The sequence below is a fragment of the Bordetella sp. genome (genome assembly GCF_051960075.1).
In the GTDB taxonomy this organism is placed as follows: Bacteria; Pseudomonadota; Gammaproteobacteria; order Burkholderiales; family Burkholderiaceae_B; genus Bordetella.
The window spans coordinates 1-55,040 of record NZ_JBQCER010000062.1 but is presented as its reverse complement, the minus strand read 5'-3'; the positions used below and the strand labels follow the sequence as shown (position 1 = coordinate 55,040).

The following is a 55,040-nucleotide window of genomic DNA, read 5'->3' as shown; positions in this document are numbered from 1 at the left end:
CGACACGCAGACCAACAGCCAGCAGATGGACATGCTGCGCCTGCAGAGCCTGTCGAACAAGCGCAACGAGGCGTTCGACGTGATGACCAACTTCGTCAAGAAGATGCAGGACAGCCGTTCGAGCATCATCGGCAACATGCGCTAGGCGTGTCGGACGGCCGCTCGCGCAGCGTCGGCGGCGCGCACGCATAGAAAACCCCTTTTTCTCATTCAACCCAGCCATTTCATCACCACAGGATCCCACCATGTCCAAGACTCCCGAACAAATCGTGCAAGAAGCTCAAGCCCTGGTGCAGCAGGCGCAGCAAAGCCTGGATGCCAGCGACGCGTTCTATCGCTCGCAAGGCTTGGATCCGGCCAAGGTCAAGTCGGTGCTGGAGGCCCAGGCCACCGACAAGGACCGCGCCGAAGCGCAGGCCATGTTCCAGAAAGATCTCGACGCCGTCGAGCGCGAGGCCGCCGAAGAGGCTGCCCGCCTGAGCTTTGCGCAGGCCCCCGCGTCGTCCGGCGCGCGCAAGCCGCGCAACATGGTGTAAGCGGACCGAACTTTTTTGGCGTTTCGGTCACTCAATACGCAAGCAAGACAACACAAGGCGACAGCAATGAACGCAACTTCGGAAAGCCGCGACGAATTTTCAGCCCAGGACGCAGTCCGGGCCGCCGAGAATCTGGCCGTCCTGTGGCGCTCGGGCGGCACGCTGGGCGATGCCATGAACATCACGGCCGACGAGTGCGAGGCCTTGTATGCCTTTGGCCACGCGCAATACCAGCAGGGCAAGTACGCCGACGCTTTCAAGGCTTTTGCGCAGGCCACCATCTACAACCACATGGAGCACCGCTACCAGGCGGCGGCGGGTGCGGCGGCTCAGATGCTGGGCCGCTACGAAGACGCCTTGCGCCACTACCTGGCCGTGACGGTGATGAAGCTGGATGATCCGGCGCCCGTTTACCACTGCGCCGAGTGCCTGCTGGCGATGGGTAAGCTGCCCGAGGCGGCCGAGACGCTGGAAATGGTCTCCGACATGTGCAAAGACACGGAGCACGCGGGGCTGAAGTCGCGCGCCCAGGCGCTGCTGAAGGCGCTCAAGACAAAGATGGCGGCCAGATAAGCCGCGGTTCAAAGCGGGAAACCCAAAAATCATCGCCCGTCGGCATGCCGGCGAGCCCCCGGAGATAACCATGACCAGCATTACGTCCTTACCGCCCAACCTGCAGACGCTGTTGACCGAGGCCAGCCAGCCCGGCGCCGATCTCAGCGCGATCAAGGGCAAGCTCCTCAAGGAGATCGACTCGCTCCCCGCCGAGCAGGTCGGTTCGATCCTCAAGTTTCTGGCGACCCAGAGCGAAGGCCAGGACGGAAATCTGCTGGATATTCCCGGGGCCAACGGCAGGAAAGACGCCGGCGGGGCGAACGAGGCCATGAAAAACCTGAACAGCGAAACCATGGCCACGGACATCTATTCCGTCATGGCCCTGATTCAGAAGCTCGCCCAGGAGCAGCGCAACTCGGCCCGCGCGATCCGCGACTCAAACCTGGAGCAGCAGGTTTCCCAGATGAAGAGCGCCGCCGATGAAATCCGCAATGCGGCGCAGGACCGCTTCGTCGGTGCCGTCGTGGCTGGCGCCATGCAGATCGCCGGCGGCGTCGTGCAGATGGGGTCAGCCGTCGCGTCCGGGATCAAGTCCGCGCAGGCGGCCAGCAAGCTGACCGAAGCGAACCAGGCGTCCAAGAGCGCGGTCAACGCGCAGAACGACATCATGGAATTGCGCCAGAATTCCAAAGGGCTTGTCGATAAAGAGCTGAGGCAGGAGTTCTCGCAGCGCATCGGGGATCTTAAGAAGCAGAGCAATCTGGATACTGCGAACGCCAATTTCCTGAAAAGCCAGGCCGACGATCTGTCCACGAAGGCGGGCAATCGGCAGGCGTTCGGGCAGGGCGCGTCGGGCCTTCTGGGCGGCATCGGCGGCATCGTCAACGCTTCGCAGGAGCGCAAGGCCTCCGAGCACGACGCCAAGAAAAGCGAGTTGGAAACCAGCGCCAAGATTTCCGACACCAATATGCAGCAGGCCAACGATTTCATGCAGCAGATGATGGACATGATCCGCGACGTGCGCGACAAGCTCAGCGCCATCGAGCAGTCCAACGTCGAGACCAACCGCGGCATCGCCCGCAATATCTGAGGAGCCGGCCATGACCAGCGTCAATCCCTACGGCGGCGGCGCGTCGTTGACGACCACGACCGACACGCAGGCCACCACGGTAGCCACCCAAAACCTGGGCTCGACCCAGACCGTCGAATCCGAGAAGATGCTCGCCGAACTGCTCAAGATGCTGGAGAGCACGCCGGAATCGCAGCAGGGCGGCTCCAAGGTGACGGACTCGCGCGGCGCGCCGGCCATCGATGCGCCCGCCAAGGAATTCAACGCGGCCGACATGGTCGACCTGCTGCGCAGCCTTCGCAGCAAGAACGAGGATGCCCAGATGCAGACGGCCCAGCATGGCCTGGAAAGCGCACGCATCAAGGCGGAAAAGAACACCGAGCAGCAGCTCGAGAAAATCAAGGAATGGATAGACAAGTGCAAGGAAGCGGACAGCCAGAGCGGGCTGTCCAAGATCTTCGGCTGGATAGGCAAGGTCTTCGCCGTGATCGCTGCCGCCGTGGCGGTGGCGGTGGCGGCGGTGGCCACCGTGGCCTCCGGCGGGGCGGCCGCACCGCTGCTGGCCTTTGCCATCGTCGGCGCCATTGGGGCGACCATGTCACTGGCCGACCAGATATCCAAGGAGTGCGGCGGCCCGGAGATCAGCATCGGCAATCTGCTGAACGTTACGGTTGGCAAGTTCCTCGAGGCCGTGGGCGTGCCCAAAGAGAAGGCGGAGCAGATCACCAAGATCATTGGCGGCGCCATGGGCCTCATGATGCCGGTGATGCTGATGGTCGAGCCGCAGTTGCTGGGTAGCATGGCGCAGACGATCGCCAAGATGGCCGGTGCCGACGATGCGACGGCCGGCTACATCGGCATGGCGATCGGCATCGCCGCGGCCGTGGGTGTCGGCATCGCCATGGCCGTGATGAGCGGCGGCTCCAGCCTGGGCACCACGAGCCTGAAGATCGCCAACGGCCTGGCCAACGCTGGCGGGCAGCTCATCCAGGGCGCGACGTCGGCTACCCAGGGCGGCCTGGGCATCGCCGCGGCCGGCAATCGCAAGGAGGCCGAGAACCTGATGGCCGACAAGAAAACCCTCGAAGCCATGATGCTCAAGCTGCAGAAGCAGATGGAAGAAGGCCGTGAAGAGCTGAAGAAGGTCATCCAGCAAATCGAGGAAAGCATGCAGATGGTTTCCAAGATGCTGGCCGGCGCGACCGACAGCATGGCTCAGATCACGGCCAATATCGGCAAGCGCTCGACCGTCTAGCCTTCAGCAAATAGGAGCAAGTCATGTCTCAAGCAATGACCGCCGCGCGCAGCGAGTTCGGCGAACAACTTTTCCAGGGCTTGGCGGCCTTGCCTTCCAGCGGCCGCATGACCAGCGAGCAGCTCGAGGTGATCTACGCGCTGGCCTATGCGCATATCACGCAGGGCCAGTATGCGCAGGCGTTGCCCATCTTTTTCATCCTGGCCCACTACGGCCCCACCCGCAAGCACTATCTGCTGGGTCTGGCCTTGTGTCTGCAGCGCTGCCAGCGCTATGCCGAAGCCATCCATATCTACTCCATGGCCGACGTGCTGTTCCCGGGCGGCCCCGAGCTGGCCTTGCGCGTGGCCGAGTGCCAGCTGATGCAGGGCGATCGCGCCGAGGCGCGCGAGGAGCTGGAGAGAGTGCTGCGCTTCATTGCAGAGTCCGGCGGCAAGTACGACGAATGGAAGCCGCGCGCCGAAGTGCTGATGGATCTGGCGCAGCGCGAAAGCGCCTGAACGCGAGGGGATCCGGTTAACCATCATGCAGGCAGAAGCAGTCCCCCAGGCATCGGGTGTAGAAAAAGCCGCCGTTCCGCAAGGAACGGCTTTTGTGCTTGATGCACAGGATGCACGCTTGCTCACCGAGATCGGCATGCTGGCCGCCGAGGCGGGCGACGTGACGCGCGCCGATGCGATATTTGGCGCTTTGCGCCGCGTGCGGCCGGATCGGGCTTATCCCTACATAGGCCTGGCCTTGGCGCGTCTGGCCGCAGGCCGCGCCGGCGAGGCGGTACGCCTGCTCGAGGATGCCGACGCGAGCGATCCGCAGGAGCGAGGCGTCCTGCATGCCTGGCGCGGACTGGCTCTGCAGCTGACGGGACGGACGGCGGAAAGCCGCAAAGTATTGAACGAGGCCGCCGCCATGTCCGGCGAGGGTGCTCGCATGGCGTTGCGCCTGTTGGGGCGGGAAGAAGAGGAAGCTAGAATGCCTGCCAGACTTGAAACAATTGTTATCAATCAGTAGACGAGGGGAACATGGAAATTGCCGCTGCTACCCAAGCCTTGCTTGCCGCCGCCATGCCGCCGGCCGCCGCGGCGCCCACGGCGCCGGCCGCTCCCTCGGCGCTGGTGACCGAACGCTTCAATGCCATGATGAACGCCCCTGACGCGACCCAGGCGGCGCAGACGGCCCCGGAGTCCACGCTGCAGCAGGCATTCGCGGCGCAACCGTCGGGTTATGCCCAGGGCGGCTCGCTGGGCAGCCAGATCCTCGCCGGCCTGCAGTCGTCGGCTGCGCAGGTTTCGCAGCAATGGCAAACTCTGGCGGGCAGCATCGACCGCGTCGCCGCCAAACCGTCCGTCGGCGACCTGCTGCAGGTGCAGGCTCAGATCGTGCAGGCGGAAGTGCAATACGACCTGGTCAGCAAGACCGTGTCGAAAGCGACGTCCAATATCGACACGCTGGTCAGGATGTCCTGATGCACGACATGCGCGCTTCACTCCTGCGTTGCCTGCGACTGGCGTTGACCGCCGGACTGTTCGCGCTGCTCGCCGCCTGCGGCTCGAACGTGACCTTGTTTTCGGGCACGACGCAAACCGAGGCCAACCAGCTGCTGTCGGTTCTGCTCGATTCCGGCATCCATGCCGAGAAGACCACGCTCAAAGACGGCATTTCCATCTCCGTCGAGAGCGGGCAGGTAGCCCGGGCCTTGAACATCCTGCGTTCCCGAGGTCTGCCGCACGAGCAGTTTGACGGCATGGGCCAGATATTCAAAAAAGAAGGACTGGTCTCGTCCCCGGTCGAAGAGCGGGCGCGCTACATCTACGCGCTGTCGCAGGAACTGGAGAACACCCTGTCGCAGATCGACGGCGTACTCGCCGCGCGCGTGCACGTGGTTCTGCCAGAGCGCGGCGGCGTGGGCGAAGCCGCCACGCCCTCGACGGCGGCAGTTTTCATCAAGCATCAAGCGGGCATCAACCTTGATGCGCTCAGGCCGCAGATACGCCGCCTGGTGACGCATGCCATTCCGGGTCTGACCGAGGACAGGGTCTCCATCATCATGGTGGCGGCCCAGCCCCTGCCCGGCGTGGACGCGAACAATTCGCCGGCCCTGTCGTCGGTGCTGGGCTTTCGGGTCGACAGCGGCTCGGCCATGGGTCTGGGCGTGACGCTGGGCTTGCTGGTGCTGCTGGTCGTGCTGCTGGCGGCCGGCCTGGGCTACGTGCTGTGGCGCTATGTGCTGCAGGACGCCCCGCGCACGCGCCGCGAACCGTCCGCCGGAGGCCAGGCCTCATGATGGATGCGCGAGCGCTGTTCGGCGCGCGGCTGGTCGAATTCAATCTGCTGCCCAGCCGCACCCTGCATCCTTCCCGGTACGCCGAATACGGCGCCCCCGCCGAACCCGTGCCGGCCGAGTTGGCGCCGGCCTGGCACCGGCATTGGTCGAACGCCATTTTGCGCAAGCTTGGGCTGCAGAGCAGCCCGGTGCGTGATTGCTCTCGTCCCGAACTGGCCCTGGCTCTGCTGCCTGGCGATCGCCTGGCCCGCTGTGCGCGCCTGCTCGGCGCCACGCTGTGCGCGCCGCGTCTGCGGCGCGTGATCGCAGGCGCCGACGTGCGTCGCCTGCTCGAAGGACTCGGGCCCGACGCGCTCGATTTTGCACGGCAGTCCAATGCCGTCCTGCCTGCCGGCATGCAGAGCGGCGACGCATTGGATGCGCAAGGCGTGGACAGTCTGGGCCACGCCGTGATGCTCGAAGCGCTGCGCGGCGGCGGACCTGAACTGGTCCTGCGCGCCGAGCTGCGGCTTGCGGCCGGTCCGGCCGCAAAATCTCCCTGCTCCCCGGCTCAGGCGCTGGATCTGGCCTTGAGCGTTCTGAAGATCAGCGAACCGACATGGCACTCCTCATTCCTCGCGACGCGCTGACGCCGCGCCGCCTGGCGGCCAGCCTCGATCCTGCCGCCCGTGTGCTGCGCGGCGACGACTACGCGGTTCTGGCCGAAGCGCAGGCGCTGCTCGACAATGCGCATGCTCAGGCCCAGGCCATTCTGGCGGGTGCGCAGGATGCCTTCGAGGCCGAGCGTCAGCGCGGCTACGCCGATGGCAAGCAGGAGGCCCTGCTCGACCAGGCCGAGAAAATGATCGAGACCGTGGGTCGCACGGTCGAGTATTTCGCCGGCGTCGAGAACGAAATGGTCGATCTGGTGATGGCCGCGGTGCGCAAGGTGGTCGACGGTTTCGACGACGAGGAAAAAGTCATGGTCGTGGTGCGCAACGCCCTGGCCGTGGTGCGCAATCAAAAGCACATGACACTGCGCCTGCATCCGGACGATCTGGAAATCGTGCGCAGCCGCATCAACGACATCCTGGCCGCCTATCCGGGCGTAGGCTATCTGGACCTCTTGGCCGACGGACGGCTGGCGCACGGCGCCTGCATTCTGGAGAGCGAAATCGGCATGGTCGAGGCCAGCCTCGAAGGGCAGATCGAAGCGCTGCGCGGCGCTTTCCAACGCACGCTGGGAAGCCGAGTGTGATGGATATCGAGACCCAGCCGCCGAACGTGCGCGATCCTTCGTCGAAGGATGTCGCGACGCCGCGCTTCAGGCAGTTCGACTACATCACCGAAATGATGGAAGTCGCGCTGCAGGACACGCCGACGCTGCGCATCAAGGGCCGGGTCACGCAGGTCATCGGCACCATCATCAAGGCCGTGGTGCCTACCGTGAAGGTGGGCGAGGTCTGCATTTTGCGCAATCCCGGCGAAGACTTCGAGATGAAAGGCGAGGTGGTGGGCTTCGCGCGCGACGCCGCGCTGCTGACTCCCATCGGCGACATGTACGGCATTTCCTCGGCCACCGAGGTCATTCCCACAGGGCGCGCCCATATGGTGCCCGTGGGCGACGGCCTGCTGGGCCGCGTGCTCGACGGACTGGGCCGGCCGCTGGACGAAGAAGAGAACGGTCCGATCGAAGCCAGCAAGTTCTACCCGGTGTTCGCCGAGGCGCCCGATCCGCTCACCCGCCGCATCATCAAAGATCCGCTGGAACTGGGCGTGCGCGCGCTCGACGGCGTGCTCACCTGCGGCGAGGGGCAGCGCATGGGCATCTTCGCCGCGGCCGGCGGCGGCAAATCCACGCTGATGGGCATGCTGGTCAAAGGCGCCGACGTGGACGTGACCGTGGTGGCCCTGATCGGCGAGCGCGGCCGTGAAGTGCGCGAATTCCTCGAACACGAACTCGGCCCCGACGGCCGCAGAAAGAGCGTGATCGTCTGCGCGACCAGCGACAAATCGTCGATGGAACGCGCCAAGGCTGCCTACGTGGCTACCGCCATCGCCGAATACTTCCGCGACCAGGGCAAGCGCGTGCTGTTTCTCATGGACTCGGTCACGCGTTTCGCGCGGGCCCAGCGCGAGATCGGCCTGGCCGCGGGCGAACCGCCCACGCGCCGCGGCTATCCGCCGTCGGTCTTCGCCACCCTGCCCAAGCTGATGGAGCGGGTGGGCATGAACCAGCATGGCTCCATCACGGCGCTGTACACCGTGTTGGTCGAAGGCGACGACATGACCGAGCCTATCGCCGACGAGACGCGCTCGATCCTGGACGGCCACATCGTGCTGTCGCGCAAGCTGGCGGCGTCCAATCACTATCCCGCCGTCGACGTTCTGGCCTCGGCCAGCCGCGTCATGAACGCGGTCATCACGCCGGAACACAAAAAGCTCTCAGGCCGCATTCGCGAGCTCATGGCCAAGTACCAGGAGGTCGAACTGCTGGTGAAGATCGGCGAATACAAGCGCGGCGGAGACGCCGTCACGGACGAAGCCATCGACAAGATCGACGCCATCAACACCTTCCTCAAGCAGCGTACCGACGAGCGCACCACGCTCGCTCAGGCGCTCGATGGGATGGCGAAGATAGTGGGTGGTAAATGATGAGCACGCCGAGCCGTCTCAAGTGCGCTACGCGCCCCCTCGGGGGGAGGGCGCGTGGCGCCAAGGGGGCTGCATAATGGCCAGCATGTTCGACGACCTGCTCGCGATCAAGCGTTTTCGCGAAAGCCAGGCAGAGCTCGCGGTTGCCAAACAGCGCCAGGTTCTCGTCGAGGCCGAACACGCGCGAGAAGAGGCCATTCGCCTTCTGGCCGAATACCGCGACTGGTCCGAACGGCGCGAGCACGAGATGTACGACGATCTATGCAGCCGCATAGTGCGTGTGCGCGAAATCGAAAACGTGCTGCAAGGCGTGGCTGAGCTGCGCAGCGGCGAGCGGCGCCACGAAGAAGGCGTGCAGTCGGCCGAGCAGCAGACGGTAGTTGAAACGCATACGCTGGCCGAACGGCGTGAAGTCCATCAACTCGCCACCCGAATGACCGAGAAGTTCATCGAACTCGCCCGTTTGCATCTGGCGGCTTTCATGCTCGAGCAGGAACGCAAAGAAGACCTCGAAATGGAAGAGGCCGCGTCGGTACGGCGCGATCGCGAGGACTGGGAAGAACACGAGGAGTACGAGCCATCATGACGGATCGGCGCATCGGCCTGGATACGGCCGTGCCGCAAGGCATGCCGGGCTCGTCTGCGCGATTCGGCGCAGGCGGCGCGGACGTGCGCGGCCAGGCGTCGAAGGACGACCGCCAGGCTTTCGAGCAGGCGATGGCGAGCGAACGGGCGCCGACGCCGTCCGAGGCCGCCCCCGTCGACGTACCGCGCCCTTTTGCCCTGTTCGGCGCCTTTGCGCCGTCCCTGGCCAGCTGCGCCTCGGGCGGTGCGCCCGCACCCGGCGAGTTGTCGCAAGGCCTGCGGCAGGCGGCCGAGCGCCTGCTGGTCGGCGACGGCAGCTCGGGCCGCCGCGAGGTGCGCATCGAACTCAAAGACGACGTGCTGCCCGGCGTGACGGTCTGCGTGTACGAAGACCAGGGCCTGCTGGTGGCGGCTTTCGTCTGCGCCAGCGAGCCTTCGCGCGAAAAGCTCTGCGCCTGCGCGCCCGCGTTGGCCGGCGAGCTGGCCGGTTCGTTGAACCGCGCCGTGCTGGTGCGTGTCGGCACCGACGATCCCGAAGACCCTTGCCCGTTCGAGGCGGCCGCCGATCCGGCGGTGCCCTGATGTTCCTGCCACGATGGACCTGATGACTTATATCCCGGCCCGGCCCGCCGCCTTGCCCCGTCTTACCGCCAATGAGGCCCAGGCCCTCTCCCTGGTCGCGCGGCACGGCGCAGATTTCACCGTCGAATTGCCTCCGGCCGGCGGTGCCGCGGCCGAGGCCCAGCCCGCCGTATGGCACCTCGGCTTCACCCCCGGCGTGGCCGATGCCTTGCGCCAGGCCATGACTCGGCAAGTCGTTTTCGAATGGTCGGGCGCGCTCTTTCGCCTGAGCCTGCCCGATGCCGCGCCGTCGCTCTGGCTGGCTGCGCGCTTGCCGGACCTCGCGCCTGGTCCGCTGCCCGAGGCGCTGCAGGCAGCCGCGTTCGAAGCACTGCTGGGCGAGGCCGCCGCAGCGTTGTCGGGCTTGTCGCCCGGCGGTCCGGCGCGCGTGCTCGACGAACCGATCGACGCGCCTTTGCCCAATATCTGGACGCTGACGCTTGCCGCGCGTAGCGGCGCAAACTGCCGCGTCGTTCTGGAGTGCGATTCGCTGGGCCTGATGCTGCTTGCCGGCCAGCTGTCGGCCCGTATCGCTCCCGGGGGCAACGCGCTGCAGACCGATGCGCTGCCGGTGCGGCTGCGCGCCGAGGTCGGCGCCGCACGGCTGCCGTCGGGTCTGCTGCAGTCCCTGCGCGAACGCGACGTTGTATTGCTCGACGAATACTTCGTCGGCCCGCAAGGCGAACTATGGCTGGGCATCCCCCAGGGCCAGGGCCTGCGCATACGCGCCGAACAATCCTCCTACCTCGTTACTCAAGGCTGGACTCCCCTCATGACAGAACCCACCAACCCGACAGGGCAAGATGCCAGCCAGACCCAGTCTGCTGAACCGTTGGACCTGGACGCGATTCCCGTGCGTCTGACTTTCGACCTGGGCGAGCGCACCCTGACCCTGGCCGAACTGCGCCGCCTGCAGCCGGGCGAGACCTTCGATCTGCAGCGGCCGCTGGCCGGCGGCCCGGTGATGATCCGCGCCAATGGCGCGCTGTTGGGCACCGGCAGCCTGGTCGAGGTGGACGGTCGCGTGGGCGTGACCATCGCCACGCTGGGCAAACCCGCGCCATGACGCATTTCGATCCGATCACCCTCGTTGTCGTCCTGGCGCTGCTGTCGCTGGTGCCGCTGGCCGCGGTGATGATGACCTCGTTCCTGAAGATCGCGATCGTGCTGTCGCTGGTGCGCAATGCGCTGGGCGTGCAGCAGGTACCGCCCAATATGGCCCTGTACGGTTTGGCGCTGATTCTGTCGGCCTACGTGATGGCCCCGGTGATCATGCAGGCCGGCCACGAGATGCAGGCGGTGATCGCGCCCGCGGCGCAGACGAGCGGATCGGCCGCAATGCGGCCGGGTGTGCCGTCCATGCCGTCCATGCCGTCGCTCACCCCGCCGCCCGATCGCATGGAGCTGCTGCTGGGCGCCACGGCCCGCGCCGCCGAACCGCTACGGGCTTTCATGCTCAAGAACAGCCAACCCTTGCAGCGCGACTTCTTCGTGCGCACCGCGCATCAGCTGTGGGGCCCGCAGTTGTCCAGCGGCGTCAAAGAGACGGACTTTCTGGTGCTGATTCCGTCGTTTCTGGTGTCCGAACTGACGTCCGCGTTCCAGATCGGCTTTCTGCTGTATCTGCCTTTCGTCGTCATCGACATCATCGTGTCCAACATCCTTCTGGCCATGGGCATGATGATGGTGTCGCCGGTGACGATCTCCATGCCCCTCAAGCTGTTCCTGTTCGTCATGGTCGACGGCTGGACCCGCCTGATCCAGGGCCTCGTGCTTTCCTACCGCTGAGGACTTCGCATGGGAAGCGTGGACATCGTCTCGTACATGACCCAGGCGCTCTATCTGACGCTCTGGCTGTCGCTGCCGCCTATCGCGGTGGCAGCCATCGTGGGGACGCTGTTTTCGCTGTTTCAGGCGCTGACCCAGATTCAGGAACAGACGCTGTCGTTCGCCATCAAGCTGATCGCCGTGTTCGTGACCATTCTGTTCACTGCCCGTTGGCTGAGCGGCGAGCTCTACAACTTCACGCTTTCGGTCTTCGACCTCCTGTACAAAATACGATAGGGAGCCAGGGAACGAAATGTCTTCGGGGGTTACCTACGCAGAAGCGCATATCTTCATCGGCACGCTGGCTCTGGCCATGCCGCGCGTGCTGGCCATGTGCTCCATATTGCCCTTGCTGAGCAGCCAGATGCTGCCGCGCCTGATCCGCTACGGCTTGTCCGCGGGCCTTGCGCTGGTGCTGGTGCCGATGCTGGAACCCGGTTATGTCGCGATGGATTTCAACGGGGTTCAGATCGCGCTGATCGTGGTCAAGGAAGTGTTCGTGGGCATGGTGATGGGGTTTCTCGTCGCCATTCCCTTCTGGATCTTCGAGGCCGTGGGCTTCGTGGTCGATAACCAGCGTGGCGCGAGCATGGGCGCCGTGCTCAACCCGGCGACGGGCAACGATTCGTCGCCGCTGGGCATTTTGTTCAATCAGGCGTTCCTGGTGTTCTTTTTGGTGGGAGGCGGCTTCAGCCTGATGCTGACCATGATGTACGACAGTTTCCGCATCTGGAGCCTGTGGCACTGGTTCCCGACGCTGCGCATGTCCAGCGTCCCCCTGATCCTGGACCAGCTCAGCCGGTTGGCCAGGCTGGTTCTGCTGTTTGCCGCGCCTGCCATGGTGGCGATGTTCCTGGCCGAACTGGGCCTGGCGCTGGCCAGCCGCTTCACGCCCCAGTTGCAAGTGTTCTTCCTGGCCATGCCGATCAAGAGCGCGCTGGCCCTGTTCGTGCTGGTGCTCTACATGAGCACGCTCTTTGACTACGCGGACGAAACTGTGCGCGGCATCCCTGGCATCTTGCCGTTCCTGAATTCGCAATGGGGTGCGCGATGAGCATGCCGAGCCGCCTCAAGTGCTCATTGCTCCCCCCGGGGGAGAGGGCGCGTAGCGTCAAGGGGGTCGCATGAGCGGCGAAAAGACAGAACAGCCAACCAGTAAGCGCCTGCGCGAATCGCGCCAGAAAGGCGATGTCGCGCACAGCAAGGACTTCACCCAGACCTTGCTGATCCTGGCGCTGTTCGGCTATATGCTGGGCAACGCCAACAATCTCATCGCGGCGCTGGGCCGGCTGGTGCTGATTCCCGCCGGCCTGGTCGGGCTGCCTTTCGAGGACGCGCTCAAGACCGCGCTCTCCGAGGCTTTGCGCCAGTGCGTCGATATTCTGCTGCCCTTCCTGCTTATCGTTCTCCTGGTGGGCATGTTCGCCGAGTTTCTGCAGGTCGGCATCGTGCTGGCCTTCGAAAAGCTCAAGCCTTCGGCCAAAAAGCTCAACGTCATCGAGAACCTCAAGAACATGTTCGCCAAGAAGAATTTGGTCGAAATGCTCAAATCCATCATCAAGATCACCTTCTTGTCCGCGCTGGTGACGCTGGTGATACGCGACGCGCTGCCGCAGCTCATCGAGGTGCCCCATTCCGGGCTGGCGGGTCTGCGCAAGGGCGTAGGGGGCATGCTTGTCGAGCTGATTTTGAACGTGGCCCTGGCCTACGTCGTCATTTCGCTGGCGGACTTCGTCTGGCAGCGCATGCAGTATCGCAAGCAGCTCATGATGAGCAAAGAAGAGATCAAGCAGGAATACAAGGAGATGGAGGGCGACCCTCACATCAAGCACAAGCGCAAGCACCTGCACCAGGAGATGGTCATGGGCGGTGCCGTGGAAAGCGCGCGCAAGGCGTCGGTGGTGGTCACCAACCCCACTCACTATGCCGTGGCCTTGTATTACGAGCCGGACGAAACGCCGTTGCCCGTGGTGCTGGCCAAGGGCGAGGGCGCGTTGGCCGAACGAATGATGCAGGCTGCGCGCGAAGCCGGCGTGCCGGTGATGCAGAATATTCCGCTGGCGCATGCGCTAATGGCCGATGCTTTGCCCGACCACTACATCCCCAGCGAATTGATCGAACCCGTGGCCGAAGTGCTGCGCCTGGTGCGCAAGCTGGCCGATACGCAGGAGTGATATTCATGTCCGTTTTCGTGCCTCCTCTGATTTCGCGTTATGCGGCGCGGCATGGCGTCGCCGACGCCGTGCGCGCCGACGGTCGTGCCATTTTGGTCATCGACGATAAATACCGCGTCCGCTTCGCGCCTGCCCGCAACGGCTGGGTCGCACTGAGCGCGCGTTTGTGCGCATTGCCGCCTGCCGGCGCCGCACGCGAGAATTTTCTCGCCGGTCTGGGCAGGCAGGCGGTCGGCATGCTCAACAAATACGCCAGCGGCTGCACCATCGACCCCGACGAAGAGGCCCTGTGGCTGGAACAGATGCTGCGGCCCGATACTGCCGATACCGAGGTGGACGAGGCCGTCGGGCAGTTCGCCAATGCCCTGTCGTTCTGGACGTCCGCCGTCCGCCGCGCGGCCTGATTGATATGCAAGGAGAAACCCCGTTGAAGCGAATCATCCTGTCGGGCGCGCTGTCGCTATGCCTCGCGTTCGCCTGGCCGGCGCAGGCGGCCCCCAACTGGCCGAATGCCCCCTATAGCTTTTACGCCAAGAGCGAAGACCTGAAGGATGTGCTGCAGGAGTTCGCCAGCGGCTTCAGTCTCTCCCTGCAGATGGGGTCGGGCATCAAGGGCACAGTCAACGGACGCTTCAACGCCAATACGCCCACCGAATTCATGGACAAGCTGGGTGGGGTGTACGGCTTCAGCTGGTTCGTCTACGGCGGTACGCTCTTCGTGAGCAATGCCAGCGATATCACCGCGAAGTCGATCAGCGCGATGGGCGGCTCGATCACCGCGATGCACGATGCGCTGCTGCAGATGGGCGTGGTGGATCCGCGCTTCGGCTGGGGCGAGTTGCCCGACCAGGGCATCGCCCTGGTGTCGGGACCTCCGGCCTACGTCAAGCTCGTGCAGCGCATGGTGTCGGCGCTGCCGCTGGGCGCGGGCGGTCAACAGGTGCAGGTATTCCGCTTGAAGTATGCCTCGGTTCAGGACCGTGTCATCAGTTACCGCGGCCAGCAGATCACCATGCCCGGCGTGACCACGATCCTGCGCAACCTCATCCAGGGCTCGGGCAGCGGCAACAACAATCAGGTCCTGTCGTCCATCGCCGCGCCGTTGCGCCAGCATCCGCCTGCGTTCAACAGCTATACCGCGACCAACGCCGGCGACGCCAATGCGCCGGGCGGCGTCGCCGCCAGCAATGTAAACGTGCAGGTGTCGGGCACCTCGGCGGCCGGCGCCGCGTCGGCTGGTTCGGAGCGTCCGGACCGCGCCAGCGGCCTGCGTTTGCAGGAGCCCAGCGTGCAGGCCGATCCGCGCCAGAACGCCATCATCGTGCAGGACATTCCCGACCGCATACCCATCTATCGCCAACTGATCGAGGAACTCGACAAGCCCAGCACGCTCATCCAGATCGAAGCGATGATCGTGGACGTGGACACCAATCTGGTCAATCAGCTGGGCGTGACCTGGGGCGGGTTGGCCGGCAAGGCTGCGCTGGGCTACGGAGATCTCTCGCTGACGCCCAGCGGAGGGCTGCCGGTCGTCAGCGGCGCCTCGCCCACGCCGGGTACCTTGGGCGTGAGCGTGGGTAATTTGCTGGTGGCCCGCCTGAATGCCTTGCAGGCCTCCGGCCAGGCGCACATTCTTTCGCAGCCGTCGATTCTGACGGTAGACAACATGGGCGCCGTGATCGACCTGTCCACGACGTTCTACATTCAGACGGTGGGGCAGACCGTGGCCACGGTGACGCCGGAGACCGTGGGCACCTCGCTGCGCGTCACGCCCCGCTATATCGACGACCACGGCGATCGCAAGGTCGAACTCACCGTCGATATCGAAGACGGCGGGATCGATCAGAGCACGACGGTGGGAGCGCTGCCTACGGTGAGTTCCAGCACGATCAGCACGCTGGCCGTGGTCGGAGACGACCAGACGCTGCTGATCGGCGGCTACGACCACGCCCAGTATTCCTCGCAGATCAGCAAGGTGCCGATTCTGGGCGACATTCCCATCATCGGCGCGCTGTTCTCCAGCCGCGGCAAGACGGGTCAACAACAGGAGCGACTGTTCCTGCTGCGTCCGCGCGTGGTCGCGATCGCCGGCAAGATGATCTCGATGCCGCGCGGACAGGACGGCTCGGGCCTGGCGCTGAGCGCGACCTGGGGGCAGGCGGCGGCGGGGCATTCGCTGAGCCTGGTGGGCGGGCAGCAGACGCGCGTAATGCCGGGTGTGCAGCAAGCCGACGGCAATGCGCCGCTGACGGTTTCGCCCGACTACGTCGCGCCGGACTCGGTGGGCACGTCGATGGAGCCGTTCACGCAGGGTGGCCGCGGCACCGCACGGCGCAGTTCGTTTACGAGCGTGATGCCCTAGACTGGAGCAAGGGCCTGTCAGCCGTTGAGCTCCAGGCCCTTGCGCAGCAATTTTTCGCGCAATGCGCTGCGTGCGCGCGACAGACGGCTGCGCACCGTGCCGACCGGCACGCTCAGGAGTGCCGAGGCTTCTTCGTAGGTGAGGTCGTCCATGCCCACGAGCAGCAGTATGTCGCGCATGCTTTCAGGCAGTTCGTCGAGCGATTCCTGCAACAGGCGCATGGACTGCGTTTGCGCGACGGCCTGCTCCGGCGTGACGCCGGACGCGGCATGGTCGTAAAGCGCTTCTTCGCCGACGAAATCGTAGCGACGTTCCGGCGCGCGCGACAGATAGTTGCGCACCAGATTCATGGCTATGCCATAGAGCCAGGTGGAAAGCTGGGATTCGCCGCGAAAGCTCTGGTAAGAACGCGCGGCTTCGATGAAGGCTTGCTGGGCCAGGTCTTCGGCCTCGGCGATGTTGCCGATGTGCTTGATGATGAACCGCTGCAGGCGGGAACCGTGTTCCCGAACCAGATCGCGCAGCAATTGATCGTTCGCCACGTCGTCGATCACGGGCATCGCGCCGCATGGAGGGATCGTTTCCTCATGCGGTACTGCCACGCGGGGATTCGACGAATCGATCATGGAACGACGGCGACCTGAAATGGAATGAAAAAGAGCATTGCGAGTTCGACACAAAATACTACATACAACGCCAATATCGCAATATTGGTTAGTTTCTGACAACTTTTGCCAGATATTCGTAATTTTCTTGGTCAGGTGGCGATTCTAAGGGGCTGTAGATGACAGCCTTAACCGTCTGTCTCAAACAGCGCGACTTCTTGGCCAGTTTTGCGCGGCGAGGCGAAAGTCGCGAGGCGTCATGTCGTAGGCTCGCCGGAAGGCGCGGGCAAAATCGGGCGCGCTGCCGAAGCCGCACGAATAGGCGATTTCGATGATGGGTTTGTCCGGAAAGCGCAGCAATTCGTTGGCCGCCGCGCGCAGCCGGCCATTACGGATGTAGGCGTGCAGGCCGCCCTCGTGCTGAAACAGGCGGTACAGGGTGGCACGGGCCAGGCCGCAGGCCCGCAGTACGCTGTCCGGCGTCAGGTCAGGGTCATACAGGTGCGCTTCGATATAGCGCCGCGCCTGCGCGAAAGAAGCCGCTTTTTCCGCGGTCTCGACATTGCCGGCAAGGCGGTAGCGCCGAGCGAACGCGGCGGTGATCAGTTGGCCGCAGTCGGCGAGGCTTTGCCGCGCGTCGGCGGCGTTCATCGCGCCCAGGTGCCGCAGTCGGGTCAGGGCGTCGGTAACGGCACTCGCCAGCGTCGGGTCGCCGGGCGAGGGAGGGTCGAATTCGAGCAGGCGGCCATGCAGCGCCTGCGCTTGCGGCAGCACCGACTCGACGACGGCGCGCGGCAGGAACAGGGCGCGCACCTGGCTCGCACAGCGGCTCATGGTCATCGGTTGGCTCATGTCCAAGGCCAGGATGCCGGGCCTGGACTGATGCGCCGCGCGGCGCGGATAGGCGCCCGTGGAGGTTTCCGCGCAGCCGTCCACGAGCACGTGGAAGCAATAGGCCTGCATTTTGTCTACCGAAATCTGCGCGATAGAACGGTTCTGCGTATAGGCGTCCGTGCGAGCCTCGATGTACATCGCGTCGCCGGCGCCGTAACGATCGATCGTCGCGCGAAAACCCGCCAGCCTCGCCGAGCGCGAAACCGGCACGGTGACGACCGTCAATTGGTCGCAATAGGTGCGCCACTGATCTGCAGGGGCAAGGCCGGCCGTGGTGAAACGGCAATGCTCGACCTTTCCGGCGCTGCCGCGCATGACTTCCGTCATGTTTCGGCTACTGCGCTTGCGCGAGCAGCTCGCGCAGCCAGCCGCGCGCCGTGGCGGGGTCGACCGGTTGCGTCTCGGACTGGTGGGCCTGGTCGAATTTTTGCTGCATGGCCGCGTCGATGCGCTGCCGCGCCGCGGTATCCAGGCTGTCGGAAGACACGCGCTCCTGGCGGCAGACGTCCAGAAAATCGGCTCCCTTGCTGTGGGCGGAGAGGCCTAGCTGGGTCACGAAATCGACGCCGTCCATGACGGAGCGTTTGGTCTGCGCCAGGTCGACGGCCAGCTCGATGGTATGCGCCGACAGCGGCTTGCCTGCTCCGGGCGTCAAGCTCAATTCATGGGCGACAAGGGCGGCGACGCCGTGGCCGTAGGTTTGCCCCAGGGCCTTGGTGAACAAGCCGACGGTATCGGCATCGGGCGCTACCCAGGCGACGCTGCGCCCTCCTGGGGTCGCACCGGTTCCCAGCACCTGCAGGGAGCGCCCGTCGACGGAGACCTGTACGGAGTCGCCGGTGCGCGCCGCTTCGCTGAACGCATCGAGCGACAGGCCGGAAACATCGGGCGACTGGACGATTCGATTGATGGTCATACAGCGGGAGGGAACGGTCGGGCCAAGTTCGGTACTAAAACAGGAAGGAAGCGGCGCCGGCTTTCACCAGCGGTTGCTATACGTGGCAACCGCGTCGGATTCAGTTCCCTGCTCGGTCAAAAAAAATAAAAGGGCCATATCCAATCGGCTTTGATCCATCATGTGGGGCCTGATACCAGGGTTTTTGAACCAATTTCGGCAAGGGTAACGGATCGCCATCGGGTGATTTCACTGTGAACATGGCAATAGAAGAAGCGGGCTGCAAGCTGGGCCTGGAAATGGAAATGCCCGTGGTGCGTCGGGACGACGGCCGCAGCCACCCTGTGGGCGATCGTTATTTCGAGGCGCTGGCCGCATGCAAGCGCGGGCGCGGAGAAGACGCGGCTTTCGATTTTCTCGCGGAACGCGTCATGGGCGTAGTGGGCCCTCACGGCGAGAGCAGTCTGGATAACGGCTACAACCTGCTCGAAACTTCTTTCGCTCCGGTGGCGGGCGGGGTCGGCGGGCTGGACAGGCTGGCCGAACGCATCGGGCGCGAATTGCACGACGTGCGCCAGGCTCTGGACGCCGAGGGGGCGGCGCTGCTCAATGCGTCCGAACATCCGGACTGCTCGCTGGAGCCGGACTGGTATGCGGCGGTACGGGTCCCAAGGCCTATCTATCGCGAGCTGGTCGACTACCGGGGCTGGCTGCATCGCCTGGGCATCGACGCCAAGGCTCAGAACGGGCCGTGCACGTCTGTGCCCGTGACGCAGGCAGCGCGCGCACTCAATGCCGTATTGGCGCTGGGGCCGGCGAGCATCGCCCTGTTCGCCAACAGTCCGCTCGAATCCGGACGTGCGACGGGTCTGAAGGAAAACCGTTTGACGCTATGGGAGCGGGTCTTTCGTCCCGGGCGTTTCGCCGGCGACTATGCCCTGCAGCAATTGCCCGAGCGGCCTTTCGAAGACCTGGGCCATTATTTTCGTTGGATGTTCGGTGCTGATACAGCCAGCCGCGCCCTGCCGCTGACGCTTGGTGCGGGCTACAAGTCGGTCGCTTCGGTGCAGCTGCAGGACGATCCGCCGCTGGACCGTTTTCTGCGCTCGGATTCATGGCCCGGGCGGCGCATCGATACTGGTGAAATCGTCGATCTGCATCCGCACGGAGGGTATTTCGAATATTCGCAGTTCGCGCATTTTCTCGACGCGCGCTGGCGCTATCGATTGACGCAGGCGCCGCCGCTGGGCGAACTGCTCGACGCCTGGAGCCGGCCGCAGGGCATCGAGATCCTATACGAACGCTGCGGCGTGGACGGCTATATCGAAGGGCGTGCGCCGGGCGCGGTGTTCGCCGATGCGCAGCTGCTGGACGAGGCTGGAGCGGACATTGCGCGTACCGCGGTCGTGGCGCCCTCCGCGCTGCAGCTGGGCCTGATGCGCAATCTGCATCAGGCCGAGCAGCTCTGGCGCGACTGGGGCTGGGCCCGCTTGCGCGAGATGCGGGCCGACGCCGTTCGCCATGCGCTCGACGACGATGTCGTGCAGGCGCTGGCGCGCGACGTGCTCGAAGTGGCCCGCGCCGGCCTGCCGCCGGACGAGCGGCATTGGCTGGCCTATGCCGACTACGCACTGCAGACCCGCCGCACCGGCGCCGATCGTCTGCTGGCGCTATGGCGCAAACATGAAGGCCGCAGCGATCGCCTAGCCCGGGTACTCGAGCGCCGCGAGGTGCTGGCGCTTTAGATCGGCACAACAGTGCAAGGGCGTCGCTGCGTGAAGCGACGGCGATGTTCAGTGAGCGTGCTTTCGGTTATTGATAGACCTCGTCGGCCGCGAGAAGAATGTCCACCGGCGGATCGAAACCGATGGCGCGCGCGGTGGCGAGGTTGATCGCGATCTTGGCCGGGTCGACCCAGATCTGGCTGAGCTGGCGCGGCTTGGCGCCGTTGAAGATGCGCGCGATGGTCTCGGCATAGAACAGGCCAACGTAGGAGTAGCTCGCCTGGGCCAGGCTCATCAGCAGGCCGGCGCGAACTTGATCCGAACCCAGCATGGCAAAGCTGGGCACCTGCGCCTGGCGCAGAATGTCGGCCACCTGCGTGACCGCGTCGGGCGTCAAGCCGCGCTGCGCGGTGACATACATGGCGTCGACCTGCGTGCTCAGCCTGCGGTAGCAATCGACCGCATTGAGCGTGGCCTGCGCGGCGTCGATATTGGTTGCAGGGGCGTTGCACGACACGATCTTGAAGTGGTCTTCCTTGGCCACCTGTTCGACGGCGGAGACGGCCGCATAGGTGCGGCCCTCGGGGCTGTCTTCATAGACCAGGCCCAGCGTCTTGAAAGGCACGATCTGGTGAAACAGCTGCACCTGGCGCTGGTAGCGGTCGGGCTGCACGCGCGCGAACAGATTGTCCATGCCGCTGTCCTGGTCGCTCTTGATGATGCCCGAGCCCACCGGATCGCTGGTCGAGCCGACGACGGTCGGCACCGGAGCGCCCAGTGCGGCCATGTCCTGCCCGGCCCAGGTGCCCATGGCGATGATGAGATCGATGTCGTGCTTGTCCTTGATTCGTTGCTCGATGGCGGCGCGCATGACGGGCCGCTGGGCCGCGTCGAAATTGCCCGCCTGCCACCAGGCGTCGTCGACGAATTGCAGCGTGTTGCTCTTGGCATTGGTGGCGATGAAGTGCCACATCTGGTGCGAGTCCAGATCCGCGGGAATGGGCGGCAGGGTCAGCCAGCCCAGCTTTTGCAGGCCATCGACGACGGCGCGCAGCGTACGCGGGTATTCCGAATAGTTGCCGCCGTCGTAATAGCCCAGACGCCACCTGCGGCCATCGGGCCGGGCGTGCGGCGTGGTGGGAAAGACGCGCGTCTCGGCAGTCGGCGGCGCGCTTGCGGCGGCGGTTGCGGCCGCCTGCGCCAGGGAACCGGCCGACAGCAGGACGGCAGGCAGCAGGATGCGTAGCAGGAATTTCATAGGCGTCGTATCACCACCAGCGTGATGTCATCGAATTGTTCGGCTTGGCCGGCATAGGCGTCCACGTCTGCGACCAGGCGACCGGCCAGGTCGGCTGCCGCGGCAGGCGCGTCAGCGAGCAGGCTCAGCATGCGCTTGTCGCCGTATTGTTCATTGTCCGGGTTCATGGCATCGGTGATGCCATCGGTGTAGCCCACCAGGGTCTCTCCCTGTGCCAACTGCGTGTCCAGGCGGCGGTAGGGCAGATCTTCCTGGACGCCGCAGGCCGGGCCGCTGCGGCCCTCCAGCAGGCGCACCGCGCCGTCGGCGCCGATGACGGCCGGCGGAGGATGGCCGGCGTTGGCCCACGACAGCGCGCCGGTGGCAAGATCCAGCACGCCCAAAAGCAGCGTGACGAACATCATGTTGGGGTTGTTGGCCGACAGGCGGTTGTTGACCCGGTGCACAATGACGGCCGGGTCGGTCTCGTCCTCCGCCGTGGCGCGGATCAAGGTGCGGGTAATCGCCATGAACAGTGCTGCCGGCACGCCCTTGCCCGACACGTCGCCGACGGCCCAGCACAGCCGGCCGTCGGGCAGTTCGAAGTAATCGTATAGATCGCCGCCCACTTCCTTGGCCGGCCGCATCACGGCGTGCAGATCCACGCGCAGGCGAATTTCGCCGGCCAATGGCACCGGCAGCAGGCCCAGCTGAATGTCGTGGGCGATGTTCAGTTCGCTCTCGATACGCTGGCGCGACGAGGTTTCGCTCATCAGGCGGGCAACGTTTTCGCCCAGTTTGTCCTGCATGAAAAGAAACGAGGCTGCCAGCCGTCCGACCTCGTCGCGATATTGCCCGGGCAAAGCGGCGATCCGAGCCGGCGTCTCGGCGGGAGCGGTCAGATCCTGCTCGGGCAACTGGCGGGCGTAGTCGGTCAGCAGATCCAAGGGCCGTGTGATGCGCGCGGCCATCAGCCAGGCGCCTGCCAGAGCCAGCGCGAGCAGGCCGGCGAAAAACAGCGCCAGCCGGTTCACCAGCCGATGGGCCGGTTCGGTCAAGTCGCTGCGCGGCACGGCCGCGACCAGAGTCCAGCCCAGCGGCTTGTGATAGACCGCCTCGATTTCCCAGGCTTTGTCGGTTGCGTCCAGCCTGAATTGCAGCCGGCCTGCCGTGTGCCGGGCTTCGGTCAACATGGCCGAGAGCGGCTTGCCGGTGTTTTTGTCGATGGCATGGAGCAGATCGGCCCGTTCTGCGGGCGGCGGCGCCACCAGCCGGCCGTTGTTGTCGATGATGAAGACGAACCCCGATTTGGCCAGGGTGAGCCGCGCCAGCGAGGCGCGCACGGCGGCTTCCATGTTCTGGCGCTGGGTCTGCGTCAGTGTGAGCAGCGTGCGCGCATCGTCGGAAATGGCGAAAACCCAGTTCCAGGGCTGGAAATAACCGAAGTAGGCGTAGCGCGTTTCCATGCCGCCCTGGCTGCCGGGAATCGGCCAGCGGAACAGCGCGAAGCCGTGTCCCGATAGGCGGCTTTCGTCGGCCATGGACTTGGCCAGCAGCTGGCCCTTGATATCGCGGATGTCGGAGAGGTCGAGGCCGGCCATGTCCGGCGCGCCGCCAGCCAGCACCTTGTTGTGCGAGTCGTAGACGAAGGCGTAGCGCAGCGAGTTGAACTTCAGGCTGCCGATCCACGCAAGGGCCTGCTGCTGCGCAGCGGGCGTCGACAGGCGACCCGTGTCGGTCAGGGCCGCATAGCGAGACAGCACCGAGTTCATCATATTGCCCAGCTCGATGAGGTCGTTGCGATCCTGTCGCACCACGTTGATCTTGTCGTCGAGCAGCGCCCCCCAGCGCGCATCGGTGTCGCTCAGCACCAGGTTCAGGGTGTTGTCGACGGCGTGCTCTTCGCGGGCCACCACGGTTTGGGTGACGTCGCGCTGAGTGATCGGCATGACGACGGCCGCCACCACGAGCAAGATCGCGAAGACCAGCAGAAAGACCTTGCCGCGAAGGGAGCGGATGAACATGGAGGGATGGGTATGTGGTAAGACTGCGCGTATTTGATTTACCGATTGTAAAATGCGGGCCAGCCTTCGGGGTGAATTTGCCGCATTTCTCTTTGGGATGGCGCCTTGACTATCGCGCGTGACTCGATTTTGCGGAAGCTGTTGAACGGCCTGCACCGCCGTCCCGTGCTGGAGCTGACTTGCGCTTGCCTGGGCGTGCTGCTGCTCGCCCAGGCGCTGATCGGCGCTTTGAGCCTGTCGGCGCTGAACCGGCTGGCCACGGACACCGTGGCGGACCGCGCCGAGGTGGCCGCCCAGCGCATCGTGGGCAATATTCAGAACGGCTTGCGGCTGGGCAAGCCGCTCGGACAGTTCTTTGGCCTGAACGAAATCCTGCGCGACGGCATGGCCGACGCGAGCGGAGCGCGCGGCGTGGCGGTGGTGCTGGCCGATGGCCGCGTGCTCGAATCCGCAGGACAGACCGTGCCGGAGGCGGCCGAGCTGGGCCGCGCATTGGCGGGCGTGGCCAACGCCGAAATGCCCGCCGGTATGATGCGCCGAGGCAAGAATGAGGCCTCGGGCCGGGCTCAGGGAGAAGTGGTGCTTGCCGTGCCGCTGTTCGAAGACAAGGCCGTGGCCGGCGCCGTCGTGCTGGCCATCGAGCAGGACGCGGCAGCCAGCCGCGCGCTCATCGTCCACAACCTTCTGGTTCTGTTCCTGGCCACTGCGCTCGTGGGTTTCGCGCTGGCGGTGGTTTTCAAATGGATCGTGCCGCCGGCGCAGTTGACCGAAGGCGGCAGGGCGCGGTTCGCTGTGCCGCTGGCGGCGCTGCTGCTGGCTCAGGGCATTTACGCGGCCTCGACGATCACCACGTTTCGCGATACGTCGCTGCGCGTGGCGCACGACAGTGTGGCCGCTGCCGCCGCAGGCTTGCAGCGCGACCTCGACCGCGTGCTGGGCTACGGCATTGCGCCCGATCGCCTGCGCGGCGTGGACGTGCCGTTTCGGCGGCTGGCCGGCTATTTTCCCAACATCACGGCGATAGACTTGATCGACGTCTCCGGTCGCGTGCTCGATCGGGCCAACGCGCGCGGTGCGCAGCCTGTCGACGGCTTGGCGCGGACTCTGCCCGTCGCCGATGCGCTTACGCTGGTTCTACCGTTGAGCGGCGGGTCCTCGCGCGCCAATCTGGTCGTGCACCTGGACGACCGCGCGATCGCGGCTCAGGTGCGCAGCCGCATGCTCGACGCGGCGACCGTGGTGGTCGTGTCGGTGGTGGCTGCCGTCGAGATGCTGTTGCTGCTCTCGTTGCTGATGAGCCGCGCCTACGCCGTACGCGCGCTCGGCCGCGACGATGCGCCGCGCCGCGCGCAAGACATGTCCGACGTGGGTCGCATCGCCCGGCCGGTGATGTTCGGTTTTCTCTTCGCCTGGGCTTTGCCGCTGGGGTTCCTGCCCTTGTATGCGCGCAGCCTGTCCGCGGAAGGCCTGCACCTGCGGCCTGCCATGTTGATGGCCTTGCCCATTTCGGTCGAGATGGCGTGCGGCCTGATCGCCTCGCTGCTGGCGGGCAGTCTGACCGATCGCAAGGGCTGGCAGGTGCCGGTGCTGACGGGGCTGGGCATTTCGTTGGCGGCCTTCGTGGCCTGCGCTGCGGCGCCCGACCTGCCGTGGTTCGTGGCGGCCCGCGGCCTGGTGGGTCTGGGCTACGGCTTGACCTGGATGGGCCTGCAGGGCTTCGTGGTGACCGGCAGCCCGGCCGCATCGCGCGGCCGCAACATGACCGGCCTGGTCGCAGGTTTGTTTGCCGGACATATGGCCGGCGCCGCCGTGGGCGCGATGCTGATGGAGCAGTTGGGTTTCCGCTCGGTGTTCGTGGTGGGGGCGGCGATGCTGATCCTGCCTTGTATGGGTGTGCTGGTTCTGATGCGGCCTTATATGGTCCGGGTCGAAGCGCATGCGGCGCGCGTCGCCGCGCCGGCGCGTGTGCGCCTGTCGGCGATGCTCAAGCTTTTGGCTACGCGCGATTTCGGCCTGCTGCTGCTGGGCAGCGTGATTCCGTTTTCCGTCGCGCAGGTGGGCCTGTTGTCTTTCGCGCTGCCGCTTTATCTCGAAGCGCAGGGCTCGGCTTCGTCCAGTGTCGGCCGAGTGCTGATGATCTACGGCGTTTGCGTGATCTATGTGGGGCCGCTCATGGGTCGGCTGGCCGATCGGTTCGCGGTCAAGAAGTACTGGATCGTGGCTGGCGGCGTGGTGGGAAGCCTGGGCCTGCTGGGTTTGTATTTCGACAGCGGCCTGCTGGCTGCCGCGCTGGCGGTGTTGACCCTGGCGCTGGCCAGTTGCTGTACGGGAGCGGCGCAGACGCCCTATATGCTGGCGCTGTCGGACGTGCAGGACTACGGCGTGGCAGGCGCGACCAGCGTGCTGCGCGCGGCCGACAAGCTGGGCCAGATGGCCGGGCCCTTGGTGGTAGGCGTGCTGTTCGGCGCGCATGGGCTTGGCCTGGGACTGGCGCTGACGGGCGGCATCTACCTTGCGGCCACCGTGCTGTTTTTGCTGTTTGCGCCGGCGTTGCGCGCCCGCGGCGCGCTTCCATCTTCTTCTTAATCGCCAAGCATGGCCACGCGCGGCGTCAGGCCCGTGAGCAGCGCCGCGGATATCGTGCCGGCCGAAGCTGCGACGGCTTCCACCGTGTTGCGCGGATCGCCCCAGAGCACGACGACCGCGTCCGGGCCGGAAACGTCGATATCGGTCAGATCGACCGCCAGGGTGTCCATGGCGGGACGGCCCAGCAGCCGAGTCGGCTGGCCGTCGATCAACAGGGGCGTGCCGGTCTGGGCATGGCGCGGATAGCCGTCGGCATAACCGCAGCCGACCAGGCCTATGCGCATGGCAATGGGCGCGGTGAAGGCTGCGCGATAGCCCAGGCTGGCGCCTTGCGGCAGGGTCTGCGTCGCGAGCAGGCGAGCCGTGAATCGCATGGCGGGTTTCAGGCCCAGGGCCGGGCCGTCGTGCAGGTCGGGTATGGGGCTCGCGCCGTAGAGCAGGAGGCCGGGCCGGATCCAGTCGGTTTGCGCGGCATGCTCGGGATGCAACAGGAGCGCGGCGCAATTGCTAGTGGATATCGGACCTGGGCGGCCCGCGACAACGCGGCGAAAATGCAGATCGGCGTCGGCGATGCCGTCCGCATCTTCAGAGCGCGCGTAATGGTTCAGGTGGCCGATGTCCGCGACGCGGCCTTGCTCGCGCAACGCGGCGCAGTGCGCATAGGCTAGCGCATAGTCCTGGTCGTCGAACCCGCCCAGGCGCGTGTCGCCGGCATAACGCAGCCACACCGAGGGCGGCTGCGCCGAGGGCGCGGCCGCCTGCAGCCAGGCCAGCTGATCGGCATGCGAGATCACCAGATGCAGGTCGGACGAGCCCAGCAGCGCAGTCTCGTCCGGGCGGTGCAGGCCACCGTAGACCAGGATGGGACCGCGCCAGCCGGCCGCACGGCATGCCTGCGCTTCGGACAGATCGCGCACGGCCAGGCCGTCGGCGTCGCTCAGACCGGGCAGCACGCGTGCGATGCCGTGGCCATAGGCGTCGGCCTTGACCGTGGCCCAGATGCGGGCGCGGCTCGTGCCCAGCCGTTTGCGGACCTGCGCCAGATTGTGCGCAACCGCTTTGCTGTCGATATGAGCTTGCGCCTGCGCTGTCTGGATCATGCCGTGCGGCACGCCGCTCATGGCGCGGTTTCCATCACCAGAGTCAGGCAGTTCCAGCCGGCTTCGCGCTTGTAGACCAGGTCATGCAGATAGTGGCGCATCAGTCGTATCCCGTGGCCGCCGATCTCGGCGTCGTCCAGGTTGGTAACCAATGCGGCGGGAGGGTTCCCTGTCGGATCGTAGGCCCGCCCGTTGTCGCGCAGCTCGACTTCGATCAGGCTGCCGTCGCGGCGGCATTCCAGGGTGATGGCCGCCGGTGCGGCGCTGCCGGTAGACGGATCGAAGGCATACGACACGACATTGGCGAGCGCTTCGTCCAGGCTCAGCGTCAGGCCGAAGGCGGTTGCGGGAGACCAGCCCTCGCGCTCGGCGATGTCCTCCAGCCATTGGAGGGCGCGCGGTATCGCTTCGTCGTCGGGGGACAGTTCGAGCGTATCGGACATGGTCGACAGGTTCGGGTGTGGCCGGCAGGTCGTTGTATTATCGGCCAAATAACAACCGGACAACATTGGACGGCGCAACCACACCATGAATCTCGCGGTAGAAAAAGTCGGCGACGTGCTCGTCGCACAGCTCGAAGGGCAGATCAACAGCGCCAATGCCACTGGCCTGGAAGCCGACCTGATGGGGTATGTCGACAAAGGTCAGTACAAGATCGTGCTCGATCTTGCCCGGCTCAATTACATCTCCAGCGCGGGCTTGCGCGTCGTGCTGATGCTGGCCAAGCGACTCAAGCAGGCCGGCGGAGCGCTGTCGTTGTGCAATATTCAACCTGCCGTGCGCGAAGTATTCGACATCAGCGGCTTCCTGGCCATTCTGCCCGTGCGCGACACGCGCGAAGACGCCATCAGCAGCCTGGCCTGATCCGCGCAGCGAAACCCACATGGACCGCACACAGGCCGACGCTCACATCACCCGGCTCGGCGAAGTTCTGGGCCTGGCCGGCCTGGCGCTGGATGACCAGGGACTTTGCCTGCTGGCACTCGACGGCGGCGCGCTGCTCGTCAAGATGGGCTACCAGCCGCAATCGGGCAGCATCAACCTGATGATCTGCCTGGACAAGGTCGTGCCGACGCCCATGCAGATGGCCGACCTCCTGGCAGCGCATTTCGGCTGGGCGCATGTCGATACCGGCGTGTTCGCGATCGAGCCCGGCACCGGTGCGCTGGTTCTGCAGCGGCGCTGCGATGACGACGAGCTCGGGGCCGGGCTCTATTCCATCATCGATGCCATGGTCAATGTGTCCGAACGCTGGCGCGATCTGCTGTCGACGGGCGCGAGCCCGATGACCCCGTCGCAAGGCCGCAAACCGTTTTTCCCTCTCGCGGGGCGCGTGTAGGCGGTCGCTTCGGGGCGGCTGCGCGGGGCTGCCGAGTCAACCCTGCCGGAACTTTTTTCGCCTGCCGGGTTACTCAGTCGGCATCCAAGGCTTGCGTCCAGGCGCGAGCGACAAGAATGCAAGGAGATGACGGCATGGCAACTGGAATCGAGGGCTTTCGGCAGATTGGCACCGGCATGCTGGACATGGACCGAGAGGTCAAGCGCGACGTCAATCACGGCGGCGTGCGCCAGAGCAGCTCGTCCCGCCTGTCGGCCCGCATTCAGGGTTTTTTCAAATCTCCCGCAGCGCCGATGCAGCAGCTGCAGCACGTCAGCCGCGCCGGGGTCAAGCGCGAGTTCTATGACCTGTTGGTCAAGACCGAAGGCCGCGAAGGCGCCCAGCGCGCCATGCGCGCCGTGGTCGGAAACGGACTGGGCAACTGGCTCACGAACGATCGGCCGCTCACCACCCGCACGGTCAGCCTGGTACTGGACAAGGCTCAGGAGTACCGCATGGGCTGCGTCAAGCACAATGAAAAGCAGCTCGACGATGTCATCAAGAATTCGCGCTTGAACGAGCCGGGCTTGCGCGATGCGCGCGCCGAAGTCGCCCGCGCGATCAAGTCCGATCCGCGCTACGGCAGCGAAAAACTGTCCCAGGGCAACATCGACGATCTGGTCGATCAGGCGCTGGAGAAATACGAAAGCACACGCGCCGGCGAATGCGAAAAGCGCTTCCCGGGTTTGAGCGGACTGGTCAAGCAACCCGGCAGCGGGTTCGATAAGGTCGACCTGGAACCCAAGTCCCTGCTGGGCGGCATCGCCGTCACCTTCGGCGCCAAGGAGCCGGTGGTGACCAAAGGCCTGGCGGCCATGCAGGAAACCACCGCGCTGCTGGGCCAGAGCGCCTGGAACCAGACCGATCTCAAGAACCTGGGGCAGCAATTGACGGACAAGCGTGCCGAGGTCGACGGCCTGATCAATCAGGCCATCGAGCGCGACATCGTGCTGGGCGATCGGATCATCGCGCTTGACACGCAGATCGCTACGCTTGAGCAGCAACTGGATACCTTGCCGAGGAACGATCCCGGCCGGGATGGCCTGATCAATCAGATCGACGCCGCGAAAGAAGAGAAGGCGAGCTTGATTCCGACGCGCAATCTGCTGCTGGCCATGGAAGAAGACCTCCACCATCAACTAGGCCTGATCGACAGCAAGATCGCCTATGTGGACGAGCTTCGTCTGAACGACCCGCTGAGCGACCGCTCGGTCAAGCACAGCAATCTGGTGTGGGCCAATGCCGGCAACGTACTGCTAGACAGGCTCGACAAGGCCATCGAGGACGGCGACGTGCAGTTGGACGGCGCGCAGCGCCTGGCCTTGCAGAAAGCGCGGCTGGATTGGCAGGACAAGATCGGCGAAGTCGGCCGGACGTATCAGGACAGCGAAAACGGCGACCTGCAATCCATTTCGGGCAACAAGAAGGAAACCAACCATCCGATCGTGCAAGGCAAGCAGGACATCCAGAACCAGCTTCGCTCTTTGCTGGAGGGCGTGGGCGTTCCCAGAGACGCGCTCCAGGATCTGCTCAGCGACAAGTCCTGGAAGCAGGCCGAGCCCAAGGCGCTGTCCACCATGGAGACCTGGCAGCCGGTAAGCCGCGACATGGTCGTCATGCGCGACGGCGTGATGCGCACTTACAAGAGCGAGATCACGCCGGGGCATCTGATCGACCCGCGCCTGGGCGTGGTCGACCCGAACGGCAGAGTGGGCGGCACCAGCGCCGGCGTGACCGACAGCCTGGATCACGCGCGCAATCTCAAGGTGAGCAAACTTATCGGCACCGATGGGCAGCCCATGACCACGATGATAGGCCACGGCGTGCTCGACATGTGGGGCGTGCAGGATCCGCAGGCGCGCAGGCAGTCGAACGAAACCGGTGCCAAGGAGGTGCTCGAGCTCGCGCTGTCGAGCAACGACCGGCTGCGCACGACGCTGGAGACGCGCGATCCCCTCAATCCCGGCCCCAACCCCAGGCTGGTGCACGTCAGCGTCAACCTGATCTCGCCCGACAGCCTGCGCGACAATCTGGGCGTGAATGCCTATCAGGAGCGGACCTACACCTTCAATCAGTTCGAGGCCTTCGAGTCCAATTCCGGCACGGACAAGACGCTGCGCCTGCTGGGCGGCGATCACCAGAATCGTACGGCCACGGTCGACGTGGACACGATCACTTTTTCCTTCGGCATCAATGCCATCGCCACCGGCACGCGCGAGAAGTTCATGCGTACCTGGAGCAATGTGCACGAGCACAACACGCAGAACATGATCAAGCTGGTCGGCGATCTGGGCGAAGGCCGGTTCGGCGCGCGCGGCGCGCGTCCCGGCGGCTTCGTCGGCGATGTCTACGACAGGCTGGAGCGGGTTGCCAACGATGCGAACGACCCGAACCACGCGGTCGCGCAGGAAATGATGGGGCAGCTGCGTGCCCAGACCGACCTGGTCCGCGGCATGTTCACCGAAGAAGCCTTTCGCACGGGCAACGGCGACACCGCCAAGATGGGACGCGAGATCCTGGTGCTGCAAGGCATGGCCGAGCAGGGGCTGCAGCGGGTCGGGGCCGCCGATCTGGCCGGCACCATGTCCAAGGGCTGCAAGAGCGACAAGGACCGCGGCGGCGTCACCGACGTCGAGGTCAAGTCCAAGCTCATCCTGCGCGATATGGGCGGCGAGATGAATCCCGACGAGACGCTGCAGGGCGACGACCAGGGCGTCTATTACACGGTCAGTTCCAGTTCGGGCCAGCTGGAGAACCAGCGCTGGAACACCGGCCTGCCGGGCAGCAAAGAAGCCGGACACCTCAAGGACCGTCTGCCCGATCCGCAAGTGCGGCAGTATCTCTGCGGCCTGGGCGCGTTCGCCAAAGCCTGACGACAATCCGATCACGAGCATCCACAAGGAGTCATCATGTCCCTTACCGCATTCCAGGCGCTGGTCGCCGAACTGGGTCAATCGCTGGGCATGGCCGGCATGTCGGCCGGCGAGGACGGCTACATCGGATTGACCATCGACAAGCGGGACGTCCATCTCCAATACGAGGCGGAAGAAGACACCGTCGTGTTGTTCAGCCGGCTGCAGGAAGTCGACCCCGACCGGCGCGATGTCGTCTACGGCATGCTGCTGGCCGCCAACGTGCTGTGGCAAGGCGCCAACGGCGCCACGTTCAGCGCCGATCCCGACACCGGCCGAATCTTCCTGGCCGACCGGCGCGCGCGCGCCGCGCTGGACGTCGATGCGCTGAGCGCGTGGATCGAACGCTTCGTCGATACCGCCGGCTACTGGTATGCCCGTATCGAGGCGGCCAATGCCGGAGGCCCGCTGCAGGACGCCGACACGGCGCCCGCGGGGGCGTTCACCCCCGGCGGCCTGCCCCCCGGCATGGGCCTGGCCTGAGCCTGTACACTCGCACGATCTGTCCGACACAGAAGGAAGCCCCCTATGCAAAGGACCCTGCGGTCGCTTGCTTACATCCTGGTTCCCGCCGCGCTGATGGCGGCCTTGGCGGGTTGCGGCAACGTGCCGTCGAGCAACGGCGCAGGCGGCCCTCAAGCCGTCGCCACGCCGGTCGTCGTCACGGATCCGGTCGATATTTATGTGGCCCAGTCGCAGGCGGCTTCCGGGCTGAACGCCGTGACCGTGCCGGGTGGCGTGATCTACGTGCAACGCATTCCGGTGCTGACCCGTGCGGACCTGACCGATGCGGCCGCCATGATCGATCAGCAAGGGCAGCATTTCGTGGGCTTGCGCTTTACCGACGCGGGCACGCGCAAGCTGGCCGCGGCCAGTTCCAGCAATATCGGGCGCATGCTGGCTCTGGTGGTGGGTCGCCAGTTGGTGGCGTCGCCGCGCATCACCGAACCGCTGAACCGCGGGGTGCTGGCCTTCGGCGTACCGACTCAGCAGGCGGCGCGGGACATCGCTGCCCGCATCCGGGGCGAGGAGACCGCGACCCAGCCGACGGCGCTGCCGGCGGTGCAATAGGCGCGGCACGGCCCCCGCGCAGCCTTTCTGATTGCGAGTGGCGGGCCTGCCTCGTCATGCGCCGAGGCTGGCGCGCAAGGCTTGCAGAAACGCCTCGCTCGTGGGGTTCAGGTGCGCGTTGGCGCGGCGGATGACGCTCAGCTGGCGACGGATCATCAGGTGCTCGACGGGGAGCGCCGCCAACATCCCCTCGCTCAATTCCCTGGCGATGCTGATGCGCGGCAGCCATGCAATGCCGCCGCCATACATCACGGCCTGCTTCAATGCCTCGGTATTGCCGAACTCCATCACACTGCCTTGCCGGATGCCGTTGGCTTCGAGCATATCGGCAATGAGTTCGCGCGTGCCCGAGCCGTGTTCGCGCATCAATAGCGGCAGGCCGTCGATGTCGGTCGCCATGACTCGCCTTTGTTTCAGCAGATCGTGGTTCGGCGCCACCACCGGCACGAGATCGTCCTGCTGGAACGGTTCGGCCACCAGCCCGCCGACATGCAGAGGGCCTTCGATGAAGCCGAGCGCAAAGCGCATGTCCGCGACCCCTTGAGAGATCTGTTCGGTATTGCCGACGAACATGGTGATGCGCACAGCCGGATTGTCGCGGCGAAATACGGCCAGGCGCTGGGGTAGAACATACGTGCCGTTCGTGTTGCTGGCGCCGATGGACAGATGTCCCATGCGCGCATCGGAGATCTCCTGCATTGCGGACTGGGCCGTGCGGGAGATGTCGAAAAGGCGCGTCGCATACTCCTGCAGCACCTCGCCGGCATGGGTCATGCGCATGCCGCGCGGCATGCGCTCGAACAGCGTGACGCCCAGGCGCGCTTCGAAATCCTTGATTTCACGGGACAAGGCGGGTTGCGAGATATGCATCCGCTGCGCGGCGGCGGAGATACTGCCTGTCTCGGCGATCGCATTGAAGATGGCCAGGTGATGAAGGTTCATATGCATTTTTTATATGGGTGGCATCATATAATTGTATTTTATTTATACATAACCGGCAGTCATAATTCGTTCCGTCTTTAAGCACGGGTGTGGCGCGGATGCTGCGCAATGTCGTCTCCCCTGCCGCCAACGAATTTGAAAAGGATTTCCGTCATGAGCCGTCTTCCCCTGCGAGCCAACGCGGCAGGCTTGTTCTTATCCTTGGGTGTGGCCGGCGTCGCGCTCTGGCTCGGGAATATGGAGCCGGTGATCGGCGGCCCGGTTTTCGGCATCCTCCTGGGCATTCTGGTACGCGCCTTCTTCGCGCCGGGCGAGCATTTCAACCCCGGCATCGGCTTCGCGTCGAAGTACGTTCTGCAATGGTCGATCATCGCGCTGGGCGCCGGCCTGAGTCTTGCTCAGGTCGCTCACACCGGTCTGGACTCGCTGGCCGTCACGGTCGTGACCATATCGGTTGCCGGCCTTTCCGCAGGGGGGCTGGGGCGCTTTCTGGGGGTGGGCGGCAAGCTCAAGCTGCTGATCGGCGTTGGCACCGCCATCTGCGGCGGATCGGCCATTGCCGCCATTACGCCGATCATCAAGCCCGACCAGCACGAAACCGCGTTCTCGATCTCGACGATCTTTCTCTTCAACATCGTCGCCGTGCTGCTGTTTCCGGCGCTGGGCCATATGCTGCATCTGTCCGACGCGGGCTTCGGCATGTGGGCGGGCACTGCGATCAACGACACTTCGTCCGTGGTGGCCGCGGGCTACAGCTACAGCACGGCCGCCGGCGACTTCGCCACCATCGTCAAGCTGACGCGCGCCACGCTCATCATCCCGATCTGCCTGGCACTGGTGGTCATCGTCGCTTACCGCGAAAAGCGCCACGGCAAGAACAACTTCAAGCTCTCGCGCGTGTTTCCCTGGTTCATCCTGTGGTTCCTGGTGGCATCGGCCCTGCGCACCGCCGGGGCGTTTCCGTCCGGCGCGCTGCCCGTCATCCATTACGCAGCCGAAGTCATGATCGTCGTCGCACTGACCGCGATCGGCCTGTCGTCCAACCTGCGGCGCATGGCGCAGACCGGCGTGCGGCCCATCCTGCTGGGCCTGGGCGTCTGGGCTGCGGTATCGATCAGCAGCCTGCTCGTGCAGGTGGTGATGGGGCAGTTGTAAAAGCGTGTCCGATCGGCGGGCATCCCGATGGATCGGGGCAGGGCCTTTTTGACCGGACTCTCCGAGATATGCCATAATCGCGGGCTTCTACGGGGGTCGATAGCTCAGTCGGTAGAGCAGCGGACTTTTAATCCGTTGGTCGCGAGTTCGAGTCTCGCTCGACCCACCAGTTTTTTTCCTGAGCAATCAGACGCCTACGCCACCTTTGCCGGTGGCGTTTGTGTTTCTGGCGAGGCATCGTGACGCAAATGTGCCGTAGATGCCATGACCACCGCACCCATACTCTCGGCGTGCACGACCAGATCGGCTGGTCTCAGATGGCCCCATCTCTCCCGGCAGTGCCCTATCTCTCCTGACAGCACCAAGTTATCCGACGAGCCTGGAGAGATGGGGCAATCCCACATCAAGCTCCAGGACGCAGGTCTTGGATATCAGGCAAATCTCCTAGGGATTCAACACGGCTAGGCCTAGGAAGTTTGGCTGATATTTAGCTTACAAATGCGGACATAAGATTTCTTCCATGCAACAGGCCGTCAGGCCTTGTTAAGGGAAGAGAGAAATGTTGCGGTTTGCGATCAAATTTGGAGCGCTCGTGCTCGCCGCCGCGGTGGTTCCTTCGGCGGTTGCGGTCAAGCTCGCGCCAAAAACGACCGCGCCCAACACGGCCGCGTCCAATCCGGCCGAGCCGAACCCCCCCAACGGCAAGCTCAATGATCAGGGCGACATTAATTCCGAACCCCTGGCCGGGTTGGTCATCAACCGGACCAAAACCGTATTGGGCTGGGATTTCTACAGCAATTTCGCGTCTCTCTGGTCGTCGCTGCATCCGGAATCCCGCGACAACCTCACGATCATCGAACGTCCGACTGCCCAGTTCGGCAGCGAGATCTCGATAACTTTCGCGAACGACACGGTCGTCTATCACGTCTTTCTGCCGCCTACGCGCTCGCGCGTGCAGGAGCAAAGCAGCCAGGCGGTGCAAGTCGTTAGCGACAACATCATCAGAATCGAAGTCCAACGCAAGATCTTCAAGGATTTTGATCTGGGCCCTGAGGAGCTGTGATCATGCGTGTGAACCAACAACAATCAAGCAGCAGGCGTGGCGCGTACTTGGCTCTTTTGGCAGGTGCCGCAATGTTGACAGTCGCGCCAGGCGCGGCGCTGGCCGGGCAGCTGCTCTATACCCCGGTCAATCCGGATTTTGGCGGCAATCCGCTCAACGGCCCGAATCTCTTGAACAGTGCTCAGGCGCAAAAGCGATTCCCGTTGCCTACGGCCGGCCTGCCCACCTTCGATAACGGCATTGTCGCCCAGACGAGCAACACCTTGATCTTTCAAAGGGGTAGTGAGTACTACGCCTACAACATCGATACCGGGACGCTGACGCTGATCAATTTCAATCAATTTTCGACGACGGGTGTACAGCCATGAGCGCGTATAGGGAGGTCCCCATCCCCGCTTATGCGGCGCGCATCCGCTGCTTGAGCCTCGCCGCCATGTGTGCGATCGCTTTGTCGGCATGCGGAGCGCTTAGGCAGCCCGCCGATGCGTCTGGACCGGCAAAGCTCACACCGCCTTCTCCGTCGATGGTTGAGCTGATGCAATTGCCGCCGCCGGAGCGCAAGATTGTTGCGGCTGTCTACGGTTTTCGCGACGAGACCGGACAATACAAACCCTCGCCGGATAGCGCGTTTTCAACCGCGGTCACCCAAGGCGCGTCTGCTTTTCTGATCAAGGCGCTACGGGACTCGGGCTGGTATACCCCGGTGGAGCGCGAAGGCCTGCAGTCATTGCTGACCGAGCGTCGCGTGCTGCGCGCCATCGAGGTCTCGCCGGGGCCCAACGGCAAGCCGCCCGCGACGGAGCCGGCCACTGCAATTCCCAACCTGATACCGGCGTCGATCATCTTCGAAGGCGGCATCGTCGGGTATGACACCAATACTCGCACCGGCGGCCTGGGGGCCAAATTTCTTGGCATCAGTCTGTCGACGCAGTTCAGCGTGGACCAGGTCACCGTCAATCTGCGCGCCGTCGATGTGAATACCGGCGCGATCTTGGACAGTGTCTCGACCACCAAGACGATTTATTCGTACGAAGTCCATCCCGGGTACTACCACTTCGTCAATTACTACGATTTGCTGGAACTCGAGGCTGGCTACACCAGCAATGAACCCGCTCAGCTCGCGGTAAAGGCAGCTATCGATGCGGCCGTGCTGCATCTGACCGTGCAGGGTATCGAGAACAATCTTTGGCGTTTGCGCAACCCTGCCGATATCAACTCGGCCATCATCCAGCGCGTCCTGCATGAAGAAGAAACTCGAGTCAAAGCGTCAGTTCCCCAGGCATCGGGCGCGGCCGATCAGGCTGAGCAAGTTGTTATGTCTGGTCATTAGCCGAAAGCGTGACCGAGGAGGTTGCCATCATGAAATTAGCAATGCATATCGAGAGCCGGTCGAGTTGGCGGCGATTTCTGGGCATGTTGGTCGTGGCGTTGGCGTTGCCTGGCGCGGCGCAGGCGCAGGCCATGGATCTCTATCCCACATCAGAATTGCCCGCAATTGAATTAGGGCATGGTTCGACCGCGGCGGTCATGCAGCGGGGCGCCAACAACGACTCGCAAATTACCCAGGTAGGCGCCAGCAATGTGGGCAGGGTTGCACAATCCGGTGCTAACAACGAGGCCAATGTGCTGCAAACCGGTGTCGGCGAAATTGGCGCCATCCTGCAGATCGGCTACGGCAACGAAGCGTCGTTGAAACAGTACCTCAGCGGCGGTCGTGCCGATCTCACCCAGATTGGAACCAATAACCAACTCAGCGTGGTTCAGCGCTACACCCCGTACGTGCCTGTCACGCAGATAGGCAACAACCTTCAACTCAAGCTGTATCGATAGCCCGTTTCCGCAAAGCCCGGTACCAAGACCGCTGGGCGGCGTTTTTTGAACCAAGGTCTTGACAACTCTAGCTAGAGGACTATTGCCATGAAATCCAAACTTTGCGCTATCTCGGTCGGTGTTGCACTGGCCTTGGCTGGTACGGCTGCCTTTGCCGGCAGTACTGCCACCACCGATCAGTTCGGCTTCGCCAACGGTGCCACTGTCACCCAGAAGTACAACGCCAATGCCGATGCCTATATCGGTCAAACCGGCTCCCTGAACCAGGGTGACATCACTCAAAACTACACCCACGGCAATACCGATGCCACCATCAACCAGAACGGTTTTGGCAATCATGCGACCGCCTACCAGGCGTCCACCTGGGGTGCCAATTCCGACATCTCCCAGACTGGCGTCGGCAACTACGCCAAGACCGACCAGACTTATGGTTTCGGCCAGGACGCCAAAATCGTCCAGGTGGGTTACGGCAACCACGCCATGGCAACTCAGACCGGCAACACCAATGCCGATGCGTCGATTTCCCAATACGGCATGTCCAACGTAGCGACCTCGACGCAGAAGTACGGCTTTAATCAGGATGCCACGATCTACCAGGTCGGCGCCCTGAACAACGCCATGGTGAGTCAGACGGGTTCGTACCTGACCTCGCATCAGACTCAGGTCGGCACGGCGAACCACTCCGTCGTAACCCAGGTCGGCTTCTGATCGCCGCCTCGACGACCTACCGCGGTCTGCGTACAGATAGCCTGGCCGGGCTATCTGTGCGTTTACGCTTTCCCCGGATAACCAGGAGCTCTCCATGATGGTTGCCGACATGAACTTGCACGTCTGGCTTGGGACTGTGCCCAACGCTCCGCCTGGCATTATCGCGACTTATGTGCAAAGCCCTGAAGAGGGAGATTTGCAATACAGGCTCAACGTCGTCAAGCAGGGCCGATCCGGTTCCTCGACGATCAGTCAAGGCGGCGCCGTGCATGTTCAGGCCAACGCGCCGACGGCTTTGACGAGGTTTTCGTTATCGGTCGGTAAAAACGATAGCTGCCGCATCGAACTGACTCTGCTGGCCGATGGTGTCCAGTCCGGGGTCTATCAGTTCGAGTGCCCCCGCACCCCTGGTCGCTGACGGCGTCGCCTGTAGGTGCGTCTGATCCGCTCTGAAGACATCAACAACGGTCACGGCACGCAGGCATAGTCACAAAATGCCGCCACAAGTCAGTAACTCTTGTTAAGCATTGTCACTCTCTTTGCCGCCAGGATATTGAGCATGATCAATTGATCGGCATGGGTTTCAAAAATAATGGGCCATAGATCCACATTTTCCTGCGCGGGGTGGAAGCGATGGTCACTATTGCAATTGTCGAACCGAATGCACTGATACGCATGGGCATTCAACAGGTCCTGAAAACCCTGCCTGATGACATCCTTTGCGTTGAACTGGATTACACGCAACTCTTCAACGGTAGCGGCAATTCGCAAATCGATCTGATGTTGCTCGCGGTGCCCGATACGATCGAGCTCACGCTCCAGTTGGTGGAGATCGCACAGCGCAGCTATCGACCGCAACACATCGTGCTGCTCTCGGAGACGCCGATCCTGCCTTATTCCCTGTCCGATTTGCCTCCGATTCTGAGCGGCTATATCTCGAAGTGCGCGTCGGCCGATATGATGATGGAGTCGATTAACGTCGTGCTGGCCGGAGGGACCTGCGTTCCCAGCTCATCCGTCACTGCCGGCCAGATTTGCACTCGACCGCGCGATGGTGTCGCGCCCAGGCGCCGTTGGTATGAGCAGTCTGCGTCGCCAATACTCAACGGCGAACCCGCGCACCCAATGCCGGCCAATTTGCTAGCGAAACCGGGTCAGCCGTGCCGCCCCATGAACGGTCTCGCCCCTTCTTCGCAGACCCTGCAGCCCATAACGCGGGCTGACCCGTCGGCGCCGCTGCCGTCCACCGAATTGATCGAAATCGAAGCGGCGCTGCTTAAGTTGACACCTCGCCAGTACATGGTGCTCGCGTTGCTGGCCCGGGGCTATCCGATGAAAAAAATCAGTCGTGAGCTCAATATCTCGCTCGCCACGGTCAAAACGCATACCGAAGCCATCTACCTGCGTCTTTCTGCCAGCAACCGCAATGGGGCAGTCTATGCTGCGTTGTCGCGCGGGGCGTCGCTGGGCTGGCCCGATTTGAGAGTGTCCTCGAGCAGTGATTCGAGGCTGCGAAAAGATGAGCGCGTCTGAATCAGCCAGACAGGCGGGGATCACGGCGGGATGTCGTGGCACGAGATGGTTATGACGCCATAGGGTCGAGCGGCCGCGCGCATTTCTGGCGTGGATGCTCCGAGCGCCGTACCCGTGTTTTTGCCAGAAAGTCCGATATATGGACCTGGTATCTCCACGCATTTGAGTGACTGGCTTTTAATACCTAGAATTAAAAAATAAAGGTGTTAATCAAAATGATGGTTCATACAACGGACCTTATCGAGACAAAGCAATGCTGCTGCTGGCCAAGGCCATAGGCGTATCGTGAGCATCGCAAAGGAGAAGAGCGATGCGTCACATTGAACATCCCGGTCCGGTCGCCGCCCAGCGGCGCCGCACGGTGAATTGCGATATCAGGCATGTCGAGATCGAGCTGCCAGCAGGCACGACCTTGCTGGCGGCGTTCACGTCGGTGCTCGAGATCAATCGCGCGCAGGGCGCCGTCGCCAGGCTGCGCGGGGGCCGCTTTGAGCCCTTCGCGTACTGCATGCCGGCGTTGTCCTCGACGCCGGAGCATGCGGTTTACTTCAGCGAGCGCCACCAACTGCCGGGATCCGTCCGCTTGGAAAGCGCGTGCGTGACGGTAGGCCGACGCGATGCCGAGCCGTGGCTCCACTGTCACGGCATCTGGCATGACGCAAATGGCCGGCGTCTGAGCGGACATGTGCTGCCCGACGACGCGGTGATCGCCGAACCGATCGAGGCTTCGGTATGGCTGATGGACGGCGCGACTTTCGACGTCGTGCCGAGTCCGGAAACGGGCTTCTCCTTGTTCGAGCCGGTTGCGGTGCCTCCGTTTTCCCCGAAGAAAAGCAGTCCGTTCGCGATGTCGATACGCCCGAACGAAGACTTCTGCACCGCGCTCGAAGCCGAATGCAAGGCGCGCGGAATCGCGCAGGCGCGGGTGCATGGCGGCGTCGGTAGCCTGATCGGCGCCACTTTCGACGACGGCAGGCAGGTGCATCCCATCGCGACGGAAGTCTTTATTCGCGACGGACACATTTCGGCGGCGCAGGAGGGCGGCCTTGCCGCGCAGATCGACGTGTCTCTGGTCGACTACCTCGGCGGCCTGAGCGAAGGCCGTCTGCGGCGGGGCGAGAACCCGGTCCTCGTGACATTCGAGCTCATGGTCGAACCCACAGCCTTTGCGCAGGCGTAGCGGCGCGGCCTTCCCGGAAACTGGAAAATCTGGCTCGTACGGCAGCGAATCTTCGGGCTGACTCGCGTGTCGCAGTGGTCAACGGCGCGGCGGGCGGCCTCGGCAGTGCGGTCGCGGTTCGCCTTGCCCAGGCCGGCATGCACGTCGTCGTTACCGACCTGAGCGTGGATACGGCGCAAACCATCGTCGCCGACGTCACGGCGGTGCCGGCAAGAATCCAAATTATATTAAATAAATCAAAGAGTTAATTAGGCCCCCTGAGGAGTGTGGCGATGCGCGCGCCCTCCTTTCTGCCCATGCGGCCCGGCGTCGACGCCGGCCTCTTGCGCCGTGCGGCACGTAGGGCAGGCCAGCGGCAGTCGAAGGCCTGGGTTTTGGAGGCTGGATTCAGTCCCGCTTTTCTTGTACTTTGGCACTATGATACGAATTATTTCTTTTGCAGCACGTAGTTAGCGTATGTCCATCAGAAGCTGCATGAGGAGTTGGCGCAGCGCCAGCTTGCGGGCGACAAGAACCCCGGGCGGCCCAAAACCTCCCTTGACGATTTCTTAACCGGAGAGTGGAGTTTTGAGCGGCGAACAAGACTACTCGACCCTCGGCAAGCAGCCCATCAGCGATGCGCAGCCCGCGGGCAGCGACGTGCGCAACGCAGATGACTACGACACGCTGCAGGCCGAGATCGGCAAGATGTCGAATCCCGTCGCCAGCGGTTCGATCGATTGGCAGCAAGTCGTCACTCTGTCCGAAACGATTCTGTCCACCCAGAGCAAAGATCTGCTGGTGGCTAGTTACCTGACCGGCGCTCTGTTGCAAACGCGCGATCTGCCCGGTCTGCTGGACGGTCTGCGCGTGGTCGGCGACATGCTCGAGACCTACTGGGACACGCTGTTTCCGCCGCTGGCGCGCCTGCGCGGGCGCCGCAACGCCCTGCAGTGGCTGATCGAGCGCGTCACGGCGCACAGCGAAGAGCACGACTGGTCGTCGCTGCCGCCGCAAGAGCCCGAACTGGTCGAGGGCCTGCGCGCCTGCATGCGGGCCATCGATGCCGTCACCGCCGAAAAAGACGGCGAAGCGCCCTCGATGCGGCCTTTGCTCACGCTGGTGGGCAATCTCTCGGTCAAGGAGCCGCCTGCGGCGCCGGCCGCCGCCGCGAGCGCCGCCGAGCCGGTCGCTGCCGGCACGGCAGACGCGAGCGCCACGCTGCCGGCTACGCCGCTCGACTCCGCCGAGAACGCAGAGCAAGCCGCCGGCGAGGCCTTGTCGCGTCTGGCCGACATTGCGGCCTGGTTCAACGATGCGGGCTCGAACGCGCCGATGGCGTTTCGCCTGAATCGCGTCGCCGCCTGGGGCGGCATCGACGTGCTGCCGCCTGTGCAGGACGGCCGGACCCCGCTGCCCGCGCCCGTCCAGCCGGTGCAGGACGCTTTGCGCAATCTGGAGAACGCCCAGGCCAATGAAGAACTGATCCGTTTTGCCGAAACTCAGTTGCCCAATTTTCCGTTCTGGCTCGACCTGAACCGCGTTGCGGCTCAGGCGCTGGGCCGGCTGGGCGACGAGCACGATATGGCGCGGCGCGAAGTGTGCGGCCAGACGGCGGCCTTGCTGACCCGACTGCCCGACCTGGCGCAGCTGGCCTTTGCCGACGGCACGTCTTTTGCCGACGGCGATACGCGGATATGGCTGCAAAGCCTGGGCGGCGGCGATGCGGCGGCGCCGACGGCCGACCCGCTGGCCGGCGCGATGGGCGCGGCGCGCGCGCGCGCTGCCGATGGCGACCTGTCGGGAGCGGCCGCAGGCCTGCAGCAGGCTATTGCGCAGACCGCAGCGCCTGCCGCGCGGCTGCGGCTGCGCACGCTATTGTGCGAGCTGCTGTTCGCCGAGCGGCCGGGCGCCAATATCGAAGCCTTCGCCCAGGCCGTTCTGGCCGACATCGATCGCCACGACCTGGTCGCCTGGGATCCGCCGCTGGCCCTGGCCGGCCTGGTTGCCGCCTATCCTATCCTGGCCCGCGACGAGGGCAGCAAGCCGCGCGCCGACGCGCTGCTGGCGCGCATCGCAGCGCTGGACGCGCGGGCCGCCGTCAATCTTGTCACCTGACGGACCCGTGCACGGAAATGGAACGTTTTTTGCATGAATGCCCACTCACACCATCAACCGCCAAATTCCGCCACCGAACAGGAATGAGTCAGCAGGAATGAACCCACTGCCAGCAAGTCTCCCCGGTAAGTCCCTACTGCCCAGGCTGGCGGCATTCCTGCCTTGCGTGCTGTCGGCGTTCTTGCTGGCCGGTTGCGGCGGGGGCGGCAGCCCCGATGCCTCCCGCAAGCAGGTCATGGCCAACGTCAATTGGGAGTTCGCCAAGGACGCTGTCATGGTCGAGGTGGCCGCTGCGCCGAACCTGAACGAGTACGCGGGCCAGTCGCACACGCTGTTGCTGGGGGTCTACCAGATGGCCGACCCCGCGCCCTTCTACAAGATGCTGGCCGACTCCAATGCGCTGGCCCAGAGCCTGAGCAGCGAGAAGGGCGGCGATGCCTACGTGCAGTTCACGCGCTATATCGTCGCGCCCGGCCAGCATTCCATCCTGATCCTGGACCGCGCGCAGAAGGCGAAATACATCGGCCTGGTCGCCGGCTACTACAAGCTGTCCGGCGCGACCGCGGCTCGGCTCTTCGAAATCCCGCTCTCGGTGTCCAGCGACGGCCTGATCACCACGACCTGGAGCGCGGCGCCCATGACCCTGGCGGTGCGCATGAATTTCGGCGCCGACGGCATTCTCAATGCCGACAAGCTCAACCACGATCCTGCGGCGAAGAAGATGCAGGAGGCCGTGCCGCTGGATGGCGGCGGCAAAGAAATCAAGCTCACCGACGAATCCATCCAGGACGCGGTGCAGCAGCATCAAACGCTTCAAAAGATCGGGAATTGAAGGCAATGAACAACAAGCAGGGGATCTACTGGTATCAAGGCATGTTCATGCAGCCGCAGCATTTCCAGCTGGCTGATCTGCATGCCCAATTCCGCAGCAAGCCTCTCATGGAAACCGGGCTGCCGCATTTCTGGGGGGTGGGCGACCTCGAGCTGTCGCAGTCCGCCATCGCCAATCGCACGATCGAAATCACGCGCGCTCAGCTGCTGTTTCCCGACCACAGCTATGTGGAGTTTCCCGGCAATGCGGTGATCGCGGCGCGTTCGTTCGACGCGGCCTGGACCGAAACCGACAAGCCTTTGTCCGTGTACCTGGGCTTGAAGAAACTCAGCATCCAGGAAAAGAACGTCACCTTGTCCGACGCATTGCCCGCCGCCGCGGTGGCTACGCGTTACGTGTCGGTGGGCAACCCGCCCGAAGTCCCTGATCTTTACTCCGAAGGCCCATCGGCGCAGGTGCGCACGCTGCAGCACGTCGTGCGCATTTTCTTCGACGGCGAACTGGAAGACCTCGGCGATTACGACCTGATCCCCATCGCGCGCCTGGCGCGCGATGGGGACGCCATCCGGCTCGCGGGCGACTTCATTGCGCCTTGCTATGCGCTGGGCGCCTCCGAAGCGCTGTCGCTGATGATCCGCGACATACGCGACGAATTGGCCGGCCGGGCGCGTCAGCTGCAGGAATACAAATCGTCGGGCGACAGCGTCAAGACGGATTTCGATCCGAGCTACCTCACCTTTCTGCTCGCGTTGCAGTCGCTCAATCGCGCCAGCCCGTATCTGTTCCATCTCATCGAAACGCCGCAGGCGCATCCGTGGCTGGTCTACGGCGCCCTGCGCCAGCTGGTCGGAGAACTCAGTTCGTTCTCGCTGCGATTCAACATGCTCGGAGAGTCCGAAGACGGCGCTCCCGGCCTGCCGCCGTACGACCACGCCAATCTGGGCCACTGCTTCACGCGCGCACGCGCGCTCATCAGCAGCCTGCTCAACGAAATCACGATCGGGCCCGAATACCTGGTCATGCTGCAATACGAACACGGGGTCTATGCCGGCGAGTTGCCGCGCGCTTTCTTCGATCGCCGCAATCGCTTCTACCTCGTGGTGCGCACCGCGCTCGATCCGCATCGGGTGACCGACGCCTTGCTGCGCGATGCCCGCCTGGCCGCGGCCGACGACATCGCCGGCCTGGTCGGCCATGCGTTGCCCGGGTTGGAACTGATCCACATGGCGGCCGCGCCGCAAGGCCTGCCCCGGCGCGCGTCGTCGTATTACTTCCGCATCGAACAGGTCAGTCAGCTGTGGGATGCGGTCGAGCAGCAGGGCCGCATTGCCTTGCAATGGCTCGACGCGCCGGAAGACATCAAGGCCGAGATCGTCGTGCTGCGCAGGTAACGCCACGCCATGAAACTCATCGACTGCTTCATTCCCTTTTTTGCGCTGGTGCGCCACTTCCAGTCGGCGCCCGAAGGCGATGCCGCCGCGCTCTCCGCGCGGCTCGACGGCATGGTGAACGATGCGCGCAATCGATCGCGCGACGCGGGCTATGCCGACGCCGATATCGACGAGGCCCTGTTCGCCGCCGCGGCCTGGGCCGATGAAACGCTGATCGCCGCGTCGGGCTGGAGCAGCGCGGCCGATTGGCAGCGCCATCTGCTGCAGCGGCGCTATTTCTCGGTTTCCAATGCGGGTGTGGCGTTCTTCGAGCGCCTGGGCAGGCTCGCACCCGAACGGACGGCCGTGCGCGAAGTCTATGGTCTCGCGCTGGGCCTGGGCTTTGCAGGTCGATACGGCTACGACCGCAACCAGAAGGCGCTGACCGACATCAAGCGCGCCACGTTGACGGCGCTGCTCGAGGGCGACGATGTCTTGCCCGGCGATGGCAATCTGTTGATGTTCCCCGATGGCTACGGCGCCTTGCTGGACGAGGCGGGCGCCAGAAAAGGCGGCGCCCGGCGGCCTTCCCTCTCGCGCTTTACCTGGGGCGCGCTGCTCGCGCCGCTGGCCATGCTGTTGGCGATGTACGGCATCTATCATTTCACCGTCTGGCGGCTGGTCGTCAGTCTCCTGCCGCAAATACACCTATGAAAGTACTAGGCAAGGTTCTGCTGTGGCTCCTGGCGCTCGCCGTCCTGGGCGTGCTGTGCTGGGGCTTGGCCTTGTATCTGGAATGGCCGCTGTGGTTCGCCGTGGCGCTGTTTGCAGGCTGTATCGGCCTCTATCTCCTGATCAAATTTCTGCGGCGCCTCTATATCGTGCTGCGTTCGCGCAGCAAGCTTGCCCGGCTCGGCGCGCCGCTTGAGACGGCTGCACAGGCGACGTCCGCCTCCGCCCTGACGCGCAAATGGAAAGCCGCCGTCGCCACCTTGCGCAAGTCCAGTCTCAAGCGCCTGGGCGATCCGCTGTACGTGCTGCCCTGGTACATCGTGATCGGCCGTTCCGGCACCGGCAAGACCACCGCGCTCACGCGGGCGCGGCTCACCTCGCCCATCCAGAAGGTGGACCAGTCCGCGGCGATCGAGCAGACGGCCAACGTCGACTGGTGGTATTTCGACCAGGCGGTCGTCATCGACAGCGCCGGCCGCTACGTGGATACGCAGGACCTCGAACAAGATCGCCGCGAATGGGAATTGAGCCTGGATCTGCTGGCGCGCTACCGGCCGCGCGAAGGGGTGGACGGCCTGGTGCTGGCCATTGCCGCCGATCGCCTGGCCTCGGCCGATACCGATGCGCTCATCGAAGAAGGCCGCGTCATTCGCACGCGTATCGAGCAGTTGATCCAGATGTTCGGCAAGCGTTTCCCGATCTACGTGCTGGTCACCAAGTGCGATCAGATCTACGGCCTGGAAGCCTGGGCGCGCGAGCTGCCGGGCAATGCGCTGGAACAGGCCATGGGGTTCCTGTCGGACGAGATTCCCGCCGACCCGACATCGGGCAAGGGGGGCGAGGTCGCCTTTCTCGAGCGCGCCTTCGCCAGCATCGATGCCCGCCTGCAGAAACTGCGCATTGCCATGATTGCGCGCAGCGCGGCGGTGGCGCCCGAGCTGCTGCTGTTTCCCAACGAACTCGAACGCCTGCGGCCAAGGCTGGAAGTCTTCGTCCATGCCTGCCTGGCCGACAACCCTTACCTGGAACGTCCCTTCCTGCGCGGGCTCTTCCTGAGCAGCGGCCAGCAGGAGGGCGGTGCCGTTTCCACGGTGCTCGACAGCGCGCTGCCGCCGGTGCCGCCGCATCCCAGCGCCCGCGCCGGCCTGTTCCTGCATGATTTCTTCGGCCGCGTGCTGCCGCAGGATCGCCATAGTTCCCGTCCGGCCGAACTCGTCAATCACTGGCGCCGGGTCACGCAGTACTTCGGCGTGGCGGCCTGGTGGCTGATTACTGCGGCGCTGGGTATTTTGCTGACGCTGGCCTTTATCGACAATATCGACACCCTAAAGCTGCTGCGCGCCCGGCACCCTTACGATGCCGTGCTCACCGGCCGGCTGGATCACGATGTGCCCGCACTGACGAACGAGCGCGACGTCCTGGCCGAGGTCATGCGCCGAGACGCGGGCTGGATGGCACAGTGGATGGTGTTCACGACCCGCATCGACGAACTCGAAAAACGCCTCAGGCAGCACTATGTCGAGAAGTACCGCGGCGCCATCCTGCCCGCAGTGCTGCGTAATCAGCAGCAAGACCTCGATCGTGTCCAGGCCGGGGATCCGAACGACGAAAAACCCTTCCTGCTGCGCAATCTGGTTCGCTCGATCAATCTGGATGTGGCGCGTCAACATGGCGCCGGACTCGACGCGCTAGCGGCCATGCCGCAGCGGCAGCGCACGGCGCGCTACGCGGCGTCCTTCTATCAGCAGCTGAATCAGCTGGCCCTTGCGCACCTGGCCTGGAGCGATGCGAACGATCCCTTCCTGGCCGCGCGCGTGCGCGCCGACCGGGCCTTGCTCGACCGTGTGGCCTACGCCGATCCGCAGATGGCCTGGATCATCGGGCTGGTGCCCGACAAGGGCGGGCCGGTGTCGCCGGTCTATGCGTCGGATTTCTGGAACACCCGCGCCATAGGGGTTGCGCAGTCGCCCATGCCGATGGTGTCGGCCGCCTATACCCGTGCGGGCCGTCAGATCATCGACGCCTTTCTGGATGAGATGGACAAGAGCGTGGAGGACCATGTCCGGTTCGCCCGGTTCCGCAGCGCATTCGATACCTGGTACCGCGAACAGCGGATCCTGGCGTGGCAGAACTTCATCACCAACTTCACGGCCACCCAGAGTCTGCTGGCAGGCGAGCCCGACTGGCGCGTCGCGCTGGGCAGCATCACCAGCGGACGCAGCCCGTATTACCGCGTGCTGGATCGGCTCAACCATGAGTTTGCCGACGACCCGGCGGCCGGCCTGCCCGACTGGATAGTGCTCGCGCGCGACGTCGGGCGTCTGCGCAAACAAGCCGCGCTGGATTCGTCCAAGGCGGCCAAGGTCGTGGGCGTCATCGATTCGGTCGGCGGCAAAGCGATCAAGGACACCCTTGGCATCTCGGCCCAGGTTGGCGGCCAGGATCTGAGCAACAACCTGGCGGCCGCCGAGGCGCTGGCCGAGTATTTCAGCCAGGTCAATCAGATCGCCACCGAGGCGGTCGGCGGCACGGGCAAGGCCTACCAGATCGCCTCGGACTTTCACCGTTACTCGGTGGATCCGGCCGTCAAGACCTCGTCCGTCTATACCGCCCTGAGCGGGCTGGCCAAGGTGCGCCAGTTCGTCGGCCATACCGAAGCGGACGACGAGCCGGTCTGGAACCTGATCGGCGGCCCCCTGCATTTCGCGCTGAGCTATGTCGAGCAGCAGGCCTCGTGCGAGGTGCAGAAGGACTGGCAGGGCAAGGTGCTGTTCCCCCTGCAGACCGTGCCCGACCAGACAGCCCAGCTCAACCAGCTCTATGGCGACAAGGGCTCCGTATGGGCTTTCGCCGACGGGGTCGTCAAGCCCTTTATCGAGCGCGACGGCAAGAGCTTCCATGTGGTGCAGACGCTGGGCTACAGCGTGCCGTTCACCAGCGACTTCCTGCCCACGCTCAACAATGCCGTAGACCAGCGCGTGGGCCAATTGATCGATCAGCAGCGCGAGGACGCGAAGAAGCAGGCCGCCAAATTGCAGGCCGAGCAGCAGCAGCTTCTGGCGCAGCAAGCCAAGACCAAACTCGACCAGACCATGGCCACCATCAAACCGCAGACCGATCAGCTCAAGGCTCAGGTCGTTCAGGTCACGGTGTCCGGGCAGCCCACCGGCGTCAACCCGGGGGCGCTGTCCAAGCCCTATGCGACGTCCTTGACGGTGCAATGCGCCGCCGGCGCGCAGCGGCTGGACAACTACAACTTCCCGGTCAGCGTCAGCTTCCCGTGGTCGGCCGGACTATGCGGAGAGGTCAGCCTGCAGATCAAGATCGACTCGCTGGTGCTCTCCAAGCGCTATCCCGGCCCTTTGGGCCTGGCGCATTTCTTCCAGGACTTCCACAACGGCGCGCATCGCTTCGACGCATCCGATTTTCCCGAAGCCAAGAGCAAGCTGCAGGCGCTCAAGGTCACGCAGCTTTCGGTGCATTACAACTTCGACGGCCAGGACAGCGTGATCACCATCGGCCAAAACCTCGAAAGCCTGGATCAGTTGCAGCAGGCGACGCAGGATGCGCAGCAGCAGCTGCAGGACGCGGACTTCAAGCGGGCCCAGCAGGCGATCCAGGAGAAGATCGCCGCTGTGCAGATGCCGCCGCAGTCGCCCAGCGTCACGGTCTCGCTGCCGCAGCAGATCGGGGTCTGCTGGGATCAACAGGCGCAGTCCAGCAAACCTGATGTGACCGCCACCATCCGCGAGCTGGTGACGCGCGCCGTCACGCTGCCGCCGGCGGCAGCGGCCAGACCGGCCGCAGCGCCGCGCGCGCCGGCTCAGGCTGTCACGCCCGCGCAGCACTAAGCCCGTGAACGCCGCCCGCCGCGCCGCTGTTTCGTCCAAGAAGCCGGGCGCCGCGCGGCTAGCGATGGTGTTGGCGGTCGCCGTGGCCTGGGGCGCGGTCGATTCGTCCGCGGCCTGGGCAGCATCTGTCGCGAAAACCGATGAGCAGGTCGTGCCGGTGCAGTACGTCTACGCCAGCCTGAACAACACGTCCACCGTCAGCAAGCAGTGCTGGCAGACGCTGATGCCGCAACGCGACGTGCTGCTGGCCCGACACAATGCCAAGCCTTTCTTTCTGCGCAACTGGCAGGCCATATTGGGCGCCGCCCTGGGGGGGCTCGGCGGCGTGTGGCTGCTGCACAATCTGGTGAGCGCCGCTGCGTTCAAGATCTGGGCCTTGCCCGTCATGCTGGGCAGCGGGCTGGCCGGCTACCAGACCGGGCCGGGCGGGCCGCTCGGCGCTGCGGCGGGCGGCTTTCTGCTCTACAACACGGGGTTGGATGTGGGCAAATGGGTGGGCCTGGGCCAAAAGACCAAGCACCTGGATCTGGGCCCGCGCAACTGGCAGCCCACGCTGATCGGCGGCCTGATCGGCGCGGCGGGCGGCATTGCACTGTGGAACGCCATCTTCCCGCCCGATGTGCCTTCGGTTTTGGTTGACGATCCCAACGGCGTCATCGAGGCGGAGACATTCATGCAGCAGAAAGAGTGCGGCCTTGTGCGCGTGGACACGCCCTCGGCGTCGGACTATCGCGTGGGCTATCGCTTCAAGGGCGAAGACCGCGAAGTGGCGCTGCCCTACGACCCCGGCGAGGCGTTGCGACTGGACGCGCAAGGCAACGTCGTGGGCAAGGCAAGCCTGTCTTACTGACGGAGCAGGGCGCAGCCTGGCTACGACAGACGCAACACCGTGGCTTCGGCCTCGCCGTCGTCGGAGTAAGGCAGAAACAGCACCGCCTGCGGGCTGCCGGCAACGCGCGCGTAGTAAGAGTCGCCGGTGCCCACTTCGTTGCGCACGGCCCAAGCAGTGAAGTCGAGTCCGCCTGCCTGAAGCTTCATGCCTTCCTGCGCGAATTCCAGCACGGTTTTTTCAGGCAGACCGCCCTGCGGGCCGACCGCTTGAAAGTTGATCTCGGCGCCTTCGCCTGCAACCCCGAACACGACGCCATGCCACGCGGCCGCGCCCGAGTTCGCGCGCGGGCCCAGCTCGAACCACTGCCCCAGGCGCTCGTCGCCCGCCACGCTGAAACGGTATTCGGGCGCTGCGCCCTTGGCCGGCATATTGGCCTTGGCCACGATCTTGGCCGCCCAGGAGGCTTGCTGCTCTTGCAGCGCGGTCGCCGGCAGGAACGCAGGCGGCAGTTCGGGGGCGGAGGCGTCGTTCCACAGCACGACGATGGGAAAGCCGTAACCGCGCGCTTCGCGCAGCGCCGCCGCCATCAGGGACAAGGCATAGCGCACGCTGGGCGTGGCGGCCGTTTCGTTGTCGGCCAGCACCACCCACACGTCGGCCTTGGCTTCGAGCAATGAATCGAGCGCTGCGCGCCAGGCCATCTTGTCGTTGTCGTCTACCCAGAAATGGCCTTTCGGGTCCAGCCCATAGCCTTTCAGGACCTGCGACACCGCGGCCACGCGCGGCTCGTTCTTGCTCAGGGCGCTGATCCATGCGGTTTTCATTGTTTATCGCCTCAGCTCATGATCATGACGATGGCCTGGCTCGGCACGAGCACCGCACCCATCGCATTGCCGTTGTTCTGTTTGGTCGGGTCGCCCAGGCGCACGGCCGGGTTGCCTTCGAGCTTCACTGCCATGCTGCCCATCACGAATTGCACCGGCCCCATGATCGAACCGGACATCAGGCCGCCGAGGACCCCTGCTTCATCGCCGTTGGTGATCGGGATCTGAGAGGCTTTGTGCAAAGCCGGCATGCCGCCGATAAACACCTTCATGGTGGTCGGGTTGCCCATCATGGGCATGCCGATGTTGGGAAACGGCGTAGGAATCGGCGGCGCGGGCGGCGCAGGCACTTTGCACACGTCGGGCATGGCCATGCACTGGCCGGCTTGTAGGGTGACTGCGAACATGGTCGGACTCCTCAACCCAGGTCGATTTTCTCGCCGTCGATCTTCACTTGACCGACAGCCCGCATCGAGACGTGACGCGACTCGAGGTCGAAGCGATCTTCCACCTGCATGCGCACGCGCCCGGCGCGGGTTTCGTCCAGACCGTCGATCCAGCGCAAACTGTTTCCCACGCGCTGCACCAGACGGCCTACTGTCGCAGTCATACTCTGAGCCATGCCCTGTACAGCGCCGAAATGCGCGCGCATTTTTTGCGCAGCGGCTTCGAGCCGTTGAAAGCGCAGCGTGCCGCTAATGCCGCTCAACACCACGCTGGGGGCTTGCATGGCCGCGCTTTCGCTGGCTTCCAGGTTCACCTGCCGGGCTCGCACGGTCAGCGCACCCGCGTCGGCCTGCATGGCGACGCCGCCGGGCAACAGCAGTTCGGCCTTGCCCGGTTCGGCGCGTGCCAGCACGGCCAGGATGTACGAGCCGGCCGCCGTTCCGTCGTGGATTGCCAGCACCGTATCGCCGCGCTCGGGTTCGATCAGGCAGCTCGTCGCGCGCTGGGCGCGTTCCAGCGCGGGGTCGCCCACGCCGTCCAGGAAAAACCAGGCGCCGACCCGGCCGGCGACGGTGGCATAGGTCATGCGCGTCTCGGCCTCGTCGCGATGGGGAAAAGCCGGCAAGCGATTCAGATTCTGCATGATGCGTCCTCGTATTTCGTCGTATTCGTGTTCGATAGGCGCTAGCGCGCCGGCTGCCATTGCTCGGCGCGTTCCAGCGCCGGATCGGTCTGGCGCGCGCCGTTTAGGTTCGCACCGTTCCACTGCGTATTCTGCTGCCGCACGGCATGAAGATTGGCGCCGCTCAGATCTGCGCCCGAGCAATCGGCACCGCTCAAGTCGGCATGAGAAAAGTCGCTATGAGTGAAGACTGTGTTCTTCATTTGTGCCTGCGTCCATTTGGCCTGCTGAAATACGGACATGGTCCAGCGCGAGCCGTTGGCCCGCGCCTGGCTGAAATCGGCCTCGCTGGCATTGCTCATCTCCATCTGCGCGCCCTCCAGGACGGCCTGCGCCAGTTTCGCGCCAACCAGCAACACGTACTGGCCGCGAGCGCCGCTCAGGTTTGCCGTGCTCAAGTCAGTGCCGGAAAAATTGACCTGCTTCAGCTCCGCTCCCGAAAAATCGGCTTTCTGCAGTTGCGAGCCGCGGAACATCGCCATGGTCAGGTCGCAGTCCGGAAAGCGCTGGCCGGTAAGAACGCAGGCTTGCAGCAAGGTCTGACGCATCGTCGCGCGGTCGAATGTCGCGCTGGAGAGATCGCCGCCCAGCACCGTCCAGCGGGTCAGGTCGGCGCCCGTGAAATCGTTCCGGCCGAACGCGCAGCCGTAGGCGTCGGCGCGTTCCAGCGATGCGCCCGCGAACGATGTACCCGTCAGACCGCAGCTGTCGAAACTGACGTACGAGAGATTCGCTCCACGCAAGTTCGCGCCGTCGAGCTGCACCTCGCGCAGCGCGCAGGCCGACAGGTCGCGACCAGACCAGTCTGCGCCGCGCAGATCGACGCCGCGTAGCGCCTTGTGTTGCTGCAGTTCCGCCCAGGCCGAATCGTGATCGGTAGTCATGGAGTTTTCCTATACTGCCGGCGGTCGCACAGCCAGAAGGGTGTTGTCGATGTTCGATCCTTCCAGCATGGCGACGGTGGGGCGGGTGCCGTCGAAGTCTACGCCGTACAGATTGGCCTGGCGCAGCAGGGCGCCGGTAATCTCCGCCTTGCGCAGCGAGCCCTTGAACAGATTGATGCCGCTCAGGTCGGCGCGACTCAGATCGGTCTTGCCGAAAACGGCGCCCTTGGCCGAGGCGCGCTGGAAGTTGGCAGCATCGGCCTTGGCGTTGCTGAAATCGGCATGATCGAGATTGGCCCGCGCGAAGGTCGCGCCGCTCAAGACTACGCCATCCCAATTGGCCCGTTCGAGTATCGCGTCCGAGAAGTCGGCTTGCGTGAAACGCGCCTCCAGACCGGCGCGCGAGGCCCGCAGGTTGGCGGCATGGAATTTGGCCTTTTCCGCCTGCGCGCCATGAAAATCGGCGTCCAGGCACTGCGCGCCGCTGAAGTCGGCCGCTGCCAAGTTACCCTGCAGAAAATTGGCCTGGCTTAGATCGGCCTGGCTGAAATCGGCGCCACTCAGATCGGCGCCGCCGAAGCTGGCTTGCTGCGCTCCACAGCCGCTCGCGCGGACTTTGCTCAGGCATGCGCCGTCGAATCTCGCGTTTGTCAGATCGGCGCCGCCTGTGAGGTGTGCCTCGGAAAAATCCGCGCCGGTGAAGTCGCCATGCGCCAGCTGTGCGCCTTGCAGGATCGCCTTGGCGAACTTGCCTTCGCCCGCGCTGGCCTGCCTGAGCGTGGCCTGCGTCAGGTCGGCATCGCTGAAATCGGCCTTTTGCAGCAGGGCCAGTTCGAACTTTGCGCCGCGCAGCTTGCTGCCGGAAAAAACGGCCTCGGCCAGTATGCAGCCGGAAAAATCGGCGCCGGACAAATCCAGCTTCGACAAATCCACGCCGGACAGGTCGTAGCCGTTCAGGCTTTGCTTGGCGGTGTGGCGCGCGACGACTTCTTCGCGCGTCAGTTGCCGGGCAGGGACCGGCGCTTCCGTGATGGCGGGCGCGGCCGCCATCGCCGCCGCGGCCGGCAGTTGCGGCATGACTTCCGGCACGGCTTCGATCTGCGCGGTCAGATCGGCCATCCCTTTCCAGGGCTCCGCCTCGGGGGCCGCCTTTTGCAACAGGGCCTGCACGTCCTGATCCGTAAGGCCGTGCTTTTGCATGAGTCCCTGCGTATCCTGGCTCAGGTCGCGCAGCATGGTCTTCATGTCTTTGAGCGTGGCCTGCTCGGGTTCGGGCTCGGGTTGCAACAAGGGCGCGAGGTCGTCTTGCGTGATGTTGTGCTTGCTCATCAGCGCTTGCGTTTCTTTGTTTAGCGCGTCGACCTGTTTTTGCACCTCGTCCAATGACAGCGCGGGGCTTTCCGGCTCGGGCTGCAAGTAGGGCGCGATGTCGGCTTCGGTCAGGCCGTGCTTTTGCATCAGGGACTGCGTTTGCTGGTTCAGCTTGGCGAGCTCGGCATGCGCGGCGCTGAAGTCCGGTGCTGCGAGCGCCGCGACGGCAGCTACGGGCATTGCCGGCGCCGCCGGTGCCGGAGCGGTGGCAGCCGGCTGCGGCGGGGCGCTTGCGGCTTGCTTCGCGGGCGGCGCGGCGTTAGTCCGCTTCTGGGTGAACAGATCGTGATAATGCGCGAACGGCAGCGGCGCGGCGCCCAGACTTTCCCACTCGGCCATGACGTGCAGCACGTCCGAGGCGTCGTCGTCGGCGCATGCGGCT

At 64.5% G+C, this 55,040-nt stretch carries 56 protein-coding genes and 1 tRNA gene; 44 read left to right on the top strand and 13 right to left on the bottom strand.

The window, feature by feature from the left end:
• The first annotated feature begins 245 nt into the window (after positions 1 to 245).
• The 20 genes from btc22 to sctC all read left to right on the top strand — a co-directional run bounded on the left by btc22 (position 246) and on the right by sctC (position 15,899).
• On the top strand, positions 246 to 536 hold the full coding sequence (btc22, locus tag ACTHJ1_RS10480) for a Btc22 family type III secretion system chaperone (RefSeq protein WP_440191701.1): 291 nt from the start codon (positions 246 to 248) through the stop codon (positions 534 to 536).
• Positions 537 to 602: 66 nt separating this feature from the next.
• Positions 603 to 1,109, top strand: coding sequence for a SycD/LcrH family type III secretion system chaperone (locus ACTHJ1_RS10475; RefSeq protein WP_440191698.1), 507 nt, complete (start codon positions 603 to 605; stop codon positions 1,107 to 1,109).
• A 70-nt stretch (positions 1,110 to 1,179) separates the two neighbouring features.
• Positions 1,180 to 2,181, top strand: coding sequence for a type III secretion system translocon subunit SctB (gene sctB / locus ACTHJ1_RS10470; RefSeq protein WP_440191695.1), 1,002 nt, complete (start codon positions 1,180 to 1,182; stop codon positions 2,179 to 2,181).
• Positions 2,182 to 2,191: 10 nt separating this feature from the next.
• A complete protein-coding gene (sctE, locus tag ACTHJ1_RS10465; RefSeq protein WP_440191693.1) occupies positions 2,192 to 3,415 on the top strand; it encodes a type III secretion system translocon subunit SctE in 1,224 nt (407 codons plus the stop codon).
• A gap of 23 nt (positions 3,416 to 3,438) precedes the next feature.
• Positions 3,439 to 3,915 carry a SycD/LcrH family type III secretion system chaperone gene (locus tag ACTHJ1_RS10460; protein ID WP_440191690.1) on the top strand — a complete coding sequence of 159 codons (477 nt, stop codon included), beginning with the start codon at positions 3,439 to 3,441 and terminating at the stop codon, positions 3,913 to 3,915.
• 94 nt (positions 3,916 to 4,009) lie between these two features.
• Positions 4,010 to 4,423 (top strand): hypothetical protein, encoded by a 414-nt coding sequence (locus ACTHJ1_RS10455; protein WP_440191687.1) that lies wholly within the window; start codon positions 4,010 to 4,012, stop codon positions 4,421 to 4,423.
• An 11-nt stretch (positions 4,424 to 4,434) separates the two neighbouring features.
• Entirely contained in the window at positions 4,435 to 4,878 is a 444-nt protein-coding gene (gene sctI / locus ACTHJ1_RS10450) for a type III secretion system inner rod subunit SctI (RefSeq protein ID WP_440191684.1), read from the top strand.
• Between the two features lie 8 nt (positions 4,879 to 4,886).
• Complete coding sequence (gene sctJ / locus ACTHJ1_RS10445) at positions 4,887 to 5,696, top strand: type III secretion system inner membrane ring lipoprotein SctJ (RefSeq protein ID WP_440191681.1); 810 nt, start codon at positions 4,887 to 4,889, stop codon at positions 5,694 to 5,696.
• Positions 5,693 to 6,325 carry a SctK family type III secretion system sorting platform protein gene (locus tag ACTHJ1_RS10440; RefSeq protein WP_440191678.1) on the top strand — a complete coding sequence of 211 codons (633 nt, stop codon included), beginning with the start codon at positions 5,693 to 5,695 and terminating at the stop codon, positions 6,323 to 6,325. Before sctJ ends, ACTHJ1_RS10440 begins: the two co-directional genes overlap by 4 nt.
• Entirely contained in the window at positions 6,295 to 6,933 is a 639-nt protein-coding gene (locus ACTHJ1_RS10435; protein WP_440191675.1) for an HrpE/YscL family type III secretion apparatus protein, read from the top strand. The genes ACTHJ1_RS10440 and ACTHJ1_RS10435 overlap by 31 nt, the downstream gene beginning before the upstream one ends.
• Positions 6,933 to 8,330 (top strand): type III secretion system ATPase SctN, encoded by a 1,398-nt coding sequence (gene sctN, locus ACTHJ1_RS10430; RefSeq protein ID WP_440191672.1) that lies wholly within the window; start codon positions 6,933 to 6,935, stop codon positions 8,328 to 8,330. The genes ACTHJ1_RS10435 and sctN overlap by 1 nt, the downstream gene beginning before the upstream one ends.
• A 76-nt stretch (positions 8,331 to 8,406) precedes the next feature.
• Positions 8,407 to 8,916 (top strand): type III secretion protein, encoded by a 510-nt coding sequence (locus tag ACTHJ1_RS10425; RefSeq protein ID WP_440191669.1) that lies wholly within the window; start codon positions 8,407 to 8,409, stop codon positions 8,914 to 8,916.
• Positions 8,913 to 9,497, top strand: a complete 585-nt coding sequence (locus ACTHJ1_RS10420; protein ID WP_440191667.1) for a hypothetical protein — start codon at positions 8,913 to 8,915, stop codon at positions 9,495 to 9,497. Before ACTHJ1_RS10425 ends, ACTHJ1_RS10420 begins: the two co-directional genes overlap by 4 nt.
• Positions 9,498 to 9,519: 22 nt before the next feature.
• A complete protein-coding gene (gene sctQ / locus ACTHJ1_RS10415; protein ID WP_440191664.1) occupies positions 9,520 to 10,602 on the top strand; it encodes a type III secretion system cytoplasmic ring protein SctQ in 1,083 nt (360 codons plus the stop codon).
• Positions 10,599 to 11,324, top strand: coding sequence for an EscR/YscR/HrcR family type III secretion system export apparatus protein (locus ACTHJ1_RS10410; RefSeq protein WP_440191661.1), 726 nt, complete (start codon positions 10,599 to 10,601; stop codon positions 11,322 to 11,324). Before sctQ ends, ACTHJ1_RS10410 begins: the two co-directional genes overlap by 4 nt.
• A gap of 9 nt (positions 11,325 to 11,333) precedes the next feature.
• Positions 11,334 to 11,600 (top strand): type III secretion system export apparatus subunit SctS, encoded by a 267-nt coding sequence (sctS, locus tag ACTHJ1_RS10405; RefSeq protein ID WP_440191658.1) that lies wholly within the window; start codon positions 11,334 to 11,336, stop codon positions 11,598 to 11,600.
• Positions 11,601 to 11,616: 16 nt separating this feature from the next.
• Positions 11,617 to 12,417 carry a type III secretion system export apparatus subunit SctT gene (gene sctT / locus ACTHJ1_RS10400; RefSeq protein WP_440191655.1) on the top strand — a complete coding sequence of 267 codons (801 nt, stop codon included), beginning with the start codon at positions 11,617 to 11,619 and terminating at the stop codon, positions 12,415 to 12,417.
• 70 nt (positions 12,418 to 12,487) lie between these two features.
• A complete protein-coding gene (gene sctU, locus ACTHJ1_RS10395) occupies positions 12,488 to 13,537 on the top strand; it encodes a type III secretion system export apparatus subunit SctU (protein WP_440191652.1) in 1,050 nt (349 codons plus the stop codon).
• 5 nt (positions 13,538 to 13,542) lie between these two features.
• Positions 13,543 to 13,941 carry a CesT family type III secretion system chaperone gene (locus ACTHJ1_RS10390; protein WP_440191649.1) on the top strand — a complete coding sequence of 133 codons (399 nt, stop codon included), beginning with the start codon at positions 13,543 to 13,545 and terminating at the stop codon, positions 13,939 to 13,941.
• Positions 13,942 to 13,946: 5 nt separating this feature from the next.
• On the top strand, positions 13,947 to 15,899 hold the full coding sequence (gene sctC, locus ACTHJ1_RS10385; RefSeq protein WP_440191646.1) for a type III secretion system outer membrane ring subunit SctC: 1,953 nt from the start codon (positions 13,947 to 13,949) through the stop codon (positions 15,897 to 15,899).
• A 17-nt stretch (positions 15,900 to 15,916) separates the two neighbouring features.
• Here sctC and ACTHJ1_RS10380 read toward each other — a convergent pair whose 3' ends face one another.
• The 3 genes from ACTHJ1_RS10380 to ACTHJ1_RS10370 form a co-directional block, all read right to left on the bottom strand.
• The gene (locus ACTHJ1_RS10380; RefSeq protein ID WP_440191706.1) at positions 15,917 to 16,459 is read right to left on the bottom strand and encodes an RNA polymerase sigma factor; all 543 of its coding nucleotides are present in this window, start codon (positions 16,457 to 16,459) and stop codon (positions 15,917 to 15,919) included.
• A 246-nt stretch (positions 16,460 to 16,705) separates the two neighbouring features.
• On the bottom strand, positions 16,706 to 17,725 hold the full coding sequence (locus ACTHJ1_RS10375) for a helix-turn-helix transcriptional regulator (RefSeq protein ID WP_440191644.1): 1,020 nt from the start codon (positions 17,723 to 17,725) through the stop codon (positions 16,706 to 16,708).
• Between the two features lie 7 nt (positions 17,726 to 17,732).
• A complete protein-coding gene (locus tag ACTHJ1_RS10370; protein ID WP_440191641.1) occupies positions 17,733 to 18,314 on the bottom strand; it encodes a hypothetical protein in 582 nt (193 codons plus the stop codon).
• Between the two features lie 239 nt (positions 18,315 to 18,553).
• On the opposite strand from ACTHJ1_RS10370, the gene ACTHJ1_RS10365 reads away from it, so the two are divergent.
• Entirely contained in the window at positions 18,554 to 20,038 is a 1,485-nt protein-coding gene (locus ACTHJ1_RS10365) for a glutamate-cysteine ligase family protein (RefSeq protein WP_440191704.1), read from the top strand.
• Positions 20,039 to 20,105: 67 nt separating this feature from the next.
• Here the strand turns inward: ACTHJ1_RS10365 and ACTHJ1_RS10360 are convergent, their stop codons facing one another.
• On the bottom strand, positions 20,106 to 21,275 hold the full coding sequence (locus ACTHJ1_RS10360; RefSeq protein ID WP_440191638.1) for an ABC transporter substrate-binding protein: 1,170 nt from the start codon (positions 21,273 to 21,275) through the stop codon (positions 20,106 to 20,108).
• Positions 21,272 to 23,278, bottom strand: coding sequence for a SpoIIE family protein phosphatase (locus tag ACTHJ1_RS10355; RefSeq protein ID WP_440191635.1), 2,007 nt, complete (start codon positions 23,276 to 23,278; stop codon positions 21,272 to 21,274). The genes ACTHJ1_RS10360 and ACTHJ1_RS10355 overlap by 4 nt, the downstream gene beginning before the upstream one ends.
• Before the next feature lie 105 nt (positions 23,279 to 23,383).
• On the opposite strand from ACTHJ1_RS10355, the gene ACTHJ1_RS10350 reads away from it, so the two are divergent.
• Complete coding sequence (locus ACTHJ1_RS10350) at positions 23,384 to 25,864, top strand: MFS transporter (RefSeq protein ID WP_440191632.1); 2,481 nt, start codon at positions 23,384 to 23,386, stop codon at positions 25,862 to 25,864.
• Here ACTHJ1_RS10350 and alr read toward each other — a convergent pair.
• Both alr and ACTHJ1_RS10340 read right to left on the bottom strand, forming a co-directional pair.
• Complete coding sequence (gene alr, locus ACTHJ1_RS10345; RefSeq protein ID WP_440191629.1) at positions 25,861 to 26,985, bottom strand: alanine racemase; 1,125 nt, start codon at positions 26,983 to 26,985, stop codon at positions 25,861 to 25,863. The genes ACTHJ1_RS10350 and alr overlap by 4 nt on opposite strands.
• Positions 26,982 to 27,407, bottom strand: a complete 426-nt coding sequence (locus ACTHJ1_RS10340; protein ID WP_440191626.1) for an ATP-binding protein — start codon at positions 27,405 to 27,407, stop codon at positions 26,982 to 26,984. The genes alr and ACTHJ1_RS10340 overlap by 4 nt, the downstream gene beginning before the upstream one ends.
• Before the next feature lie 85 nt (positions 27,408 to 27,492).
• Here ACTHJ1_RS10340 and ACTHJ1_RS10335 point away from each other — a divergent pair, with 85 nt between their 5' ends.
• The 5 genes from ACTHJ1_RS10335 to ACTHJ1_RS10315 all read left to right on the top strand — a co-directional run bounded on the left by ACTHJ1_RS10335 (position 27,493) and on the right by ACTHJ1_RS10315 (position 32,325).
• Positions 27,493 to 27,828 (top strand): STAS domain-containing protein, encoded by a 336-nt coding sequence (locus tag ACTHJ1_RS10335; RefSeq protein WP_440191623.1) that lies wholly within the window; start codon positions 27,493 to 27,495, stop codon positions 27,826 to 27,828.
• A gap of 19 nt (positions 27,829 to 27,847) precedes the next feature.
• On the top strand, positions 27,848 to 28,303 hold the full coding sequence (locus ACTHJ1_RS10330) for a type III secretion system chaperone (protein ID WP_440191620.1): 456 nt from the start codon (positions 27,848 to 27,850) through the stop codon (positions 28,301 to 28,303).
• Between the two features lie 134 nt (positions 28,304 to 28,437).
• On the top strand, positions 28,438 to 31,215 hold the full coding sequence (locus tag ACTHJ1_RS10325; protein WP_440191617.1) for an inositol phosphate phosphatase SopB: 2,778 nt from the start codon (positions 28,438 to 28,440) through the stop codon (positions 31,213 to 31,215).
• 36 nt (positions 31,216 to 31,251) lie between these two features.
• Positions 31,252 to 31,737 (top strand): type III secretion system chaperone, encoded by a 486-nt coding sequence (locus tag ACTHJ1_RS10320; protein ID WP_440191614.1) that lies wholly within the window; start codon positions 31,252 to 31,254, stop codon positions 31,735 to 31,737.
• A 45-nt stretch (positions 31,738 to 31,782) separates the two neighbouring features.
• Entirely contained in the window at positions 31,783 to 32,325 is a 543-nt protein-coding gene (locus tag ACTHJ1_RS10315; RefSeq protein WP_440191611.1) for a SecDF P1 head subdomain-containing protein, read from the top strand.
• Positions 32,326 to 32,379: 54 nt separating this feature from the next.
• Here ACTHJ1_RS10315 and ACTHJ1_RS10310 read toward each other — a convergent pair whose 3' ends face one another.
• A complete protein-coding gene (locus tag ACTHJ1_RS10310; RefSeq protein ID WP_440191608.1) occupies positions 32,380 to 33,267 on the bottom strand; it encodes a LysR family transcriptional regulator in 888 nt (295 codons plus the stop codon).
• A gap of 153 nt (positions 33,268 to 33,420) precedes the next feature.
• Here ACTHJ1_RS10310 and ACTHJ1_RS10305 point away from each other — a divergent pair, with 153 nt between their 5' ends.
• The 17 genes from ACTHJ1_RS10305 to ACTHJ1_RS10225 all read left to right on the top strand — a co-directional run bounded on the left by ACTHJ1_RS10305 (position 33,421) and on the right by ACTHJ1_RS10225 (position 50,468).
• Positions 33,421 to 34,422: a YeiH family protein gene (locus tag ACTHJ1_RS10305; RefSeq protein WP_440191605.1), complete on the top strand. Its 1,002-nt coding sequence runs from the start codon at positions 33,421 to 33,423 to the stop codon at positions 34,420 to 34,422.
• A 93-nt stretch (positions 34,423 to 34,515) separates the two neighbouring features.
• A tRNA-Lys gene (locus ACTHJ1_RS10300) sits at positions 34,516 to 34,591 on the top strand.
• Positions 34,592 to 35,014: 423 nt separating this feature from the next.
• Positions 35,015 to 35,485: a CsgE family curli-type amyloid fiber assembly protein gene (locus tag ACTHJ1_RS10295; protein ID WP_440191602.1), complete on the top strand. Its 471-nt coding sequence runs from the start codon at positions 35,015 to 35,017 to the stop codon at positions 35,483 to 35,485.
• Between the two features lie 2 nt (positions 35,486 to 35,487).
• Entirely contained in the window at positions 35,488 to 35,853 is a 366-nt protein-coding gene (locus ACTHJ1_RS10290) for a curli assembly protein CsgF (RefSeq protein ID WP_440191600.1), read from the top strand.
• A 50-nt stretch (positions 35,854 to 35,903) separates the two neighbouring features.
• Positions 35,904 to 36,815 (top strand): CsgG/HfaB family protein, encoded by a 912-nt coding sequence (locus ACTHJ1_RS10285; RefSeq protein ID WP_440191597.1) that lies wholly within the window; start codon positions 35,904 to 35,906, stop codon positions 36,813 to 36,815.
• Between the two features lie 29 nt (positions 36,816 to 36,844).
• On the top strand, positions 36,845 to 37,315 hold the full coding sequence (locus ACTHJ1_RS10280) for a hypothetical protein (protein WP_440191594.1): 471 nt from the start codon (positions 36,845 to 36,847) through the stop codon (positions 37,313 to 37,315).
• An 87-nt stretch (positions 37,316 to 37,402) separates the two neighbouring features.
• Entirely contained in the window at positions 37,403 to 38,023 is a 621-nt protein-coding gene (locus tag ACTHJ1_RS10275) for a hypothetical protein (RefSeq protein ID WP_440191591.1), read from the top strand.
• 94 nt (positions 38,024 to 38,117) lie between these two features.
• Positions 38,118 to 38,441, top strand: coding sequence for a curli-like amyloid fiber formation chaperone CsgH (gene csgH / locus ACTHJ1_RS10270; protein ID WP_440191588.1), 324 nt, complete (start codon positions 38,118 to 38,120; stop codon positions 38,439 to 38,441).
• Between the two features lie 215 nt (positions 38,442 to 38,656).
• Positions 38,657 to 39,556, top strand: a complete 900-nt coding sequence (locus tag ACTHJ1_RS10265) for a response regulator transcription factor (RefSeq protein ID WP_440191585.1) — start codon at positions 38,657 to 38,659, stop codon at positions 39,554 to 39,556.
• A gap of 310 nt (positions 39,557 to 39,866) precedes the next feature.
• Entirely contained in the window at positions 39,867 to 40,736 is an 870-nt protein-coding gene (locus ACTHJ1_RS10260; protein ID WP_440191582.1) for a hypothetical protein, read from the top strand.
• 74 nt (positions 40,737 to 40,810) lie between these two features.
• Positions 40,811 to 40,984, top strand: coding sequence for an SDR family NAD(P)-dependent oxidoreductase (locus ACTHJ1_RS10255; RefSeq protein ID WP_440191579.1), 174 nt, complete (start codon positions 40,811 to 40,813; stop codon positions 40,982 to 40,984).
• A 319-nt stretch (positions 40,985 to 41,303) separates the two neighbouring features.
• The gene (gene tssA / locus ACTHJ1_RS10250) at positions 41,304 to 42,833 is read left to right on the top strand and encodes a type VI secretion system protein TssA (RefSeq protein WP_440191576.1); all 1,530 of its coding nucleotides are present in this window, start codon (positions 41,304 to 41,306) and stop codon (positions 42,831 to 42,833) included.
• Between the two features lie 97 nt (positions 42,834 to 42,930).
• Positions 42,931 to 43,665 carry a type VI secretion system lipoprotein TssJ gene (tssJ, locus tag ACTHJ1_RS10245; RefSeq protein ID WP_440191573.1) on the top strand — a complete coding sequence of 245 codons (735 nt, stop codon included), beginning with the start codon at positions 42,931 to 42,933 and terminating at the stop codon, positions 43,663 to 43,665.
• A 5-nt stretch (positions 43,666 to 43,670) separates the two neighbouring features.
• Positions 43,671 to 45,056, top strand: coding sequence for a type VI secretion system baseplate subunit TssK (tssK, locus tag ACTHJ1_RS10240; RefSeq protein ID WP_440191570.1), 1,386 nt, complete (start codon positions 43,671 to 43,673; stop codon positions 45,054 to 45,056).
• A 9-nt stretch (positions 45,057 to 45,065) separates the two neighbouring features.
• Complete coding sequence (locus ACTHJ1_RS10235) at positions 45,066 to 45,749, top strand: DotU/TssL family secretion system protein (protein ID WP_440191567.1); 684 nt, start codon at positions 45,066 to 45,068, stop codon at positions 45,747 to 45,749.
• A complete protein-coding gene (locus ACTHJ1_RS10230; protein WP_440191564.1) occupies positions 45,746 to 49,618 on the top strand; it encodes a type VI secretion protein IcmF/TssM N-terminal domain-containing protein in 3,873 nt (1,290 codons plus the stop codon). Before ACTHJ1_RS10235 ends, ACTHJ1_RS10230 begins: the two co-directional genes overlap by 4 nt.
• 4 nt (positions 49,619 to 49,622) lie before the next feature.
• The gene (locus tag ACTHJ1_RS10225; RefSeq protein ID WP_440191561.1) at positions 49,623 to 50,468 is read left to right on the top strand and encodes a hypothetical protein; all 846 of its coding nucleotides are present in this window, start codon (positions 49,623 to 49,625) and stop codon (positions 50,466 to 50,468) included.
• Between the two features lie 20 nt (positions 50,469 to 50,488).
• Here ACTHJ1_RS10225 and ACTHJ1_RS10220 read toward each other — a convergent pair whose 3' ends face one another.
• From ACTHJ1_RS10220 to ACTHJ1_RS10200, 5 genes are all read right to left on the bottom strand, one after another.
• On the bottom strand, positions 50,489 to 51,274 hold the full coding sequence (locus ACTHJ1_RS10220; protein WP_440191558.1) for a hypothetical protein: 786 nt from the start codon (positions 51,272 to 51,274) through the stop codon (positions 50,489 to 50,491).
• An 11-nt stretch (positions 51,275 to 51,285) separates the two neighbouring features.
• Positions 51,286 to 51,681, bottom strand: a complete 396-nt coding sequence (locus ACTHJ1_RS10215) for a DUF4150 domain-containing protein (RefSeq protein ID WP_440191555.1) — start codon at positions 51,679 to 51,681, stop codon at positions 51,286 to 51,288.
• A gap of 11 nt (positions 51,682 to 51,692) precedes the next feature.
• Positions 51,693 to 52,364, bottom strand: coding sequence for a DUF3540 domain-containing protein (locus ACTHJ1_RS10210; RefSeq protein ID WP_440191552.1), 672 nt, complete (start codon positions 52,362 to 52,364; stop codon positions 51,693 to 51,695).
• Positions 52,365 to 52,405: 41 nt separating this feature from the next.
• Positions 52,406 to 53,287: a pentapeptide repeat-containing protein gene (locus ACTHJ1_RS10205; protein WP_440191550.1), complete on the bottom strand. Its 882-nt coding sequence runs from the start codon at positions 53,285 to 53,287 to the stop codon at positions 52,406 to 52,408.
• Between the two features lie 9 nt (positions 53,288 to 53,296).
• A partial coding sequence (locus tag ACTHJ1_RS10200) for a pentapeptide repeat-containing protein (protein WP_440191547.1) occupies positions 53,297 to 55,040 on the bottom strand: 1,744 nt, incomplete at its 5' end.

Coding starts and splice junctions, on each gene's coding strand:
- sctU (WP_440191652.1), top strand. CDS start 12,488: ATGAGCGGCGAAAAGACAGAACAGCCAACCAGTAAGCGCCTGCGCGAA.
- tssJ (WP_440191573.1), top strand. CDS start 42,931: ATGAACCCACTGCCAGCAAGTCTCCCCGGTAAGTCCCTACTGCCCAGG.
- sctS (WP_440191658.1), top strand. CDS start 11,334: ATGGGAAGCGTGGACATCGTCTCGTACATGACCCAGGCGCTCTATCTG.
- ACTHJ1_RS10260 (WP_440191582.1), top strand. CDS start 39,867: ATGCGTCACATTGAACATCCCGGTCCGGTCGCCGCCCAGCGGCGCCGC.
- ACTHJ1_RS10425 (WP_440191669.1), top strand. CDS start 8,407: ATGGCCAGCATGTTCGACGACCTGCTCGCGATCAAGCGTTTTCGCGAA.
- ACTHJ1_RS10280 (WP_440191594.1), top strand. CDS start 36,845: ATGAAATTAGCAATGCATATCGAGAGCCGGTCGAGTTGGCGGCGATTT.
- ACTHJ1_RS10230 (WP_440191564.1), top strand. CDS start 45,746: ATGAAAGTACTAGGCAAGGTTCTGCTGTGGCTCCTGGCGCTCGCCGTC.
- ACTHJ1_RS10410 (WP_440191661.1), top strand. CDS start 10,599: ATGACGCATTTCGATCCGATCACCCTCGTTGTCGTCCTGGCGCTGCTG.
- ACTHJ1_RS10420 (WP_440191667.1), top strand. CDS start 8,913: ATGACGGATCGGCGCATCGGCCTGGATACGGCCGTGCCGCAAGGCATG.
- ACTHJ1_RS10370 (WP_440191641.1), bottom strand. CDS start 18,314: ATGACCATCAATCGAATCGTCCAGTCGCCCGATGTTTCCGGCCTGTCG.
- ACTHJ1_RS10215 (WP_440191555.1), bottom strand. CDS start 51,681: ATGTTCGCAGTCACCCTACAAGCCGGCCAGTGCATGGCCATGCCCGAC.
- sctN (WP_440191672.1), top strand. CDS start 6,933: ATGGATATCGAGACCCAGCCGCCGAACGTGCGCGATCCTTCGTCGAAG.
- ACTHJ1_RS10305 (WP_440191605.1), top strand. CDS start 33,421: ATGAGCCGTCTTCCCCTGCGAGCCAACGCGGCAGGCTTGTTCTTATCC.
- ACTHJ1_RS10440 (WP_440191678.1), top strand. CDS start 5,693: ATGATGGATGCGCGAGCGCTGTTCGGCGCGCGGCTGGTCGAATTCAAT.
- ACTHJ1_RS10365 (WP_440191704.1), top strand. CDS start 18,554: ATGGCAATAGAAGAAGCGGGCTGCAAGCTGGGCCTGGAAATGGAAATG.
- ACTHJ1_RS10210 (WP_440191552.1), bottom strand. CDS start 52,364: ATGCAGAATCTGAATCGCTTGCCGGCTTTTCCCCATCGCGACGAGGCC.
- ACTHJ1_RS10390 (WP_440191649.1), top strand. CDS start 13,543: ATGTCCGTTTTCGTGCCTCCTCTGATTTCGCGTTATGCGGCGCGGCAT.
- sctJ (WP_440191681.1), top strand. CDS start 4,887: ATGCGCGCTTCACTCCTGCGTTGCCTGCGACTGGCGTTGACCGCCGGA.
- sctE (WP_440191693.1), top strand. CDS start 2,192: ATGACCAGCGTCAATCCCTACGGCGGCGGCGCGTCGTTGACGACCACG.
- ACTHJ1_RS10275 (WP_440191591.1), top strand. CDS start 37,403: ATGAAATCCAAACTTTGCGCTATCTCGGTCGGTGTTGCACTGGCCTTG.
- ACTHJ1_RS10315 (WP_440191611.1), top strand. CDS start 31,783: ATGCAAAGGACCCTGCGGTCGCTTGCTTACATCCTGGTTCCCGCCGCG.
- ACTHJ1_RS10205 (WP_440191550.1), bottom strand. CDS start 53,287: ATGACTACCGATCACGATTCGGCCTGGGCGGAACTGCAGCAACACAAG.
- sctT (WP_440191655.1), top strand. CDS start 11,617: ATGTCTTCGGGGGTTACCTACGCAGAAGCGCATATCTTCATCGGCACG.
- ACTHJ1_RS10355 (WP_440191635.1), bottom strand. CDS start 23,278: ATGTTCATCCGCTCCCTTCGCGGCAAGGTCTTTCTGCTGGTCTTCGCG.
- tssK (WP_440191570.1), top strand. CDS start 43,671: ATGAACAACAAGCAGGGGATCTACTGGTATCAAGGCATGTTCATGCAG.
- ACTHJ1_RS10310 (WP_440191608.1), bottom strand. CDS start 33,267: ATGAACCTTCATCACCTGGCCATCTTCAATGCGATCGCCGAGACAGGC.
- ACTHJ1_RS10220 (WP_440191558.1), bottom strand. CDS start 51,274: ATGAAAACCGCATGGATCAGCGCCCTGAGCAAGAACGAGCCGCGCGTG.
- ACTHJ1_RS10380 (WP_440191706.1), bottom strand. CDS start 16,459: ATGCCCGTGATCGACGACGTGGCGAACGATCAATTGCTGCGCGATCTG.
- ACTHJ1_RS10265 (WP_440191585.1), top strand. CDS start 38,657: ATGGTCACTATTGCAATTGTCGAACCGAATGCACTGATACGCATGGGC.
- sctI (WP_440191684.1), top strand. CDS start 4,435: ATGGAAATTGCCGCTGCTACCCAAGCCTTGCTTGCCGCCGCCATGCCG.
- ACTHJ1_RS10360 (WP_440191638.1), bottom strand. CDS start 21,275: ATGAAATTCCTGCTACGCATCCTGCTGCCTGCCGTCCTGCTGTCGGCC.
- ACTHJ1_RS10340 (WP_440191626.1), bottom strand. CDS start 27,407: ATGTCCGATACGCTCGAACTGTCCCCCGACGACGAAGCGATACCGCGC.
- alr (WP_440191629.1), bottom strand. CDS start 26,985: ATGAGCGGCGTGCCGCACGGCATGATCCAGACAGCGCAGGCGCAAGCT.
- csgH (WP_440191588.1), top strand. CDS start 38,118: ATGATGGTTGCCGACATGAACTTGCACGTCTGGCTTGGGACTGTGCCC.
- ACTHJ1_RS10460 (WP_440191690.1), top strand. CDS start 3,439: ATGTCTCAAGCAATGACCGCCGCGCGCAGCGAGTTCGGCGAACAACTT.
- ACTHJ1_RS10375 (WP_440191644.1), bottom strand. CDS start 17,725: ATGACGGAAGTCATGCGCGGCAGCGCCGGAAAGGTCGAGCATTGCCGT.
- sctB (WP_440191695.1), top strand. CDS start 1,180: ATGACCAGCATTACGTCCTTACCGCCCAACCTGCAGACGCTGTTGACC.
- ACTHJ1_RS10320 (WP_440191614.1), top strand. CDS start 31,252: ATGTCCCTTACCGCATTCCAGGCGCTGGTCGCCGAACTGGGTCAATCG.
- ACTHJ1_RS10235 (WP_440191567.1), top strand. CDS start 45,066: ATGAAACTCATCGACTGCTTCATTCCCTTTTTTGCGCTGGTGCGCCAC.
- sctQ (WP_440191664.1), top strand. CDS start 9,520: ATGACTTATATCCCGGCCCGGCCCGCCGCCTTGCCCCGTCTTACCGCC.
- ACTHJ1_RS10435 (WP_440191675.1), top strand. CDS start 6,295: ATGGCACTCCTCATTCCTCGCGACGCGCTGACGCCGCGCCGCCTGGCG.
- ACTHJ1_RS10325 (WP_440191617.1), top strand. CDS start 28,438: ATGGCAACTGGAATCGAGGGCTTTCGGCAGATTGGCACCGGCATGCTG.
- ACTHJ1_RS10330 (WP_440191620.1), top strand. CDS start 27,848: ATGGACCGCACACAGGCCGACGCTCACATCACCCGGCTCGGCGAAGTT.
- ACTHJ1_RS10475 (WP_440191698.1), top strand. CDS start 603: ATGAACGCAACTTCGGAAAGCCGCGACGAATTTTCAGCCCAGGACGCA.
- ACTHJ1_RS10335 (WP_440191623.1), top strand. CDS start 27,493: ATGAATCTCGCGGTAGAAAAAGTCGGCGACGTGCTCGTCGCACAGCTC.
- ACTHJ1_RS10290 (WP_440191600.1), top strand. CDS start 35,488: ATGCGTGTGAACCAACAACAATCAAGCAGCAGGCGTGGCGCGTACTTG.
- sctC (WP_440191646.1), top strand. CDS start 13,947: ATGCAAGGAGAAACCCCGTTGAAGCGAATCATCCTGTCGGGCGCGCTG.
- btc22 (WP_440191701.1), top strand. CDS start 246: ATGTCCAAGACTCCCGAACAAATCGTGCAAGAAGCTCAAGCCCTGGTG.